This is a genomic window from Komagataeibacter sp. FXV3, from assembly GCF_015155755.1.
Lineage (GTDB): Bacteria > Pseudomonadota > Alphaproteobacteria > Acetobacterales > Acetobacteraceae > Komagataeibacter.
The window spans coordinates 1-57,671 of the sequence record NZ_VWPI01000082.1 but is presented as its reverse complement, the minus strand read 5'-3'; the positions used below and the strand labels follow the sequence as shown (position 1 = coordinate 57,671).

The 57,671-nt window shown below is 60.0% G+C and carries 44 protein-coding genes (1 of these 44 running past the window's edge); 23 read left to right on the top strand and 21 right to left on the bottom strand.

Annotated features, from left to right (window positions below; translation table 11 throughout):
* Window positions 1-809 carry the 3' portion of a tannase/feruloyl esterase family alpha/beta hydrolase gene (locus F1542_RS08335; RefSeq protein WP_227672578.1) on the top strand. 790 nt of this gene lie to the left of the window's left edge, so only the last 809 of its 1,599 coding nucleotides appear in the window; its start codon lies off the left edge, out of view; it ends in the stop codon at window positions 807-809.
* A gap of 189 nt (window positions 810-998) precedes the next feature.
* On the opposite strand, the gene F1542_RS08330 is transcribed toward F1542_RS08335, so the two are convergent.
* The 4 genes from F1542_RS08330 to F1542_RS08315 all read right to left on the bottom strand — a co-directional run bounded on the left by F1542_RS08330 (window position 999) and on the right by F1542_RS08315 (window position 5,293).
* The gene (locus F1542_RS08330) at window positions 999-2,390 is read right to left on the bottom strand and encodes an NAD-dependent succinate-semialdehyde dehydrogenase (RefSeq protein ID WP_193732622.1); all 1,392 of its coding nucleotides are present in this window, start codon (window positions 2,388-2,390) and stop codon (window positions 999-1,001) included.
* An 81-nt stretch (window positions 2,391-2,471) separates the two neighbouring features.
* A complete protein-coding gene (locus F1542_RS08325; protein WP_193732621.1) occupies window positions 2,472-3,629 on the bottom strand; it encodes an iron-containing alcohol dehydrogenase in 1,158 nt (385 codons plus the stop codon).
* A gap of 85 nt (window positions 3,630-3,714) precedes the next feature.
* Window positions 3,715-4,308, bottom strand: coding sequence for a TetR/AcrR family transcriptional regulator (locus F1542_RS08320; RefSeq protein ID WP_193732620.1), 594 nt, complete (start codon window positions 4,306-4,308; stop codon window positions 3,715-3,717).
* Between the two features lie 79 nt (window positions 4,309-4,387).
* Window positions 4,388-5,293, bottom strand: a complete 906-nt coding sequence (locus tag F1542_RS08315) for a LysR family transcriptional regulator (RefSeq protein WP_193732619.1) — start codon at window positions 5,291-5,293, stop codon at window positions 4,388-4,390.
* Window positions 5,294-5,465: 172 nt separating this feature from the next.
* On the opposite strand from F1542_RS08315, the gene F1542_RS08310 reads away from it, so the two are divergent.
* The 9 genes from F1542_RS08310 to add all read left to right on the top strand — a co-directional run bounded on the left by F1542_RS08310 (window position 5,466) and on the right by add (window position 15,470).
* Entirely contained in the window at window positions 5,466-6,467 is a 1,002-nt protein-coding gene (locus F1542_RS08310) for an aromatic ring-hydroxylating dioxygenase subunit alpha (protein ID WP_193732660.1), read from the top strand.
* A 14-nt stretch (window positions 6,468-6,481) separates the two neighbouring features.
* A complete protein-coding gene (locus F1542_RS08305) occupies window positions 6,482-7,426 on the top strand; it encodes a PDR/VanB family oxidoreductase (RefSeq protein ID WP_193732618.1) in 945 nt (314 codons plus the stop codon).
* 216 nt (window positions 7,427-7,642) lie between these two features.
* The gene (locus F1542_RS08300; protein ID WP_193732617.1) at window positions 7,643-9,154 is read left to right on the top strand and encodes an MDR family MFS transporter; all 1,512 of its coding nucleotides are present in this window, start codon (window positions 7,643-7,645) and stop codon (window positions 9,152-9,154) included.
* 80 nt (window positions 9,155-9,234) lie between these two features.
* The gene (locus F1542_RS08295; protein WP_193732616.1) at window positions 9,235-9,789 is read left to right on the top strand and encodes a TetR/AcrR family transcriptional regulator; all 555 of its coding nucleotides are present in this window, start codon (window positions 9,235-9,237) and stop codon (window positions 9,787-9,789) included.
* Between the two features lie 198 nt (window positions 9,790-9,987).
* A complete protein-coding gene (gene shc, locus F1542_RS08290; RefSeq protein WP_227672583.1) occupies window positions 9,988-11,991 on the top strand; it encodes a squalene--hopene cyclase in 2,004 nt (667 codons plus the stop codon).
* Between the two features lie 255 nt (window positions 11,992-12,246).
* The gene (locus F1542_RS08285; RefSeq protein ID WP_193732615.1) at window positions 12,247-12,837 is read left to right on the top strand and encodes a TetR/AcrR family transcriptional regulator; all 591 of its coding nucleotides are present in this window, start codon (window positions 12,247-12,249) and stop codon (window positions 12,835-12,837) included.
* A complete protein-coding gene (locus tag F1542_RS08280; RefSeq protein ID WP_193732614.1) occupies window positions 12,834-13,040 on the top strand; it encodes a hypothetical protein in 207 nt (68 codons plus the stop codon). The genes F1542_RS08285 and F1542_RS08280 overlap by 4 nt, the downstream gene beginning before the upstream one ends.
* Before the next feature lie 11 nt (window positions 13,041-13,051).
* Window positions 13,052-14,407, top strand: coding sequence for a sodium:solute symporter family transporter (locus F1542_RS08275; RefSeq protein WP_346011851.1), 1,356 nt, complete (start codon window positions 13,052-13,054; stop codon window positions 14,405-14,407).
* A 25-nt stretch (window positions 14,408-14,432) separates the two neighbouring features.
* Window positions 14,433-15,470 (top strand): adenosine deaminase, encoded by a 1,038-nt coding sequence (add, locus tag F1542_RS08270; RefSeq protein WP_227672577.1) that lies wholly within the window; start codon window positions 14,433-14,435, stop codon window positions 15,468-15,470.
* A gap of 153 nt (window positions 15,471-15,623) precedes the next feature.
* On the opposite strand, the gene F1542_RS08265 is transcribed toward add, so the two are convergent.
* From F1542_RS08265 to F1542_RS08250, 4 genes are all read right to left on the bottom strand, one after another.
* On the bottom strand, window positions 15,624-17,858 hold the full coding sequence (locus tag F1542_RS08265) for a TonB-dependent receptor domain-containing protein (protein ID WP_346011850.1): 2,235 nt from the start codon (window positions 17,856-17,858) through the stop codon (window positions 15,624-15,626).
* Window positions 17,859-18,005: 147 nt separating this feature from the next.
* On the bottom strand, window positions 18,006-19,364 hold the full coding sequence (locus tag F1542_RS08260; protein ID WP_193732611.1) for an MFS transporter: 1,359 nt from the start codon (window positions 19,362-19,364) through the stop codon (window positions 18,006-18,008).
* A gap of 108 nt (window positions 19,365-19,472) precedes the next feature.
* Window positions 19,473-20,093 (bottom strand): TetR/AcrR family transcriptional regulator, encoded by a 621-nt coding sequence (locus tag F1542_RS08255; RefSeq protein WP_193732610.1) that lies wholly within the window; start codon window positions 20,091-20,093, stop codon window positions 19,473-19,475.
* 260 nt (window positions 20,094-20,353) lie between these two features.
* Entirely contained in the window at window positions 20,354-21,016 is a 663-nt protein-coding gene (locus F1542_RS08250; protein WP_227672576.1) for a TetR/AcrR family transcriptional regulator, read from the bottom strand.
* A gap of 642 nt (window positions 21,017-21,658) precedes the next feature.
* On the opposite strand from F1542_RS08250, the gene bcsA reads away from it, so the two are divergent.
* From bcsA to F1542_RS08225, 5 genes are all read left to right on the top strand, one after another.
* Complete coding sequence (gene bcsA, locus F1542_RS08245) at window positions 21,659-26,212, top strand: UDP-forming cellulose synthase catalytic subunit (RefSeq protein ID WP_193732609.1); 4,554 nt, start codon at window positions 21,659-21,661, stop codon at window positions 26,210-26,212.
* 139 nt (window positions 26,213-26,351) lie between these two features.
* Window positions 26,352-27,023 (top strand): SGNH/GDSL hydrolase family protein, encoded by a 672-nt coding sequence (locus F1542_RS08240; protein WP_193732608.1) that lies wholly within the window; start codon window positions 26,352-26,354, stop codon window positions 27,021-27,023.
* 83 nt (window positions 27,024-27,106) lie between these two features.
* Window positions 27,107-28,267, top strand: a complete 1,161-nt coding sequence (locus F1542_RS08235; RefSeq protein WP_193732607.1) for an acyltransferase — start codon at window positions 27,107-27,109, stop codon at window positions 28,265-28,267.
* A complete protein-coding gene (locus F1542_RS08230) occupies window positions 28,257-32,258 on the top strand; it encodes a cellulose synthase subunit BcsC-related outer membrane protein (RefSeq protein WP_346011848.1) in 4,002 nt (1,333 codons plus the stop codon). Before F1542_RS08235 ends, F1542_RS08230 begins: the two co-directional genes overlap by 11 nt.
* Before the next feature lie 62 nt (window positions 32,259-32,320).
* Window positions 32,321-34,003: an SGNH/GDSL hydrolase family protein gene (locus F1542_RS08225; protein WP_193732606.1), complete on the top strand. Its 1,683-nt coding sequence runs from the start codon at window positions 32,321-32,323 to the stop codon at window positions 34,001-34,003.
* Window positions 34,004-34,309: 306 nt separating this feature from the next.
* Here F1542_RS08225 and F1542_RS08220 read toward each other — a convergent pair whose 3' ends face one another.
* From F1542_RS08220 to hmpA, 10 genes are all read right to left on the bottom strand, one after another.
* On the bottom strand, window positions 34,310-34,885 hold the full coding sequence (locus F1542_RS08220; RefSeq protein WP_227672575.1) for a hypothetical protein: 576 nt from the start codon (window positions 34,883-34,885) through the stop codon (window positions 34,310-34,312).
* Between the two features lie 193 nt (window positions 34,886-35,078).
* Window positions 35,079-35,891, bottom strand: a complete 813-nt coding sequence (locus tag F1542_RS08215) for a copper resistance protein B (RefSeq protein WP_193732605.1) — start codon at window positions 35,889-35,891, stop codon at window positions 35,079-35,081.
* Entirely contained in the window at window positions 35,888-37,756 is a 1,869-nt protein-coding gene (locus tag F1542_RS08210; protein ID WP_193732604.1) for a copper resistance system multicopper oxidase, read from the bottom strand. Before F1542_RS08210 ends, F1542_RS08215 begins: the two co-directional genes overlap by 4 nt.
* 60 nt (window positions 37,757-37,816) lie before the next feature.
* Complete coding sequence (locus F1542_RS08205) at window positions 37,817-38,200, bottom strand: hypothetical protein (RefSeq protein WP_193732603.1); 384 nt, start codon at window positions 38,198-38,200, stop codon at window positions 37,817-37,819.
* Between the two features lie 285 nt (window positions 38,201-38,485).
* Entirely contained in the window at window positions 38,486-38,824 is a 339-nt protein-coding gene (locus F1542_RS08200) for a metal-sensitive transcriptional regulator (protein WP_193732602.1), read from the bottom strand.
* 81 nt (window positions 38,825-38,905) lie between these two features.
* Complete coding sequence (locus F1542_RS08195) at window positions 38,906-41,278, bottom strand: heavy metal translocating P-type ATPase (RefSeq protein WP_193732601.1); 2,373 nt, start codon at window positions 41,276-41,278, stop codon at window positions 38,906-38,908.
* Window positions 41,279-41,348: 70 nt separating this feature from the next.
* The gene (locus tag F1542_RS08190; RefSeq protein ID WP_193732600.1) at window positions 41,349-42,971 is read right to left on the bottom strand and encodes an ABC-F family ATP-binding cassette domain-containing protein; all 1,623 of its coding nucleotides are present in this window, start codon (window positions 42,969-42,971) and stop codon (window positions 41,349-41,351) included.
* A 273-nt stretch (window positions 42,972-43,244) separates the two neighbouring features.
* Window positions 43,245-43,940 carry a glutathione S-transferase family protein gene (locus F1542_RS08185; RefSeq protein WP_193732599.1) on the bottom strand — a complete coding sequence of 232 codons (696 nt, stop codon included), beginning with the start codon at window positions 43,938-43,940 and terminating at the stop codon, window positions 43,245-43,247.
* 250 nt (window positions 43,941-44,190) lie between these two features.
* Window positions 44,191-44,559, bottom strand: coding sequence for a DUF488 domain-containing protein (locus F1542_RS08180; protein WP_193732598.1), 369 nt, complete (start codon window positions 44,557-44,559; stop codon window positions 44,191-44,193).
* 2 nt (window positions 44,560-44,561) lie between these two features.
* Window positions 44,562-45,770, bottom strand: a complete 1,209-nt coding sequence (gene hmpA / locus F1542_RS08175) for an NO-inducible flavohemoprotein (RefSeq protein WP_193732597.1) — start codon at window positions 45,768-45,770, stop codon at window positions 44,562-44,564.
* 246 nt (window positions 45,771-46,016) lie between these two features.
* Here hmpA and F1542_RS08170 point away from each other — a divergent pair, with 246 nt between their 5' ends.
* The gene (locus F1542_RS08170; RefSeq protein WP_408886245.1) at window positions 46,017-46,313 is read left to right on the top strand and encodes a cupredoxin domain-containing protein; all 297 of its coding nucleotides are present in this window, start codon (window positions 46,017-46,019) and stop codon (window positions 46,311-46,313) included.
* A gap of 2 nt (window positions 46,314-46,315) precedes the next feature.
* Window positions 46,316-47,134 (top strand): FTR1 family protein, encoded by an 819-nt coding sequence (locus F1542_RS08165; protein WP_193732595.1) that lies wholly within the window; start codon window positions 46,316-46,318, stop codon window positions 47,132-47,134.
* Window positions 47,135-47,143: 9 nt separating this feature from the next.
* On the opposite strand, the gene F1542_RS08160 is transcribed toward F1542_RS08165, so the two are convergent.
* Window positions 47,144-48,247, bottom strand: a complete 1,104-nt coding sequence (locus F1542_RS08160; RefSeq protein ID WP_193732594.1) for a glycerophosphodiester phosphodiesterase family protein — start codon at window positions 48,245-48,247, stop codon at window positions 47,144-47,146.
* A gap of 617 nt (window positions 48,248-48,864) precedes the next feature.
* Here F1542_RS08160 and F1542_RS08155 point away from each other — a divergent pair.
* The 3 genes from F1542_RS08155 to F1542_RS08145 are packed head-to-tail and all read left to right on the top strand — an operon-like array spanning window position 48,865 to window position 52,518.
* Window positions 48,865-49,488, top strand: a complete 624-nt coding sequence (locus F1542_RS08155; protein WP_227672574.1) for a sorbitol dehydrogenase family protein — start codon at window positions 48,865-48,867, stop codon at window positions 49,486-49,488.
* A 17-nt stretch (window positions 49,489-49,505) separates the two neighbouring features.
* Entirely contained in the window at window positions 49,506-51,143 is a 1,638-nt protein-coding gene (locus F1542_RS08150) for a GMC family oxidoreductase (protein ID WP_193732592.1), read from the top strand.
* Window positions 51,136-52,518, top strand: coding sequence for a cytochrome c (locus tag F1542_RS08145; RefSeq protein WP_193732591.1), 1,383 nt, complete (start codon window positions 51,136-51,138; stop codon window positions 52,516-52,518). The genes F1542_RS08150 and F1542_RS08145 overlap by 8 nt, the downstream gene beginning before the upstream one ends.
* A 527-nt stretch (window positions 52,519-53,045) precedes the next feature.
* Here F1542_RS08145 and F1542_RS08140 read toward each other — a convergent pair.
* Window positions 53,046-54,437, bottom strand: coding sequence for an NAD-dependent succinate-semialdehyde dehydrogenase (locus tag F1542_RS08140; RefSeq protein ID WP_193732590.1), 1,392 nt, complete (start codon window positions 54,435-54,437; stop codon window positions 53,046-53,048).
* Window positions 54,438-54,675: 238 nt separating this feature from the next.
* Window positions 54,676-55,128 carry an Rrf2 family transcriptional regulator gene (locus F1542_RS08135; protein ID WP_193732589.1) on the bottom strand — a complete coding sequence of 151 codons (453 nt, stop codon included), beginning with the start codon at window positions 55,126-55,128 and terminating at the stop codon, window positions 54,676-54,678.
* Window positions 55,129-55,316: 188 nt separating this feature from the next.
* Here F1542_RS08135 and F1542_RS08130 point away from each other — a divergent pair, with 188 nt between their 5' ends.
* The 3 genes from F1542_RS08130 to F1542_RS08120 all read left to right on the top strand — a co-directional run.
* The gene (locus F1542_RS08130; protein WP_408886244.1) at window positions 55,317-56,045 is read left to right on the top strand and encodes an IclR family transcriptional regulator; all 729 of its coding nucleotides are present in this window, start codon (window positions 55,317-55,319) and stop codon (window positions 56,043-56,045) included.
* 91 nt (window positions 56,046-56,136) lie between these two features.
* Window positions 56,137-56,532, top strand: a complete 396-nt coding sequence (locus F1542_RS08125) for a heme-binding protein (RefSeq protein WP_193732588.1) — start codon at window positions 56,137-56,139, stop codon at window positions 56,530-56,532.
* 23 nt (window positions 56,533-56,555) lie between these two features.
* Window positions 56,556-57,671 (top strand): MFS transporter (locus F1542_RS08120; protein ID WP_193732587.1); only part of this gene is annotated, 1,116 nt, incomplete at its 3' end.

Genomic DNA, 57,671 nt, shown 5'->3' with positions numbered 1-57,671 from the left:
GTGTATCGCGGGACAAATTCCACCTGCTGAACACGGCGGTCATGAATGCCTGTGCGTCACCGGTTGGCAGGAAACAGGGTTTTCTGGATGAACCGGACAAATGCACCTTCACCCCCGAACAGTTGCAGTGCAAGGGCAAGAACACGGCAAAATGCCTGACTGCGAACGAGGTGCAGGCCGCCAATAATATCTATCAGGGGCCACTTGACCCGCAAACGCACCAGGTCATTTTCCCCGGCCCGGCAAAGGGGAGCGAGGACGGGTTCTCGGCTGATGGCAAGCCGTTCCCTGTTGCCCTTGATTTGTTCAGATACGCAGCGTTCCAGAACCCGGACTGGAACTGGACAACGCTGAAATGGGACACGGACATTCAGGAAGCCACGCGCAAGGTCGGGCCATTACTGCATGTGGATGACAATCTGACGCCTTTCTTCCGTCATGGTGGCAGGCTGCTCATGTATATCGGCTGGAACGATGGGCATAACCCTGAACAGCTGGCGGGATATTATCAGGCGGTGCAGCGCAATGCCGGGCCTGCGGGTGCGGATGCTGTGCGGCTGATAACCATTCCGGGCATGGGACACTGCTATGGCGGTGCGGCGTGTGACACGTTCAGCAAGCTGGGTGCGATTGATAACTGGGTCAGCCACAAACAGGCGCCGGAGCAGATCATTGCGGCCCGCGTGGACAATGGGCAGGTCGTGCGTACGCGGCCACTCTGCGCATGGCCGAAAGTCGCGCGTTATGATGGCCATGGCAACATGGATGATGCCGCCAGTTTTGCCTGCGTATCGCCCGACGCCCATTAAGGGTTTGCCCAGCGGACCATAAGAAAGTTTTTTCTGAAGTTTTTTCAAAAAGTTTTAAAAATACTTTCCATTGTACTTTTGTTATTAAATAAAAATACAAATCCCCTCAGTAACAGATGTCACCGAGGGGACTTTATTATTGAGGATAATGACAGGAAGCCATCCCGTCATTATCCTCAATGGTCTGGTTCAGAACGCCGCGTCGATATCAACCACGTTAATCAGCTTGTGGTTGATGAACTCCTTGATGCCAAGGCCGATCAGTTCACGGCCATAGCCCGAGTTCTTGATGCCACCAAACGGCAGGTCCGCCTTGGGCGACAGCGGATGGTTGATGAACACCATGCCGGTGCGGATGGCGCGGGCCACACGTGCACCACGTGCCTCGTCGCGGGTGAAAACCGAGCCACCCAGCCCATAAGGGGAGTCATTGGCGATGCGGATGGCGTCCGCCTCGTCCTTCGCACGGTAGATCTGGGTTACGGGGCCAAAGAATTCCCAGTGGCGGGCCGCATTTTTCCCATCAAGGTTGGACATCAGCAGCGGCTGGAAAAACGCGCCCTGTTCAGGCACCGGTGCTCCGATAATCTCGACCTTCGCACCCAGATCCATCGCCCGCGTAACCTGATCGCGCAGGTCGTCTGCCGCGGCCTGTGACGACAGGGGGGCAAGCGTTGTGGCCGGGTCCATCGGGTCACCGGCCTTCAGGGCGGCAACACCTTCCTTGTAAAGGGCAAGGAACTGGTCATAAACCGCATCCGCCACGATCAGGCGCTTGGCCGAGACACAGACCTGACCAGCATTCCAGTGCCGGCCGATCACTGCCCAGCGGGCTGCCTTTTCCACATCGGCGTCATCCAGAACAATGAAGGCATCCGCGCCGCCCAGTTCCATGGTTGCCTTTTTCAGCGCCTTGCCTGCAATGCCGGCAATCACGGTGCCAGCCCCTTCCGAACCCGTCAGGGCGACACCACACACGCGCGGGTCGTTCAGGATCATGGCGGTGTGGGGACGTGCCGCATACAGGTTGCGGAACAGGCCCTTGGGCAGGCCCGCTTCGGCCATCAGCGTATCAAAGGCTGCGGCACACTGCGGCAGGTTGGATGCGTGCTTGAGCAGCACGGCATTACCGGCCGAAAGCTGCGGTGCGATGATGCGCACGACCTGATAGAAGGGGAAGTTCCACGGTTCGATCGCCAGCACGATGCCCAGCGGTTCGTGAACCAGAACGGGTTTACCTTCCGCCGGGTTGGCAACGGGCAGGATTTCCGGCTTCAGCAGTTCTTCGGCGTGGCTGGCATAGTATTCGAAGATCTCGGCGGAAAGGATGACTTCCTTCTTTGATTCCTCGAACAGCTTGCCCATTTCCAGCGTGCCAAGGCGGGCATATTTGTCAATGTCACGACGCAGGATGGCGGCCGCAGCGTTCATGACCTTTGCGCGGTCGGCAAAGGACGTGTCGCGCCAGCTTTCAAAGGCGGCATGTGCTTCGCTCAGGGCTGCCTGCACTTCGGCATCTGTGGCATCGGGGAAGGTGGCGACAACTTCGTTGGTATAGGGATTGGTTGATGCGTAAGCCATTTTGGATATCTGTCCCTTAATATAGCCAGTTATGTCCGGGATACGGCGTGTGGCCGTATCCCGGTGGTCGTTCAGTGGAAATCAGGCAGCCGCTTCAAGTATCTGGCGGCTGACATCCAGCGTGACATCACCGTTTTCACCCAGATGGGTCATGCCGTGATCTTCAAGCTGCTTCACCAGATCATTGATGCCTTCCGCCCCGATGTCGTAGGCAGACAGGCGGGTCGGCACGCCAAGGTTTTCGAAGAACTCTTCGGTCTTGCGAATGACGGCATCAATCCGCTCGTCTTCCGTGCCTTCGGTCAGGTTCCACACCCGTGCGGCATACTGCAGCAGCTTGGCGCGCTTTTCGGCGCGGCGTACCTTCAGCAGGGCAGGGAACACCATGGCCAGCGTGCGGGCATGGTCGATGTGGTATTTCGCCGTGATTTCATGGCCGATCATGTGCGTGGTCCAGTCATGCGGCACGCCCGCGCCGATCAGGCCATTCAGCGCCAGGGTCGCAACCCACATGAGGTTGGAGCGCAGGTCATAATCATCTGGCGTGGCAATGATACGCGGCCCGATTTCCACCAGGCTGGACAGCAGCCCTTCGGAAAAGCGGTCCTGTGCCATGCCATCGACCGGATAGGTCATGTACTGCTCCATCACATGCACGAAGGAGTCCACGACACCGTTGATGACCTGCTTCATGGGCAGGCTCATGGTGCGCATGGGGTCCAGAACGGAAAAGCGCGGATAGACCAGCGGGTTGGAAAACAGCAGCTTGTCGCCCGTGGACTGGCGTGAAATCACGCTCAGGCAGTTCATTTCAGACCCGGTGGCGGGCAGGGTGACAACGGTGCCCAGTGGCAGCGCCTTCTTCGCCGCGTCGCCCTTGCTGACCAGGATATCCCACGGCTCGCCTTCATACGGCACGGCGGCGGCCACGAACTTGGTGCCGTCCATGACCGACCCGCCACCTACGGCCAGAAGGAAGTCGAGCTTCTCTTCCCGCACCATGGCCACGGCCTTCATCAGGGTTTCGTAAGTGGGGTTGGCTTCAATGCCACCAAACTCACGGAAGGTCCGGTTGCCCAGGGCCGCACGCACTTCGTTCAACGTGCCGCTGCGTTCGGCGCTGGAGCCACCATACAGCACGAGCACGCGGGCTTCGGGCGATAGTTGGTCATCAAGGCGCGCAATCATGCCTTTGCCAAACAGGACCCGTGTGGGGTTGTAAAATTCGAAATTCTGCATCTTTGCACCTATTGGACCGGTCGTCTCTATTAGACCGGTCATCTATTAAAATCGCAGGACAGACCGTTGGGGCATGTCCGGCACGCTAGATTTCCAGAAGCCGCCTGCTTGCCTCCCACGCATGATCAAACGGTGGAGAACTGTGGGTGATCTTCACCATGAGCGTCGACCCCAGCCAGAGCTGGTAAAGGGATGCCGCCAACATCAGCGCGGGCTGTGTGCTGCCAATCGATCCCTCTTCCTGTCCTTTGGCAATGACGGCACTGATCCGGTCAATGACCGTGCGGGTGCCGACATCGAGAATGGCGCGCATCCGTTCGGACAGGTCCGAGACTTCCGCCGCCAGTTTTACGATCAGGCATTTGTTGCCGATCTGCCCTTCGATATGGGTGTCGCGCCAGAACTGGCAGTAGCGGGTGATCCGCTGTGCGGCGTTCTCATCGTCGTTTCCCAGGATGTCATCCATCTTGATCAGGTAATCGTCGATATAGGTCTGGAGCAGGGCCTCGCCAAAGGCTTCCTTTGATTCGAAGTAGTGGTAGAACGACCCCTTGGGAATGCCCGCGACATCAAGTATCTGCGCCAGACCGACGGCCGAGAAACCACGCTGGCCGATCAGCGGTCGGGCCGCTTCCAGAATGTGCTGCCGGGCAGCGCGATGTTTCTCTGCGATCTTCATGGAAGTCTATATATGGGTGACCGGTCGGCATGTCCAGACAAAAATTAGACCGGTCGTCTTTTCTTTCGAAAGAGTCCATTCAGGCCACATGCCGGGACATGATGTCCTCGATAATGTTTTCGACCAGATGCGTGGTGCGCGAAAGCTGGCGCGTGCGGTCATGCACCAGCGCCAGCGTAAGGTGCGGCACGTTTGCGCCCACAAGTGGCACAAAGACCAGATCCCCCCGCATCACTTCGGCCATCACGTCCAGAGAACTCAGGAAACCGATCCCGATCCCGCCCGTGACAAGGGAAATGATCATCTGGACATTATTGGCCCGTGCCGCAACGTGGGGAATGATGCGCCGGGTATCCATAAGCCGTGCAAAGACGGATGAAAGTGCAAGCGGCTGTTCCGGTATCACCATGGGGTAATCCGCGCATTGCGTCAGCCTGACAGCGCCATGTTGCGCCAGCGGGTGGTCGGGACGGCAGATGAAGCCAAGCGGAAAGGACATGCGGCGCAGGATTGTAAGGTCGCGCATCTCTTCAGGGTCCAGCACAAGGGCAAGGTCGCCTTCGCCAGACAGCAGGGCATGATGGATCCGCCGGTTATCGCGAATGTTCAGGTTCAGCACCACGCCGGGATGGCTGTGCTTCATGCGCGTGACCAGTTCGGGCAGGAAGGCGCGTGACAGGGCCTCGGGCGCCAGCAGGTCAACCTGGCCACGACGTATGCCCTTCAGGTCATCAATCTGGCGGTTCAGGTCATCAAGTTCCCTGACCCAGCGCCGCGCACAGCCATACAGCAGTTCACCCGCCGCCGTCAGGCGCATGCCCGTGGGCAGGCGTTCGAACAGTGGGGTCTGCAGCTGTTTTTCACCCAGCAGGATGTGCCGGTTGATGGCGGACCCTGCAATATGCAGCTCCTCCGCTGCCTTGCGGATGGAGCGATGGCGGGCAACAGCCAGGAAATAGACCAGAAAGCGGGAAAAGGGCTGCATGCGTTCTTATTTTGAGAATGAAGAAGGATTAATTATGATATATCTGAGGGCACATCGCGTGTGAAATGATCTTTCTGAAAGCCGCCGGGCCACCCCGGCCCGTTCAGGAGAACCGATCGTGACCACCGCCGCCAGCACCCGCCCCAACGATACCCACAGCCTGCCCCGCACCATGACGTTTGACGTGGATGACTGGAACATCCTCGCCCGGTGCTGGTATCCCGTAGCCCTTGTGCGTGAACTGGGCGACCGGCCATTGGGCGTGACCCTGCTGGATGCGCCGCTGGTGATCTATCGGGCGGGTGCGGATATTGTCATTGCCGATGACCTGTGCCCGCATCGTGGCGTGCCGCTCAGCATGGGCAAGGGCGATGGGCAGACCGTGGCCTGCGCCTATCACGGGTTCCGTTTTGGCGGGCAGGGGAAGTGTGTCAGGGTCCCCGCCCATCCCGACAGCGGCATTCCGTCAAAGCTCAACCTGCGTACCTATCCGGCGGTGGAACGCTATGGCCTGATCTGGACCTGCCTGCGGCCGGAGGGGGAAGCGATCGCCATTCCCCCCATGCCGCACTGGAATGACCCGGACTTCCAGCAGATCAACTGTCCATGGATCGATATTGCCGGTTTTGCCGGAAGGCAGGTCGAAGGGTTCATTGACGTGGCGCATTTCGCCTTTGTCCATACCGATACCTTTGCCGATCCTGAAAACCCTGTCGTGCCACCCTATAAAACCCGCATTACGCCGGATGGATTCGAGGCGGAATACCGCAGCAGTGTCGGCAATTACCCCATTGGCAAATCCGATCGCGGGCGTCCGGGCTTTGAATGGCTGCGGCATTTCCGGGTGCATGTGCCTTTTGTCGCGACGCTGGAAATCCATTTTCCTGATAATGGCCGCCTTGTCATCATGAATGCGGCATCCCCCGTATCGGCCCGGCAGACGCGCATGTTCGCGCCGATGTGCCGTAACTTCGACAAGGACCTGCCGCTGCAGGATGTGTACGATTTCAACCTGAAAGTATTTGAGGAAGACCGCGCGCTGGTCGAAGCCCAGAAGCCGGAGAACCTGCCGCTGGACCCGACGCTGGAGGCACATGTGATGGCCGACCGCAGTTCGATCGCCTATCGCCGTGCCCTGCGCACGATGGGGCTGAGCCAGTTCTTTACCGCCTGAAGGAAACGCAGACCATGTCTACCCTGTTTCCTGTAATCGTTGGTGACGCCGTTCCAGAAGGGATGGGGTGCGTGCGCCTGCGTCTGGTTGCGCGCGCCGGGGATGATGCCCTGCCTGATTTTGAACCGGGCGAGCATGTGGATGTCATGACGCCTTCGGGCCTGATCCGGCAGTATTCCCTGTGTGGACCGCCTGATGATCCATCCGCCTATGAACTGTGCATCAAGCGCGAAGCGGATTCCCGTGGTGGATCGGAATCACTGTGCACGCAGGCCCGGCAGGGGATGGAACTGCGGATATCCAGGCCCCGCAATGCGTTTCCCCTGCCGCAGGCACGGCGCTACATCCTTGTCGCGGGCGGGATTGGCGTGACCCCGCTGCTGTCCATGATGGCGCGGTTGCAGCAAAACGGCGCGGACTGGCAGCTTTATTATTATGCGCGCGTGCCTGAACACGCGCCGTTTGGGGACATGCTGCGCAAGCCCCCTTATGCGGCGCATGTCCGTTTCAGTTCCAGCCTGAAAAACGGGTATCCGGATGCGCTGGACAGTCCATGTGCCGATACGGCCATCATGTTGTGCGGGCCGGATGGGTTCATGAATGCCGTCTATGCCCATGCCGTCGCAGTAGGATGGCTGACGGATCAGATCCATACCGAATATTTCCGGCCCACGGAAACGGCGCATGTCCTTTCGGACCGGCCGTTTGAGGTGGTTCTGGCGCAATCGGGGCAGGTCGTGAGCGTGCCGTCGGGGCAGAGCATCGCATCAGCCCTGCTTGCGGCGGGGGTGGATGTTCCCCTGTCATGTGAACAGGGCATGTGCGGGGCCTGTGTCGTGCCGCTGCTGGCAGGTGAGGGGGACCATCGGGATATGGTCCTGACGGAAGAAGAACAGGGAGGCAATATTGCCCTGTGCTGTTCACGCAGTCGCAGTCCTTCCCTGACACTGGGTATGTAAGGAATTGTAAAAAGGAAAGTTTTCGGGTGTCGCCTTTTTTCAAAAAGACAACGTTTCCTGAAGATTTTTGAAAAAAAGCTTCACCAAAAGAAACTTTTTCATGATTTTCTGAAGGCTTTACAGGTCGGTTTTCTATCCGGGTCCGATCAGGCCCCGTCTTGCTAGTCCCGTACTACTGGCTGCATGATCGGGTTTTGACAGTTACAGGATCCCTTCGTGCAGCCTTCCCCCACGGCGCAGACCGTTTCCGCCTATACGCCTGCTACCCGAATCCTTGTTTTCAGCGGCCTGATCCTGACCATGGTCATGGCGGCCCTTGACCAGAGCATCGTCTCGACCGCGCTACCCACCATTGTCACCGACCTTGGGGGGCTGGCGCATATGTCATGGGTGGTTACGGCCTTCATGCTGACCTCCACCATTGCAACACCCATGTATGGCAAGCTGTCCGACATGTTTGGCAGAAGGCCGCTGCTGGCGTTCAGCATCGGGGCCTTTCTTGCCGCGTCCCTGCTGTGCGGTGTAGCGCAGGACATGTGGCAGTTGATCGTATTCCGCGGGCTGCAGGGCATCGGGGCAGGCGGGCTTATGACACTGTCGCAGACGGTGATCGGCGACATGGTCACGCCACAGCAGCGCGGGCGTTATCAGGGCCTGTTTACCGGTGCGTTTGCGGTCAGCAGCGTGACCGGCCCCTTTCTGGGGGGCGTGCTGACCAGTGCGCTGTCATGGCGGTGGGTTTTTCTTGTCAATCTGCCGGTCGGTGGCCTGGCCATGGCACTGGTCATGCTGGGCCTGCCCGCGGCCCGGGCCGAGGCAAGGCCCCGGATTGATTATGCAGGGGCTGCCTTGCTGGCTGTGGCCACGGCGGGTTTCCTGCTGCTGTTCAATTCGGTCGGCACGACGCTTGCGTGGACATCACCGCTGACATTTGCGCTGCTTGGCGCCAGCGTGGCGTTTTTCGTGCTGTTCATCCGTCAGGAACGGCGCGCACCCGAACCACTGGTCAGTCTGGGGCTGCTGCGCATTGCCAGTTTTTCCGTCTGTGTCGCGGCAACCGGGATCATGTCATTCGCGATGATGGGGTCGCTGGTTTTCCTGCCCCTCTATTACCAGCTTGTCCTTGGGCAGACCCCGGAAATATCGGGATTGATGATGCTGCCGCAGGTCGGCACGATGATGGTCAGTTCGGTGGTGGGGGGCTATGTCTCGTCGCGGACACAGCGTTACGCGCCGCTGCTTGCGCTGGGTGTCGGCATTGAATTCTCGGCGCTGACCCTGATCGCGCTGTGTGCCCATCATGGCGCGCCGGCACTGTTCTTCCTGCTCAGCCTTGGCGGGCTTGGCGTGGGTATGGGGATCGGCATGCCCAATGCAACGGTCATCATCCAGAATTCCGTACCACCCGGCATGCTGGGAATCGCCACAGCCATGATGTCCTTCATCCGCTCGCTGGGTGGATCCCTTGGCGTGGCGCTGTCGGGTGGCGTCATGGCGCTGACATTGCAAAACCGGTTGCATGCGCTGCCGGAAAAGATTGATGTGACGGCATTCCTGCAAAAGGGCATGGCGGCCGTCCATGGGCTGTCGCCTGAAATGCGCCTGCAGGCACGCGATGCCTACAAGGCTGCGATCAGCGCCAGCCTGAGTGTCAGCAGCAGCTTCATGTTTCTGGCGTTCCTCATGATTGTCGGGCTGATGGTGCGTAACCGGCGGCAATCCGCCTGACGGGAGGCTGATTCCGGCTTGCGCGATGACAGTGCGTGTTTTATTTCCATACGCTTGGATTGAAACGGCAGAGGCACCGCATGGCGCGTCCCAGAACCATAGACCGTGAAAACGTCCTGGACTGTGTTGAACGGCTTGTCCACCGCGAAGGCGTGGCCGCCCTGACGCTGGAAGCCGTGGCAAGGGAGGCGGGCATTACCAAGGGGGGCCTGCAGTACTGTTTCGGCAGCAAGGATGACCTGATGACCGCGCTGATCGACCGCTGGCTTGCGGCATTCGATGCAAGCGTCGCCCGGCAGATCGGACCCGATGCCGATGTCATTGACCGGGCCCGTGCCTATGTCCTGACCATCAGCCAGATCGATGATACAACCCAGGCCAGAATGGCCGGCATGCTTGTCACCTTGCTTCAGTCGCCAAAATATTTACAGAAGATACGTGCATGGTACGCAGGCTGGTTTAACGGAAGCGACCCTGACAGTCGGGACGCGCGCCAGGCCCGCATCGCGATATTTGCTGCTGAAGGAGCGTTTTTTCTAAGAAGCCTCGGTTTTATGGAAATGGATCAGGAATGGTGGAAAACCACCTTTGCCGATTTTCAGCGGCTGATCCTGTCCGACCCCTGCACGCCGTAATTCAGGCCAGCAGGATCATTCAAATCCTCCATGACATTTCACACAGGTATGGAAAACATGACCAGGGAAAGTCGCCCGCTAACAAAAACAGCCACATCTTCTGACAACACCGTTTCCGGCACAACTTTCCCCCTTGCTGGCACCCGGTCCGTGAACGGGGGCGGCAAGGACGTGGCTGCGGTCTCGGTCCTGCGGACGATGGATAACAGCCTGTCCCATGCCGTGTCTTCCGCCTGTGACTGGCTGATCGGGCAGCAGAAGCCCGATGGCCACTGGGTTGGCTCGGTCGCATCCAATGCTTCCATGGAGGCGGAGTGGTGCCTGGCCCTGTGGTTCCTTGGCCTTGAAGATCACCCGCTGCGCCCGCGTCTGGGCAAGGCCCTGCTGGAAATGCAGCGCGAGGACGGGTCATGGGGCACCTATTACGGTGCCGGGAATGGCGACATCAACGCCACCGTTGAATCCTACGCCGCCCTGCGTTCCCTTGGTTATCCCGCTGATGATCCGGCCATAAGCCGGGCCGCCACATGGATCGCCAGCAAGGGGGGGCTGAAGAACATCCGCGTCTTCACGCGGTACTGGCTGGCGCTGATCGGGGAATGGCCGTGGGAGAAAACGCCCAACCTGCCGCCAGAAGTCATCTGGTTTCCCAACAACTTTGTCTTTTCCATCTACAATTTCGCGCAGTGGGCACGTGCGACACTGGTGCCGCTGGCCATCCTGTCCGCCCGCAGGCCCTCGCGCCCGCTGCGCCCGCAGGACCGTCTGGACGTCCTGTTCCCCGGGGGGCGTGCGAATTTCGATTACGAACTGCCCGCCAGGGGGGAGCGCGACCTGTGGGACAAGTTCTTCCGCAAGACGGACCGTGGCCTGCACTGGCTGCAGTCCAAATTCCTCAAGCGCAATACCCTGCGTGAGGCCGCCATCCGGCACATGCTGGAATGGATCATCCGCCATCAGGATGCCGATGGTGGCTGGGGCGGCATCCAGCCGCCATGGGTGTACGGCCTGATGGCGCTGCATGGCGAGGATTACCAGTTCCATCACCCCGTCATGGCCAAGGCGCTGTCCGCCCTGAATGATCCCGGCTGGCGTCATGACAGGGGTGATGCAAGCTGGATCCAGGCGACCAACAGCCCGGTATGGGATACCATGCTGGCGATCATGGCCCTGCATGATGCCGATGGCGAAACCCGGTTCACGCCGGAAATGGAAAAGGCACTGGGCTGGCTGCTGGACCGTCAGGTGCGTGTAAAGGGTGACTGGTCCATCAAGCTGCCGGACGTGGAACCCGGTGGCTGGGCATTTGAATATGCCAATGACCGCTATCCCGATACGGATGACACCGCCGTTGCCCTGATCGCCCTTTCGTCGTGCCGTAACCGCGATGAATGGAAGAAGCGGGGCGTGGAAGAAGCCATCAGCCGTGGGGTGAACTGGCTGATCGGCATGCAGAGCGAATGCGGCGGATGGGGTGCGTTCGACAAGGACAATAACCGCAGCATCCTGTCAAAAATTCCGTTCTGTGATTTTGGCGAAGCCCTCGATCCCCCATCAGTCGATGTGACGGCACATGTCCTGGAAGCCTTTGGCATTCTGGGCCTGCCGCGCCACATGCCCACCATCCAGCGCGCACTGGCCTATATCCGCGCCGAACAGGAACCCGATGGCCCGTGGTTTGGCCGCTGGGGTGTCAATTACCTGTATGGCACGGGTGCGGTCCTGCCGGCACTTGCCGCAATTGGTGAGGACATGACGCAGCCCTATATCACCAAGGCCTGTGACTGGCTGGTAGCCCACCAGCAGGAAAATGGCGGGTGGGGCGAAAGCTGCGCGTCCTATATGGAACTGTCCATGGTTGGACATGGACCGACCACGCCATCGCAGACCGCATGGGCACTGATGGGCCTGATCGCCGCCAACCGCCCGCAGGATTACGGGGCCATCGCCCGTGGCTGCCGCTACCTGATCGACCTGCAGCAGGCTGACGGTAGCTGGCATGAAAAGGAATTCACCGGCACCGGATTCCCCGGTTACGGGGTTGGCCAGACCATCAAGCTGGATGATCCCGCATTGTCAAAGCGGCTGCAGCAGGGGGCGGAACTCTCGCGTGCGTTCATGCTGCGTTATGACCTGTACCGGCAGTTTTTTCCGATCATGGCGCTCAGCCGGGCATCACGCCTGATGAAACTGGAAAAATAGGTCTTCCGGCTGGCTGGGGCATGTTCCCGGCCAGTAGCCGGGTCAAGGAAAAGCGTTTTCTGGCAGACGGCGTGCGGGGCGCGACCTGCTGAACTGTTTCAGGCTGTCCTTGTGGCAGCCTGACCCCTGTTGCATTCCATAACCGTCATTCCATCAATCAAGATACGACTAATGCAGGCGACATGGCATGTGTGCGTAATTGACTCGTTTGCGTTATTGTGACACACATGTGTCACAACTGCATGTGTGTGCCATATGTTACGTGAAGAATATGCTGCCCTGACCCGACAGCGCATTATCGATGGCTTCATTGCCCTGCTTGAAGAAATGAATGATGTGGCAGTCCCGACTTCCGCCATTGCAAAGAGGGCGGAGGTGTCATTGCGGACTGTCTATCGGTATTTTCCCTCACGCGATGACCTGCTGCGCGCAACAGGCGACTGGCTGAATTCGGAAGTCTTCGGGATTGTATCGGGCATGAATGAAAAGGAACTGGTGCAGGGTTTCCGCACGGCTGCGGAGAAATTCGACAGTCGTCCCAATCTTGCCCGTATCCTTGCCCTGACCCGTGTCGGGCGTTCAATGCGCATCCGGTTCCGTAATGAACTGGCGCTTCGCCGGCGTAAGGCGTTGTGGCGTGACACGCCCGATGTGCCGCTCGCGGCCCGGGTGCGGGCGGAAGCTGTCGTGGCCTGTCTGGATAATGTGCTGTCGTGGCTTACGCTCAAGGAAGAATTCGGCATGAACGGCAAGGACGCAGGCGCGGTCATTAGCTGGGCGATCGAACTTGTCCTGCGTGAAACCCGTGCTGAAGCAGGCTGGCATGATGATACGGAACAGCCATGAACCGGGATCGTCAGTCAGGTCGACCGGATTGGCGGCGTGTCGCGCTGGGGCTGGGTGTTCCGTTCATGGCCATTGTTCCCGTCGCCGCGTTCCTGGGGTTCCGGTCATGGACGATTATGGGAATTCCGGTTGTTTTGATCTGGATGTTTGCCTGGTTTCCGTTGACATCCCTATGCCTGTGGCTGTGTGAGAAACGATCATGATGGCAGGGATTGTGGCGTGCGTTGTTCTTCTGTCGCTTGGCGCGGCCTGCCTTGCCCGATCACGTTCGCAACACCTGTCGGTGGAAACGCTGCTGGTGGCGGACAGGGCGCTGCCCGCGCCCATGCTGTTTATCCTGACAGTGGGGGAAATCTACAGTATCGGGTCGATTGTCGCCTTTCCCGCCGGGCTTTACGCCCATGGGGTCAGTTATGGATACTGGTTTCTGGGTTATCTTCTGCTGGCATTCCCGGTCGGATATTTTGTCGGTCCCGCCATTTGGGAACGGGCCCGGCGATATGATGCCTGTACGGTGCCCGAAGTATTTGGCAGGCATTTCGGAAGCGTGGTCTTCGAACGCCTGACGGCATGGGGCTGTATCGCCGCACTGGTGCCGTGGGGACAGTTCCAGTTTATCGGGCTGCGGGCGACACTGGGCATGATGGGGCTGCCTGGCACACCGGCGGCAGGACTGGCGGGATGTGCCGTCATTGCCTTTGCATATGTGGCATTGGGGGGCATGCGTGCATCAACCTATGTCGCGTTTCTCAAGGACAGCCTGATGCTGTTCGGGATTGCGGCTGTCGGTGTGGCGGCAATCTGCGCGCAATATGGCGGGACAGGGACAGATGTCGCCCATCCCGTCGTGTTCCGGCAGCCTGCCGTGACGGATATGGTCTTTGCCGTCAGCACGATTGTCTATCAGGGTGTTGGGTTCTATTTCCAGCCATCCGTTACACCGTACCTGTTTACAGCGCGTTCAGCGCAGGCGGTGCGCAGGGCCATGGTGTTCATGCCGCTTTACATGCTGATGTATCCCTTTGCGGTGTTTGCAACATATTTTGCCATCCGTTCATTACCCCCGCTGCATGATGGGAATGGGGTGTTTTTCCATGTGGCGGGCATGCTGCTGCCCCCATGGGTGGTGGCACTGGTCATGGCGGGCGCAGTACTGGCGGGGTTGCTGGTTCTGGCCGCGACATCACTTAACATTGCGGCGATGATGACACGTAGCATCATGCCCCGTCTGGCGCACGGGCATCCACGCCGCGCGATCAATCTGGGTGTTATCCTGTTTCTGGTTCTGGCGCTGGTGGCTACGGCGCATGCGCCTGCCATCATGCTGACAGCGCTGAACATCAGCGGTTATGTCGGCATCCAGTTTGCATCACTGTGGTTTGTTGTCCTGCTGGACTGGCCTGTTTCAGCGCGTGTCGCGGGGACCGGGGTCGTGTGCGGGGCCATGACCGCGATTGCCCTGTTCGCCAGCGGCCTGTCCGTTGGGGGCATCAATCCGGGTTTTATAGGGCTTCTTGTCAATTGTGCGGTTGTGTTCTGTCCGCTGTGGCGCAGGAAGCGCGTTACATGACAACGCCCGAAAAGGATGATCGAGTATGAATATGGATGCGATTATACGGCGGATTCCGAAAATTGACCTTCATTGCCATCTCGCAGGCGCGGTGCGGGCCACGACGGTCATGTCCCTGGCAGCAAGGAACGGGGTCTCATTGCCCACCACTGACCCGAATGCATTTTACCGTTTCATGGATTTCTATGATTTCCTGTCCCGGCTTGAAATTATTGGAAAATGCATCGTCACGCGCGATGATTTCGCGCGCATAGCCTATGAAGCGATGGAGGACGGATACCGTCAGGGCAACCTGCGCTATGCCGAGTTTTTTTTCAGCCCCGATTATCATTATCCCCATGGGGTGCAGTACACGACAATAGTGGATGGGCTGATCGATGGCCTGCGGGCGGCACAGACGGAACTGGGTGTGGTCGGGCGACTGATCCCGGCCATCAACCGCGAACTCGGCCCAGATGCCGCGATGGCCATGGTCAGGGAAGTTGTGGCCAATCCCCGCGCGGAAGTCATCGGGATCGGAATGGACTGCGCGGAATGCAAGGGGCCGCCAGAACTGTTCCGTGATGCCTATGCGCTGGCGCGCGCTTCCGGACTGCGTTGCACGGCCCATGCGTGTGAAGATAACCAGACACTGCAACAGGCCCCTCCCCGGAACGTCATGACGTGCCTTGACGTGCTGGGCTGTGACCGGATCGACCATGGCTATAACCTGCTGGCTGATCCCGAACTGGTCTGTCGCTGTCGAGAACGTGGCGTGGCCTTTACGGTCTGCCCGCAGACCTGTGTGCCTGAACGTCTGGAACAGCGCTGGACGTCCCTGAAGGCCATGGCGCAGGCGGGTCTGTCCATGGTTCCCTGCACCGATGATCCTGCCATGTTCGCGACGGATATCGGGACGGCGTACGTTACGATGGCCCGTGTACTGTCACTGGACGTGCATGCGGTGGCGGACCTGTCGCTGCAGACGATTGATGCGACATGGCTGTCGGATATGGAAAAAGACGCCATGCGGAATGATTTCAGGCAGCAGATCAGATCACTGATCGGATCACACGATGACTGAGGGGCTGTTTGAATACAACTGGTTGATAAAAGCGGTGTTCTTCGAAGCGTTTTAAAAAAGCTTTACCAAAAACGTTCTTATAATCGCAGGGTATTTCCTGATCTGACTTTTCAGGCAGCCTCTGGGAAAAAGGGGCACTGCATTGATGGGGACCTAAAAGGCTGCGGTAAAGCGCACCCCATAGGTCGCGGGTGCGGTCAGTATGTCCATTCCGTCGGTCAGTGCGTAATCCACGACGCGGTTGTTGAAGGCATTGTTGGCAAAGACCACAAGCTGGTTCTTCTTCCACGCCATGCCCAGTGTCAGGTCCAGGCGGTCAAGCGAATGCCACGGGACATTGGTAATATCCAGCGTGCCGCCTGCCTCATGATGCCAGTTGGCATTGAACAGCAGGTTATAGGTGGGCGTGATGGGATACGCCATTTCGGATCGTATGTTTGTTGTCCATGTGCGCGTATCGGGCAGGGACTGTCCGGCAACGTAACTGCCATATGACTGGCCGCCAGCCATGCGGGCATGCAGCCAGCCAACATTGCCCGAAAGTGACCACCAGCGGGTCAGCATAAGCTGGGCCGACAGTTCCGCACCATATGTGCGCGCACTGCCGACATTGGCAAGGTAATAGAAACTGAACGCGGTCGGCGCACGCGGATCGGCTTCATCCAGCAGCAGGTGTTTCTGTGTCATGTAAAACAGGCTGGCATTTACGCCCAGACGCCCGCCAAACCATTGCGTACGCCCGCCCAGTTCATAACTGGTCGCCGTTTCTTCCCCATACGGGATCAGGGAAGGTGTTGTCGTGGTCGTGCTGAAACCGCCCGCGCGGAAGCCGTTGCTGTACAGGGCATAAAGGTTGACGTTGTGGAACGGGCGGTAATTCAGTTCGGCGCTGGGGCTCCAGTTGCCATAGGTTGCCGTGTCATGGAGCGACATGTCCGGGTAGACATCCCCGAACAGGGCGGCAATGGCCCGCCCGCTGGCATTCATGGGATTATTGTACTGGTTGTAGGACAGCGTTTTGCGGTCGCGTGTATAGCGTGCCGTCGCGGTCAGGCTGAGGGACGGGGTGATATGGAATGTGGAAGAAACAAACCCGGACCATGACTGTGTCCCGATACCCGATCCAGGCCCCGGGGCATATTCGCTTATCGCCTGCAGGCCGGTATTGGGAAAGCTGCCACCTGGAATGGCGGAACAGGTCGGGTCACCCTGTAATGCATCACAGGCAATGTTGCCCCACGTCCCCTGCAGCAGGCTCAGGTCGATTTTTGTATTGTATATCTGTTGAAACGAGAAATATTCATGGAAATAGGATGCCCCCGCCATAAAGGTCAGGCGGCGGTTCCGTGGCGATGACCACAGCAGTTCGGTATAATAATTACGCGTATTTTCATGGCGGACAAACTGATTCTGTAACGTAAGGGGATAGGATGATGCCGACAGATCCGTCCGGTCCCCATCTTCCACGGAATCAAGATGATAATCCCGATAGGCGGATAGCCACTGGAACGTGCCCCAGCGCGATCTGTATGTCAGATCCTGTGAAAGGTAGAGCTGGTGGTTGTGGGAACGGTCGGGGGTGTCACGGTACACCGTACCTGATGTCTCTGCTGCGCCACCCTGGATCAGGTTGGCGACGCCGCCGGGTGCGTAACCGGCCAGGGACGGTCCGTGAACATCACCATATTCCGCCATCCATGTCAGGGACAGATTGTCATTGGGTGTCCATTTTGCCCCCAGCCGCAGGCCCTGCTGGCGGTAGCGGTCTTCATATTCATGTAATGTGGCGTTGTAGAGCGCGCCCCGTGGCTGGTCGATATACCAGCCTGTCAGGCGCAGCGCAAAATGATGCGATAGCGGCACATTGATTGCGCCCTGTAATTCACCCCGACCATAATTGCCATAGGATCCGGTCAGGTATCCCCCGGTTTTCTGTTCCGGTGTCGCATATATCACGTTGACCGCGCCGCCCACGGCATCACGTCCGTACAGGCCCGTCTGCGGGCCGGGATTGACCTCGACCCGTGCGACATCCACCTGCGGACCGAGATTGGTGCGCAGGCCCCCATCGTAAATGCCATTGCGGTACATGCCGAAATTGGGATCGGCGTTGTTGTCCACCTGCCGGATGCCACGGATGTTGATGTATGTATTGATATTCTGCGGATCAGTCGGCACCACGGCATTCGGCACCATGTTCATGATGCTTTTCATGTCGAGAATATCAAAAGCATGCAGTGTCTGGCCGCTGATGGCGGTTGTGGGGGCTGCTACGTCAGATAATCGCTGCGTGGTGCGCCGGGCGGTGACTTCCATCTGTTCGGCCTGTGGGCTGCCCTGTTCCAGATGGGCGACCGGAAGTTTCCGGTTCTTTTTGTGGGAAGACACGGATGTAGCCCTGGCGGGGCATAATACAGAATGCAACGTAATAAGAAAAAGCATGTATGCAGGCCATGGTATCCTGCGGGCCTGTCGTTTCCTGTAACCAGGAAAGGCATATTCAGGTATCATTTCTTGACAGGCATCCGGATGATGTCAGCGTCCATGCAGGCGATGGCGGATCAGGGTGTGCGCGCGCCGTCCAATGGGGAAACGAAAAATGATAACCGTCGCGATCAGTTGGGGAATGCTGCACACGACTGTGTAGCATGACAGCAGGCCGGTCAGCGGCAGGCCATGGTTAACCTGCCCGGCATGATAATGGACCCAGCCGAGGATGATGAACCCCGCACCACCGCCTATGGCAAGCGTGGCTTTGGTGACCAGTGTATTGAGGGCATAAATGATACCGGACTTGTTGGTCCATGTTTTCCAGATATCATAATCCACGACATCCCCCAATATGGCGGCAGGCGCGAAATTCGTGGGTGCGGACAGGGCCCCGCCCAGGGCCGTCAGCAGCAGGATGATGGGCAGGTTCTGCATGCCTGGTGCCAGCAGTAACGCAAGCGGACGCGTTACTGCGGTCAGAACGATACTGATGGCCCATATGTCATGGCGTTCCAGCCTGCGTTCCGATCGTGCCCATAACGGGATGGCGACAATGGTGGACACGAAAAACACGATCATGACGAACGGAAACGCGCTGCCGACCCGCAGGTAGTCATTCAGGAACAGGTATGTCGTGGACAGCCATATGCCCTGTCCTGTGGCCCATAGACCGATGGCGAGGAAATAAAGGGTGAGGGGGCGGTTCCGTTTCAGGGAATGCACAAGGTCGTGCCATGTTGGCGCAGTGGCGCGTCCGGGTAGGCTGCCGGGAATGGAATGCATGATGCACAGGGCAGCAGGCACCATAAGTGCCATGTATAACCAGACAATGACGGACAGTGTCTTCTGCGTGAAACCCGTCGTGCCATAGACCCGGAACAGCGTGATGGGAACCAGCCAGAAAATCAGGCTTCCCGCAACGGTAAACAGGCCAATGGCCGCGTTGATGCGTGTGCGCATGGACGGACGCGACCCCAGTTCCGCACTCCATGCGTTACGGGGAATTTCAAACAGGGAATACCCCAGATACAGCACGAAGGCCCATATCCCGTAATACAGGACTGTTGCATGCGCGGATGGCTGGAACAGGAAATACAGGGCGATACAGCAGATGATGGCGCTGGCCACGCCCCATATGCCCCGGCCGCCCAACCGGGTATCAAGGCGGTCGGACATGAAACCGATGGCCGGGTCCACCAGTGCATCAATGACCCTGCACAAGGATGTAACCGTACCGATCTGCACAAGGGTGACAGCCGTATGACTGGCATAGAAGGCCGGTATGAAAATGTTCATCGGCAGAATAATGAAAGCCCCCGGAAGTGCCGGAAAGGCGAAAAGCCACATCTGTGATCGTGTCAGTTCCGGGCGCGCAGCCGGGGCGTTGGGAAGAGCTGAAACCATGGCAGCCAAATCCTTCCCCTTCAATCGGTCCAACTTGCATAGGAATGATATTTGTGCGGGACGGGACAAGTATCACCTATCCCCGCAGGAGGAAAGGGACGGACGGCTTCAGGGCTTGCCCTCCAGAACCTTGGGCAGGTCTCCCTTGATAAAAGCATCCAGAATGCCGTTCAGGAACGCGGCGATACTTTCACGCGGGTCGCCGATTTTCGCAAATGGTCCTTCGCTGGCATTGGCAACGAACAGGTTCGACAGGCCGCACAGCATGGCGTACATTCCATAGCCGATCTGTACCTTGCTTCCCAGTACCGACATGTCGTTGGGGCCGAAATCGTCGCTGATGGTAAAGACCTTGTAGCCGTATATGAGTTCCATAAGGTCCTCGAATGCAGCGCCCGCCGTCAGACGGTACCGGGGATAGGTATAGGCATCGGGTATATAGCCAAACATCAGTCGATAGAGCTGTGGATGGCAGCGCGCGAAGTCCACAAAGTAGAAAACGGTCCGCTTCAGCGCTTCCGTCCTGTTTGCGGACGTGCGGCTGATATGGGCAGCCTGATCGCGGAAAACCTCGAAATAATCCGCGGCAATTTCCAGCAGAAGATCGTTCAGGCTGCCATAATGGTTATAGAAGTTTGCTGGCGCCACCCTGACTTCCCGCGTAAGACGACGCACCGACAGATCTTCCAGCCGTTCGGTTTCCAGTATCCTGACGGTGGCGATCCGCAAGTCTTCGGCAACGTTTCCTTTATGGTAGGCTCTCGAAATGGGAAGTCATCCTTATGGGCGTGGGCGGATTTGGCGAATCAATCCATATGAATGGGGCAGGCGGCTGATGGTTGACATGATCGGGACAGAACCAGCGGGCTTATGACCGCAGAAATATGGCAGCAAAAAGGTATATCTCGGATGTAAAATTTCATCTGATTGGATCCCCTGACTGATCCATTCCTTAATTTATTACAGCCATGGCCCGTAATGCCAATTTTTTAGGTCAGCCCTGCTGGCCGGGTCAGGGCTTCATGCAATTCGTTGTGAATGAAGGCATCGACAATATCCTCGATCATTTTCCGGCGTTCCTGACCCGGTTCCTTGCCAAACAGCAGTTGGCCATCCGATAGCATCATCGCCAGTCCATGACCCATTGCACACAGGCCATATCCGATACGTGCGCGTTTCCGGGTGCCTTCAATGTCATGGAGGTGGAGCATTTCCTGGCCATATACAAGCTCCAGCAATGCCGCGAATGCCTGTATCGCGGCGTTATGGTAGGTCTTGTGGGAAATGGCGTTGGGCACGAAGCCGAACATGATCCGGAATGTCTGCGGGTGGCGCTGGGCAAAGCTGGCATATTCCACCAGCGCAGCCTTTAGCGCATCCGCGCGCGTTACGGTATTGCGCTGAAAATAGCGTAGCTGTCGTGTGCATTGTACGAATGAATCAGCGGCGATTTGCAACAGCAGGTCATGAATGCTGCTGAAGTGATTATAGAAATTGGCGGGCGTCACGCCCACTTCGCGCGTCAGGCGCCGTACAGATACGCTTTCCGCCGTTTCCCGATCCAGCAGGTTTCGGGCCGTGCGCAGCAGGTCCTCTGCAACATGTCCCTTGTGGTAACTGCCGTTGCGCATGACAGGCGGCGTGGTTTTCATGACCGTTCTTTTTGCATGCAGGCCCATATGGGAAAATGGGCATGCTGCATCGGGACTGTCCGGTCGGCATTCATGCTGGCATCCGTAAACATTGTATGTTGATGGTAATGAACGGTGTTCACATAAATTCCTATCCATGGGACGTCAAGCAGTCCCAGGTGCGTCATGATGGGCGCGATGGGAACGGGTGCCTGACCTATAACACTGATAACGAAACAAAAATCTAGATAAGCATTCCCTTTAAAGGAAAAATATAAATAGATTTTCCATGTTCAGGGCAATGGTCCGGACATGTCCGGTGCATGGGTATGGTGAAAATGATGTTTTTTGATCTCTGGTTTTTCTCTTGACAGAAGGTTAATGCAAAATTAACACCGTTCGCATTGTTCGGGTATAAGCCCATGCAGCGAACTGGCAGCATTGTAAATGTAGTGTTGCATGATAGGGGAGTCGGGTCGCCAGGATTCTCTTCTGGATCAGAAATACAGAGTATTTTTTTCATAAACGGCTGGTCATGTCCCGGTTAAAATGACGCCAGTACCAGTCCATTGACGCCACCGCATGGCTGCGGGCGGAAAAATACCAGATATTCTTATTTATTAAGGCAGTGACGTAGCAGGCGATGCATACAGGACGGGGTTCATGACTGGTAAAATTGCCAGGCTGCTGGCACGTACCGGACTGGACCGTGTTCCGGTCTGGGTACCGGTCGTGCTGGGCGTGGTCATCATGGCTTTTGTCGGATCGGTGGTGGTTGATCCTGCAATGCAGGGCTTCATTTCCATTGGTACCGTTACCGTCCTGCTGATACTCAACCGTCGGCCGGGGCGGGGTATCACCATTTTCCTCATGATGCTGTCCCTGCTGGTATCGCTGCGTTACATCGTATGGCGGCTGACCACGACGGTGCAGTTCGGCAACTGGCTGCAGACGGGGCTGGCCGTACTGCTGCTGCTGGCGGAAACCTATGCCCTGGTGACGCTGTGCCTGAGCTATTTCCAGATGGCATGGCCATTGCGCCGCAAGGAATACCCGTTACCCGACGATCCGGCACTATGGCCGAGCGTGGATGTGTTTGTTCCATCTTATAACGAGGAGCTTTCCCTTGTCCGCTCGACGGTGCTTGGCGCGCTTGACCTCGACTGGCCCGAGGACAAGCTCAATGTCTACATCCTTGATGATGGACGGCGTAAGGCGTTCCGTGATTTCGCGCTTGCGGCGGGGGCGGGCTATATCATCCGTTCCGAAAACAACCATGCCAAGGCCGGCAATCTCAATCACGCGCTGAAAGTAACGCACAGCCCCTACGCCGTGATTTTCGACTGCGACCACGTGCCGACGCGCGGGTTTCTCAAGCGGACCATCGGCTGGATGATGGCCGACCCCAATCTTGCCCTGCTGCAGACACCGCACCATTTCTATGCCCCGGACCCGTTCCAGCGGAACCTGGTCAGCGGGATGCACGTGCCGCCCGAAGGCAACATGTTCTATGGGCTGGTGCAGGACGGCAACGATTTCTGGGATGCGACATTCTTCTGCGGTTCGTGTGCCATCATCCGGCGTGAAGCGGTCATGGGCATTGGCGGCTTCGCCACGGAAACCGTAACCGAGGACGCGCATACCGCGCTGAAGATGCAGCGCAAGGGATGGGGGACGGCCTATCTGCGCGAACCGCTGGCGGCTGGCCTGTCCACCGAACGGCTGATCCTGCACATCGGCCAGCGCGTACGCTGGGCGCGCGGCATGATCCAGATCATGCGGGTGGACAATCCCCTGCTGGGCGGTGGCCTGCGGTGGGAACAGCGACTTTGCTACCTGTCGGCCATGTCGCATTTCCTGTTTGCCATACCCAGGGTGACGTTCCTGGTGTCGCCACTGGCCTTCCTGTTCCTGGGGCAGAACATCATTGCGGCGTCACCCCTGGCCATCAGTGTCTATGCGCTTCCGCACATCTTCCATTCGGTCATGACCCTGTCGCGGATCGAGTCACGGTGGCGCTATTCCTTCTGGAGCGAGATTTACGAAACCTCGCTCGCGCTGTTCCTCATCCGCATCACCATCGTCACCCTGCTGCAGCCGCACAAGGGCAAGTTTAACGTGACGGACAAGGGCGGGCTGCTTGCACGCAGCTATTTCGACTGGGACGCGGTCTATCCCAACGTCATCCTTGCCGTGGTGCTGTTCGTGGCTTTCGCGCGCGGGATATTTGGCATCTTCTGGCAGTTTCATGACCGGCTGGCGCTGCAGTCCTTCGTGCTGAACACGGTGTGGGTGGTCATAAGCATGATCATCGTCCTGGCGTCGATCGCGGTGGGACGGGAAACGCGGCAGACACGCAGTGCGCCACGCGTCACGGTCAGGTTGCCCGTTGCGGTTACCGATGCACAGGGCCGCAGGTTTGATGCGCATACATATGACATCTCGCTCGGCGGTCTGGCCGTGAATGGGGCATGGGTCACGGCGGAAATGGAAGGGACCGAGGTCACGGTCCATTACGACAATGCGCGCGATGGGATCCATGTCAACGTTCCCGCGCGGGTGGTCGGGGTGGGGCAGGGCATGCTGCGCCTGCAGTGGATCCGGCGCGACCTGCATGATGAGCAGCAGATCGTCAACATGGTCTTTGGTCGCAATGACGCCTGGGCCAACTGGGCGGATTTCGCCCCCGACCGCCCGCTGCACAGCCTTGCGATGGTGTTCCGCAGCATTGGCGGCCTGCTGAAGCGGCGCGGGCCCGAGGCGCCGCGTCCCATGTCGGACGGGGGGGAGGAGGACCTTCCCGCCGCGGAAGAAAAACTGGAGAAACAAAGCCTCGTGCTGAAACCTGTTCCCCGTAGCGTTCGTGATGGCGCTACCGCATCTGCCGCGCTATTTGTCGCTTTTACGGCCCTGGTGCCGGTTGCCATGGCCCAGGAGGCGGCACCCCCGGCCATGACGCCCGTCATGGACCAGACCGGTGTCACGGCGGAAGCCCCGTTCGGGGACAGCAATACCGGTAATGTCCCTGATGAGGCACCGGCGATTGATCCCCTCGCCGCCGAGCGCATCAGCGATACGGAGGTGACGCGCACCATCTCGTTCCGCAGCCTTGGCGCCACGACCGGCCCGCTGACGCTGCGCGGGTATTCCCCGCTGCAGGGCCTGGACGTGGTCGTGCCGGCCAACCGGGTGGTCACGCATGCGCAGTTGACGCTGTCGGGCGCGCTGTCGCCCTCGCTGCTGCCCGAGGCGAGTGCGGTGACGGTCACGATGAACGAACAGTATGTGGGCACCATCAAGGTGGATCCGCAGCATCCACAGTTCGGGCCACTGACCTTCGATATAGACCCGCTGTATTTCACGGGCGACAACAAGCTCAATTTCCGTTTTGCCGGTGAATACCGGCGTGACTGCAACGACCTGTTCAACGAGATCCTGTGGGCGCGTATTTCCGACATGTCACGCATTACGCTGACAACGGTGCGCATTGCGCCAGAACGCAAGCTTTCGCGCCTGCCCGCCCCCTTCTTCGATCCCAACCTGCGTTCAACGCTGCGCGTGCCTGTCGTGCTGCCCGCAATGGGGGACAGGGGGGCGCTCAAGGCGGCAGGGCTGATCGCGTCGTGGTTTGGCAAGGTGGCCGATTTCCGGCAGCTGTCCTTCCCTGTCTCCACCACCATCCCGGCCTCGGGCAATGCGGTGGAAGTGGGCGAAAACCTGGCTGTCGATGCCACGGGCGCACGACCCACCGGGCCGATGGTGGCGGAAATCGTCAATCCCAATGACCGCTGGGGCACGGTGCTGGTTGTGACGGGGCGTAACGCGCAGGAAGTGGAAGCCGCGGCGCGCGCGGTCGTGTTCTCGCCCGATACGCTGGGTGGTGTTGCCTCGAAAGTGGTCAGTGATGTCAATCTCGAGACACGCCATCCCTATGATGCGCCAGCCTTCGTGCCGACGGACCGCCCCGTACGCTTTGGCGAACTGGTGGGGGCGGCGGACCTGCAGGGCGGCGGTTTCACGCCCGCGGGCATGACGCTGCCGTTCCATCTGCCGCCTGATCTGTACACATGGCGCGGGCGGCCGTTCCTTATGAACATGTGGGTCCGCGCGCCTGGTGGCCCCGTGGTTGACCTTGAGACATCGCGCGTCGATGTCAGCGTCAACAATAACTACCTGCAGAGCTATACGCTCTCCCCGCCGGGCCTGTGGCAGAAATGGTCCGAACGCCTGGTCAACCAGCATGCAGGGGCGGTTGGTCATGTCACGGCGCTGCCGCCATGGCTTCTGTTCGGGCAGAACCAGTTGCAGTTCAACTTTGACGCCCGTCCCATCGACCGTGGTGCATGCCGCCGCACGCCGGGCGATATCCGCATGAGCGTGGATTCGGATTCCACGCTGGACTTCCGGCGCGGCCACCATTTTGCCCAACTGCCCAACCTGTCCTACTTTGCCGAGGCGGCCTTCCCGTTCTCGCGCATGGCCGACCTGTCGGAAACCACCGTTGTCCTGCCCACCCATCTCGATATGGGCACGGCCGGCGCGTTCCTCGACCTCATGGGCTTCTTTGGCGCATCGACGTGGTATCCGGCGGCGGGCGTGGAGATCATGAAGGCGGATGAAGTGGAACAGGCTCCGCCAAAAGGGGATATTGTCGTGCTTGGCACGGCGGCGCAGCTGGGTGCGGCGACCGGGCTGCTGGCCCGCTCGCCGTACGTGATCCACGACCAGCATATCACGGTGGGCCAGCGCACGGGGCTGCAGGGGATCTGGTACCTGTTTCAGGACCGTGACCATACGGGACTGAAGGATGGGGTGACGGCCAACCTGAATGCCCCCATCGTGGAAGCGGGCGTGCTGCTGGCCGCGCAGTCGCCCTATGACAGCCAGCGCTCGGTCGTGGCCTTCATGGGTGATACGCCCGAACGCATTCATGACATGGTACTCAGTCTGCGCAACAAGACGGACCTGCCCGCGCTGCAGGGTGACCTTGTGCTCAAGAATGGCGATCAGTTCACCAGCTACCGCACGGCACCGCTTTATACCGTCGGCTCGCTGCCGCTGTGGATGCGCCTTGACTGGTATCTGGGCCGTCACCCCACCGTGCTTTACCTGACCGGTCTGGCTGGCGCGGGCCTTGCGGCCCTCGGGGTGTGGGCATGGCTGCGTGGCTGGTCGCGCAAGCGGATCGAGCATGACGACCTGACGGGGGATTTGTGATAGGTCATATACAATCTTCCCCATCATCTGCGATGTCGACTGCTCTCACCGTGACGGCGGGAAGCCAGCCGCGCATACCGTAAGGGGCGGGTGTGCCCGGTATACAGGCAAAATAATTCTGGTATGGAGAAAGAAATAGATGAATGCTCTTCTTGCAGGCCTGACCCTGCTGATCATTGGCGACAGTCATGTTACCTTCAAGGACTCGCTTCTGTCGGTTCTGCCCGATGAATTCACCAAGCAGGGGGCGAAGGTTGTAACGTACGGCGTGTGCTCATCCACCGCCGCCGACTGGGTCGTGCCCAACCCCAACAATGGCTGTGGCGCCGCCGAACGCGTGGGGGACGCACCGATCGGCGCGCCCAACATGAAGCCTGCCTCCCCGCCGCCGATCAACTCGCTGATCGAGAAATGGCATCCCAACGTGGTCATGGTGATCCTGGGCGATACGATGGCAGCGTACGGCCAGAACGCGGTGTCCAAGGACTGGGTGGACGAACAGGTCAAGACGCTGACCTACGCCATTGGCAAGACGGCGTGCATCTGGGTCGGCCCGACATGGGGCCAGTTCAGCCCGCGTTACGGCAAGACCGACCAGCGTGCGACGGAAATGGCGACATTCCTCAAGGGGGAGGTTGCACCGTGCACGTATGTTGACGGCACGGCACTGCTCAAGCAGGGCAGCGTGAACACGATCGACGGCATTCATGCCACTCCCGAAAGCTACAAGGTCTGGGGCGATGCGATCGTGCAGGCGACGCTACCCGAACTTGAGAAGCTGAAGGACGCGCCGCCGGCGGCCGCGCAGTAAGCCCATCCTGATGTGGTGGGCGGCCCGGGATGCCGGGCGCCCGCCGCTTTGCCCGAGACTGGCGCAAGCCGTGGAAAATATTGATGCTGCAACTTACCCCCCTACAGCCCGCGCCCAGTCGCTGGCGCACCATTCTGGAAAACGATTTCTTTCCCAAGAACCGTCGGCGCGACATTGACGGCCTGCGTGGGCTGGCCATTGCCCTTGTGGTGCTGTTCCATGCCGGGTGGTTGCAAGGCGGGTTTATCGGCGTCGATATTTTCGTAGTGATCTCGGGCTATTTCATGGGACGTTCGGCGCTCATGCAGCACCCGTTCCAGCCAGTGCGCTTTGTATGCCGCCGGCTGTACCGCCTGCTGCCGGCCTTGCTGTGCATGATCGCGGCGGTCTCGGCAGGAATGCTGTGGTGGGTATTGCAGAGCGATCGTGCCGATATCGCGCTCAACGGCGCGTATGCGCTGGTGTACCTGTCCAATATCTGGGCGTCGGGGCATGTCGGGTATTTCCAGGGACAGGCCATCGCTTACCCGTTCCTGCATACATGGTCGCTGTCGCTGGAAATGCAGTTCTACGCCATCATCTTCGTCATGGCGCTGCTGATGCCGCTGACGCACCACCGCAGGCTGGTGCTGTCGGCCATTTTCACCGCTTCGGCGGCATATTGCGCGCTGGCGTGGTACAAGGGCGATAGCCAGGCCTATTACAACATCTTCGACCGGCTGTGGCAGTTTTCGCTTGGCACGATGATCTGGATGTTTCCCCGCCCGCAGCTGTCGCGTGGGGTTGCCAATCTTGTCTATGCTGCAGCCCTTGCGGTCATTGTGGGATCGGGACTGTTCTATCCACTGCGTTTTGCCTGCCCGTCCTACATGACGGTGTTCCCGTGTGTCGCGGTTGCGATCATCATCATGCTGCCTGACACGAAGGTGGGGCAGTGGTGTCTTGTGCCGCTTTCACCGTTGGGGGTGATTTCGTATTCCGTCTATCTGTGGCACTGGCCGGGTATTGTCGTGGCGAACTATCTGCTGTTCTTCCAGGTACATGGGGCCATGATGGCGGGCGTGCTGGCGCTGGTCATGGTGGTCAGCCTGCTAAGCTACGTCTTTGTCGAGCGGACCGGTCTTGATTATGAGGACCGCGCCAGCATCGCCGCGCGCAACCGTGGCGCAGGCCTGCTGGTGGGTGGCTGCCTGCTGCTTGCGGCAATTCTCGCCTATATTTCCTATGTGTCTCGTGTCCATTAATCATGACCTGACACGACCACGTGGGCGTAATCTGCGTGATGGCGTGGCGTGGCGTCGTGCGCCCGCTGCGTGGGTAATGGTGCGCGGTGACATGCTGGGCCATCTATGCTTACGTGAAAGCGGCCTGCGCATGGCCTGCGCCGTGATGGCGGGCCTTATCCTGTCAGGTGGCCATGCCGCAGCGCAGGGTATGGCGGTGGCGGGCGGTAGCACCGCACCGGTAGCCGCCCCGGCGGCAGATCCGGCGGACACGACCGCGATTGCGCCCACACAGCAGCCTGTCACCGCTTCCAGCCCGCAGGCCACATCCGCTGTAGTGGCGAACAGCGCGCATCTTGCGCATGCGGCGGCGGTGCTCGAACTGCTGCTCAACCAGGGGTATTACTGGCTGGGCCAGCACAATCTGTCCAAGGCGCATGAGACGATCCAGCGCTCGCTGTCCATTGAACCGGACAATAATGAAGCCCTGTTCCTGCAGGGACGGCTGCAGATGGCCGAGGGCAGCACCGCCCAGGCCACGCGCACGCTGGAACGCCTGCAGCGCAAGGGCGATGCGCCCGGCCTGGTGGCCGACCTGAAGGCGCAGATCCAGGCCGGACCGGTGGACCCGAAGGCCCTGGCCGAAGCGCGCGCACTGGCGGCATCGGGCAAGATGATGCCCGCGATGTTCAAGTACAAGGCGCTGTTCAAGAATGGCGACCCGCCACCCGACCTTGCGCTGGAATATTACCGCGTGCTGGGGGCGACCATCCTTGGTTATCAGGAAGCCCGCACCAAGCTTACGGCATGGGTGGCGCGTAATCCGCGCGATATTGATGCACGGCTGTGCCTTGACCGTATCCTGACCTACCGTGTCACTTCGCGGGAGGAAGGTCTGAACGGGCTGCGCATGCTTGCGAAATCCAACGTATCGGCCCAGATCCGCAATGACGCGGTCGCGGCATGGCGTGATGCGTTGCTGTGGGAACCGGTGACCGGGCAGAGCATTCCGCTTTATAATGAATGGCTGGGCCTGCATCCCGATGATACGGAGTTCACCGTGCGCCTGAAAAAGGCGCAGGAAACGCAGGACGCCGTTGATGCCGCGAACTTCCACCAGCAGGGTTACGCGTTGCTGGCGCGCCACAACCTTGATGCGGCGGCAGCGGCATTCCATCATGCCGTGGTCCTCAACCCGCATGATCCCGATGCGCTGGGTGGGCTGGGGCTGGTGGCGCAGGCCCGCCAGCAACAGGTGCTGGCGCGGCAGTATTTCATGCAGGCCATCCAGGCCGACCCCGAAACCGCCCCGCACTGGCGCGCGGCGCTGAAGGCGCTGGAATCTGGCGGCACGGGCATGGATCCGCTGGTGGCGCGCATCGTGCATGCCATCAATACCGGGGATTATGACGCGGCGCGCACCGACCTTGCGACCCTGGGCCGCCGGCCGGGCAATACGCTGACGGTGCTGTCGCTGCAGGCGCTGCTTGAGCGCAGGCAGGGGAACATGGCCGAGGCCGAACGGCTGTACCGCGAGGTCGTAAGCCGCGCGCCACGCAATGCCGAGGCGCTGTTCAACCTTGGCATGCTGGAAGTGCAGACGGGTGACGGCACGGAAGTGGATGCGATCATTGCCCGCCTTGACCCGCTGAATCCGGTGCTGGCGCTGCGGCTGGCGGTTGCCGCGCTGTCCGCACAGGCTGACCGGGCAACTGACAGTGACAGCCGCATCGCCCTGCTGCGTCGCGCGCACGCACTCGAACCCGGTGACCCGTGGGTACGGCTCAAGCTGGCGCATGCGCTTGACGACACGGGTGACCATGTGGCGGCACAGGCCCTGATGGATGACATGACCACGCCGCGCAACGCGTCGGCCGAGGCGCTGCAGGCAGGTATCATCTATGCCATGGGCCGCCATGACATGGTGGCCGCCAGCGCGCTGCTGGAACGCCTGCCCAGAACCGGCCGCACGCCGGGCATGGACAGCGTGGCCGAACTGCTGGCGCTGGACCGGCGCATAGCCGAACTCAACCATCCGCCTGCCGCGGACAATGCCGCCCTTGTGGCGCTGGCTGACCGGCCTGACCCGACGGGTGAGCGCGGCATGCGCATTGCCGCCGCCCTGCTGGCGCGGCATGCGCCACAGGATGCGGCCCAGGCGCTGGCGCGTGAGGAAAGCCTGACTCAGCCGCCGCATGCCGCCCAGATGCTGGCCTATGCGGGGATGTACCTGCGCATGCGTTCGTCCTTTGACACGACGCGTTGCCTTGATGCCTTTGACAAAATGGCAAAGGCGCATCCCGCCGATATCACGTTCGAGCAGATGCGTGCGCGCGACCAGATCGCCATTGGCCTTGCGGTCATGACCGCTGATAATTTCGACCGTTATGGTCAGACAGCGCAGGCGGCACAGGTGCTGGCTCCCGTGCTGCGCGGCCACCCGGATTCCGCCGAGGCCCATCTGGCCATGGGGCGTGTGTACCAGACCCGGAACATGGCTGCGCGTGCGCTGGAGGAGGACGAGATTGCATTGCGGCTGAAGCCCAACAATATTTATGCGCTGGCCGCCGCCGCGCGTGACGCCGGTGGCGCCCACCAGCTGGCGCAGGCAAAGGGCTATGCCACACAACTGGCCCATGAAGACCCCGATGGTCCGATGAGTTGGGAAGTGCGTTCCGACATTGAACGGATCGAGGGCAATTCGCGCGCGCAGCTGGTGGATGTGGAACATGCCCGGCATGCCCAGTGCAGCCTTGATGGGGAAGGCGAATGCGGCGGGCATGAAAGCTTCCTGCCCGATTACCGCTGGCCGTATATCGACAGCGAATACCTTGACCTGCATGGCGCGACCCTGCCGGCGAGCTACCATTACATCCCCGAGGATGACAGCCCCGAGGCGATGGACCGGCAGATCGTCTACCTGCGTGATTCCATTTCGCCGCAGTTCGACGCCAATACCTTCGTGCGCAGCCGTACGGGGGTTGCGGGGCTGGGACAGCTGACGGAATTCGCCATTCCCATCACCGCCACCCTGCCGTTTGAATCATGGGAACACCGGCTGTCCTTTTCCGTGACGCCAACACTGCTGTTCACGGGGGATCCGCTGAATAACGCCTATTCCGCCCACCAGTTCGGGACGGTCGCGGTCAATGGCGCGCAGCCGTGGGGCTATCATCATTACTACACGCAGGGCGTGGGGCTGAGCCTGAACTACGTCAACCACTGGTTCTCGGCCGATGTGGGGTCTTCCCCGCTTGGCTTCCCCATCACCAATGTGGTGGGCGGGCTGGAATTCGCCCCGCGGCTGACCCGTAACCTTGGCCTGCGCATAAGTGGCGGACGGCGCATGGTGACGGATAGTGAACTGTCCTATGCGGGGGAACGCGATCCGGGCACGGGCAAGCTGTGGGGCGGGGTGACGCGCCTGTTCGGCCATGGCGCGCTGGAATGGTCCGCGCCGGGGTGGAATGCGTATGCAGGCGGCGGTTTCGCCTATCTCAGCGGGACCAACGTCATTGGCAATACCGAGACCGAGGCCGGTGCGGGCGGCAGCGCCACCGTATGGCAGTGGCATGACCGGCAGTGGCTGCGTGTCGGCCTTGACCTTATGTATTTCGGGTATAAGCGCAATGCCTACTTCTTTACCTGGGGGCAGGGTGGATACTTCTCGCCCCAGCAGTATTACGGTGCCATGGTGCCGGTCGAATGGTCGGGACATGACAGGCGCTGGACGTGGTTCCTGCGTGGGGAAGCGGGATACCAGTATTATCACAGCGATAGTGCGCCCTATTTCCCGACCAGCAATGCGTTGCAGGCAAAGGGCGATGAAAATCCGCCAAGCTATTATGGTGACGGGGGGGCAAGCGGCCTTGCGGGCAACGTGCGCGGGCGGCTTGTCTATCAGGTGGACCACCGGCTGCGCGTGGGGCTGGAAGGCGGTTACAGCCGCGCGGGCAGCTGGTCGGAGACCAGCGGCATGTGGATGGCGCACTACACCCTTGATGGCCAGTAACGCCATTATCCTTCAATGCCGGGCACCTGTACGGTCCCATCACCTTTCGGGAACAGTATGAGATGAAAACGCGCAGACAGGTTGCAGCCCTCCTTGCGGCCATTGCCGCGCCATCGCTTCTGGCACAGGCGCAGGCGGCGGGATGTGGGCTGGCGGGTGGAGATACGGTGTGTATCCCCGCAGCCGACCATGCGGGCACCGGGCTGGATCGCGCGCCCCGACGTGATGATGACAGCCGCCGGGGCTATGCCGCAGGGGACCTGTGGCAGGCATCAGGCCGGGTATGGCGCGCGGTGTCGGTAGCGCCGGGTGATGCCCGGTGGGAAAATGTTGCGGTCCGCCTGCCGGGCGATACATTCGGTTCCCACACCGTCTTTGCCGGTGGGCCGATGCGGCTGGTCAGTGGCTATACCGGGCCTGCCCTTGATATCGAGACGATGTCGGCAGGCCGGATGGTGACCATCACGCTGGCCATTGGTGGCGATGGCCGACTGGATACCGCAGCCCTGCAACGCGCGCTATCCGCCCGCGATCCCGGCACGTTCGCCAATGTGGTGCGGGTTTATGACCAGTCCGGGCATGGCAACCACATTACGGCAACGCCAGACCGCCATGCCGTCCATATCGGCGCGGTCAGGGTCGGGGGGATCGATACCCTGTCATGGGGTGAGGAAAACGGTTCTGGCGGCTTCGTGCTGCCAGACGGGCTGAAGGTTGCGGCCGATGGCTTCTTCTTCGGGACCACGGGGACCTATGCCTCGTCCAATTCGGGTAATGCGGCCGTGCCCGTGCCGGTCCTGCTGGGGCAGGCGGGCAGCGGGAAAGAATTCAAGGCCTTCATGGGCAGCTATACCCTTGACGGGTTTGTCCATGTTGCCGACACGCGCAGCCCCGACCTGCGCACGGACATGGTCATTACCAGTTCGCCCGCGGCGTCTGGCGTGGCCGCAGGTCCTGGTGGCTACACGCTGCAGGCGGGCAATGCGCACGTCACCCTGCCGGGCATGCTGCCCGGCGGTACGCTGTCGGGCGGGTATATCGGCTACAATGCCGATGGCGGATCATGGTTCGTGCAGGGGCGCAATACAGGGCAATGGACCGGGATTGTCATAGCCGACCACGCCCCGGCGGCGGGGGAGACACAGGCCTTTGCCGCGTCTGCTGCAGCAGTAGGGGATTACATGCCGCAGTTGCGTGACGTTTTTGTCGCCATCGGTGACAGCCGCACCGAAGGTTTTCGCGTGCATGATGGCCGTAACTGGCCGTATCTCATGCAGCGCTTCGCGCGTTACCAGAGTTATGATTTCGCGGTATCAGGGGCGACGACGCGGCAGATGCTCGACATGCTGCCCGCTGCCGAGACCGTGGCCCGGGGCGCCGCGCGCAAGGTGGCCGTTGTCTTTGGCGGCTATAATGATCACCTGCCTGCCTACCATATTCCCGCTGCCGACACGGTGCATAACCTGACGCAGATTGTCAGTCGCCTGAAGGCGGCGGGTTATACCGTCGCCATCATTGACGAGGCCCAGACCGGAGGTTCCCCCCGTGCTGCCGTTCATGATGCCATAACGAAGGGTGCCATCGGCGCTGACATCACCATCGACCCTTTTGCCGCCGGGCAGCCCCTTGCCAACGTGCTTGACCATGAAACATGGGATCCCGATACGACGCATCCCAATCAGGCCGGGCATGAAATAATGGCGAAGTATGTATGGGATCGCATCGGCCATCTTTTCAGTAAATAAATGCGCCCATGATACGGGTATGGACGACGGACAGGATGCGTCCATATCCGCTGCGCCCGAAAACCATGCGCTGGATGATCGTATCCCTGCATGGTTTTTGGAAGCCGTTCTGAAAACAATTCGGTGATAAAAAGTAATAAAAGTTCTTGAATGCTGCCTTTCTTCAATAAGGCTGCGTTTCCTGAAGTGTTTGAAAAAAAGCTTCACCCAAAACTTTTATTTTTATCGGTTGGTTGTCCGGGCAAATAAATCCCCCGATCCGCCCATGCCGGTAGGGCACGGGCGGGGGATGGGATACAGGTACCCTCAGAAAGGATGCGCCATGGCCCGCTGTGCGGGGACCGGGGCTGTATCCACGGCCGGGGTCAGGTCCTGTGTCCGTGTGGCTGGGGCCTGTCGGTTGGTGGCCGGGGCCATTTTTGCAGCACAGGCGGCATCGCCACGGGTCGCGACCTGAACGACGGGGGCGGCATGGCCATTGCTGGTGCTGGTCACGGTCTGACTGCATGGGGTGCCGTTGCTGCCCCATGATATGGTCGTGACGCTCTGGTACACGCTGGCCTGTCCGTGATCGTCACGGGTATCAAGGGCAGGGGTGGGCAGGGCGGCTGCCGGGTTGGGCATGGTCTGGTCAATCAGTCGCATCATCCGCTGCTGCCGTGCTTCCATTTCGGCAAATTCGCGGTCCATCATCTGGTCGATCGCATCAAACATGGGTGGGGCCTCCACCTGTCGGGGTACGATCACGCCCACCTTGTGCCCGCTGGCATCAATGACCGTAAGCGTCTGGGCCTGTGCCGGGCGTGTAACAAGGCCGCCACCAATCAGCATGGCCGTCAGCGCGCAGAACGCGCCTGTTCTGGCAGATTTACAGATAGGCATTTTCCCAATCCTCCATCAGGAAAAAATCATGGGTACGGTTTTGCACGACCACGAAGGGTCCATGGCTGCATTCCGATATACGACGGAAGGCATGGGTTTCCGCCATTACGGTATGCATCCGTGAGTCAGGATATAGGGTCCGGCATACGCCGCGACAATTGCCTTTGTCACGTTGGGTGGATCCTGTCATGAATCAGAACCAGCTTCGAATGCCAAAGGTAAAGCGTAACGCCCCTGTCTCCCCGCGCTGGTCATGCACGATCCGGCGGGCCTGTGTCAGATATCCGGCATAGGATACCGCGACATATGGCGCGAATTTACGCCATACCTCATACCGCAGGCGTAGTCCCGCATCGATATCCGACAGGCCCGCGCCAACCTGTCGTGCTGGATCGGATTTGGTATAAAGGTTGAATTCCGCCTGCGGCTGCAGGATCAGCCGGTTGGTCAGCAGGAAGTCATAAGACCCTTCGATACGGGTGGCGAACCGCCCGCGGTCGCTGACATAGGCAGTGGCCTGGAATTCGAATTCATACAGCGCCAGTCCCTGTACCCCCAGCGCCCCCCATGTGCGTGTCGGCCCGTCGTCAATATCCGCGCGCACGCCGCCCTGTACATTGAAATAAGGTGAGATCGCGCGGCTGTACAACAGTTCATGGTCCCCGTCATGCAAGCGTCCATGCTCCAGCGTGCCCTCGGTCTTGAGCCAGACCCGGTTATAATCCGTGCCGTACCATGCCTCACCATCCCAGCGGAAATCCGAACCACCGGGGGCGTAACGCCCCTCGAATTCATCCAGAATGCCATGGAAATAGCTGGCATGATCCATGACCGGCTTCATGTTGCCCAGATACACGACCGGTGTTGACGATGGGGCATCAGCCGCATGGTAGGTCGGTTTTGTCGCCTGCGTTGCCGCGGGTGTAGTGGTGGAAGGAACCTGCGCCAGCGCAGGCACGGTCATGGCGACCACGATAGGGGCCGCCAGCAGAAGCGCGCCCCTCATGCCACGATCACCGTGCGGAACATGCCCAGTTCCATATGCAGCATCAGATGACAGTGATAGGCCCACATGCCCGGCGCATCGACCGTGACAAGGTAGCTCAACCGGGATCCCGGTTGAGAGATGATGGTGTGTTTGTACGGGCGGTAGTCACCCTGACCGTTTTCCAGTTCGCTCCACATGCCATGCAGGTGAACGGGATGTTCCATCATCGTGTCGTTTATGAGCGTAAAGCGCACCCGTTCGCCCAGCTTCAGGCGGATCGGACCGGATTCAGAGAACTTCCGGCCATTGAACCCCCATATGTAGCGTTCCATGTTGCCGGTCAGGTGCAGGATGATCTCACGCGATGGCGGGCGGGGGTCGATGCCGGGACGGGTGGCGCGTAGCTGCCGGTAATTCAGCACGCGGCGGCCATTATGTTCCAGCCCGTCACCGGGGCTGCCCAGACGGTCCACCGGCATTTTCGCGACATTCTGGTTTTCGACATTGATGGGGGGCGGACCCGGATCATCCACTTCCATGACCGGCGCGGCGGGCATGGCATGGTCCATGTGGTCCATGTGGTCCATGTGGTCCATGTGGTCCATGTGGTCCATGTGGTCCATGTGGTCCATGTCCATATGTCCCATGTCCCCATGGTCCATGTCGGGCATGTCCATGCCGTCCATTGGGGCGTTTTTTTTCGTCATGCCGGACATGTTCATGCCCTTCATGTCTTCGCCCGTTTTCATGTCGCCCATTCCCATGTCGATCATGGTGCGTACCGGACGCGGGTCCATGGGGGGAATGGGACCGGCCATGCCGGGCTGCGGGGCTAGCGTGCCACGGGCATAACCGGTGCGGTCCTCGCTCTGGGCAAAGATCGTATAGGCCCGGCTGTCGCGCGGGCGGACGATCACGTCATAGGTTTCGGCCACGCCGATCCGGAATTCATCTACCGGCACGGGTTCGACATCATTGCCATCCGCCTGCACCACCAGCATTTCCAGACCGGGTATGCGGATGTCGAAAAACGTCATGGAGGCAGCGTTGACAAAGCGCAGCCGCACCCGCTCTCCTGGGCGGAACAGGCCGCTCCAGTTCATGTCGGGTGCGTGGCCATTCAACAGGTAGGTGTAGATAATGCCCGTGACATCGGAAATATCCGTTGCGGCCATGCGCATGCGCGACCATTGCAGCCGGTCCTTCAGCGCCGCACCGACCCCACCCCCCGCACGGGCCTCACGCGGCAGGGACGCCAGCGTGCGCTGGCGGAAGACGTAGTAATCATCCTGCATCTTGAGGTTGCTGATCATGTCCATGGGTGACACGTCGGTCCATTCGGACAGCACGATGACATAATCCCGCGCGCATGCATTCGGATCGGGACGGCGCGGGTCGATGACGATGGCGCCGTACAGCCCCTGTGCTTCCTGCATGCCTGAATGGCTGTGGTACCAGTAGGTTCCGCTCTGCCGGACGGGAAAGCGGTAGGTAAAGGTCTCACCGGGCGGGATGCCGGTAAAGCTCAGTCCCGGCACGCCATCCATGCTGGCAGGCAGGCGGATGCCATGCCAGTGGATGGAGGTATCCTCATCCCGCAGCGTATTGGTGACGTTCAGGGTTACATTGTCTCCCTCCCGCCAGCGCAGGATGGGGCCGGGTACATCCCCCCCGATACAGGGGGCGTGCAGGACCTTGCGGTCGATTTCGATACGCCTGCGGCCGACGCGCAGGTTCCATGTCGCACTGGATGCGGCAGGGACCATGCCCGGTGTGACGGGGGTGGCGGAAGCGGGCAGGGCGGCAAGCAGCCCACCCGCCCCCATACCCGTGACGAAACGGCGACGTGTCAGGCCGTCCCGCGTGCGAGAGGCATTGAACATGGGAAAAATTCCGGAAACAGGGCAGTCACATCCCACCATCCCGATGGGATGGCGGGTACATCATACGCCTGATGGCGCGTGCATGTTCCGGGATTTGGGGGGGCGCATGGGGCGCAGCCAGTCACCGCCCGCCAGGCGGGCCTGCGGCGGTGGCGAATAGGACTGTGTGCCGGCCCCCGGCTGCGGGGGCAGCAGGGCGGACAGGGGGGCAGGCATGTCGGTTGAACTGACATGGACGTGGCAACACTGACCTTCCTTATGGTGCATGTGCGCCATCCGGGTCAGTTGTGCCGGTGTCATGCAATGGGGGGCGGTGGCGTTGGTGCAGGGCACCATCGCGTCGTGCGCCTGTGCGGTAGCGGGAAAGGATGCGACCAGCAGCCCGGTCTGCATCAGCAGCCAGGCCAGCAGGCCAATCCATATCCGGCCATGTGTCCTGATCATTCAGGGCTCCCAAGCACAGGCAAGTCGCATAACAGAACGTGTCTGCATAATACCCATGGGGGGCATAAAGGAAAGTGTTTTTCCACGTATTGGCGCAGGTGTTACGGGACAGATGCCTGTTTTGCGCATGCAGGCGCAGGGCGTATCCCACAAAGCCGCCCTTGCGACATGGTGCGAAATACAAAGAAGCTTTTGGTGAAGCTTTTTGAAAAAAGCTTCAAAGAACGCCGCCTTGTTGAAAAAGGCGGTGTCCAAAAACTTTGATTTTCATTTGTCGGTTTTTTATCAGCGGATCAGCTTGCGCACGATGCCCAGCATTTCCTCGATTGCCTCGTCCCCGCCATCATCCATCACCGACTGGCGCACGCAGCCCTTGGCATGGGTGGACAGGATCTGGATGGCGACACCATCCAGTGCCGATTTCACCGCTGAAATCTGGGTCAGGATATCGACACAGTACCGGTCATCCTCGATCATGTTCAGCACGCCACCCACCTGTCCCTCAATCCGGCGGACACGGTTGACCAGGGCCTTCTTGTGCGGCTGTTCCACTTTTTTGTCAGTGGATGGGGCGCAATGCGCGCAGCCTGCCGGTTGTGTCATCCGTTCGTCGTGCCTTGCCATACGTGCCTTCGCTGTGTTTTGTCCTGTCGCGTTTATATGGCTATCACAAGCCATTCCATGTGCCTACGCTGTGGGAGTGCGTCATATCCGCCCACCCGGCTTCCAGCGATTGAGCAGCAGGGAATTGCTGACGACCGATACCGAACTCATGGCCATGGCGGCCCCCGCCACGATCGGGTTGAGCAGCCCGAACGCCGCCAGCGGCAGGCCAAGAATATTGTAGATGAAGGCGAAAAACAGGTTCTGACGGATCTTGGACAGCGTGGCGCGCGACAGGGAAATGGCGTCCAGCACGCTGGTCAGCTCACTTTTCATCAACACGATATCGGCCGTGTCCAGCGCAATGGCCGCCCCCGCGCCAATGGCGAAACCGACATCGGCGGCGGCCAGCGCCGGGGCATCATTGATCCCGTCCCCCACCATGCCGACCACGCCGCCCTGATCGTGGCAGGCCGTGACCGCCTGTGCCTTGTCACCCGGCAGGACACCGGCCATGAAATCATCCACGCCCGCCTGTTTCGCGACCATGGCCGCACTGCGCGGGTTGTCGCCCGTCAGCATCATGACCCGGATGCCAGCGGCCTTCAGCGCACTTACGGTGCGTATGGCGTCGGGGCGCAGACGATCCATCAGGGCAATATGGCCAATCGACTGTCCATTGGCCGCGACGGCGATGACGGTTTTGCCTTCCTGTTCCAGCCGGGCGGTCATGGTGTCATCAGATGCGACGCCATGATCCGCCACGAAACGGGGGGAACCAAGGCATGCCGGTGCACCGTCAACCATGGCCGTTACCCCCATGCCGGGCACGGCGCGGAAATCGCCTGCCGGCAGTGGTGACAGGCCCGCCGCCGTGGCGTGATCGACAATGGCGCGGGCCAGCGGATGTTCGGAATCCTGTTCCAGTGCGCAGGCGACCGCAAGCAGCCTGCTGGCATCCACCCCCGGCGCGGGCACCACGTCACTGACGGTGGGCCGGCCTTCGGTCAGGGTGCCGGTCTTGTCCATGATGATGGTGGTCAGCTTCTGCGCGCGTTCCAGCGCATCCGCATTGCGGAACAGGATGCCACAGCGCGCACCCAGTCCCGTCCCCACCATGATGGCCGTAGGCGTTGCAAGCCCCAGCGAGCACGGGCAGGCGATGACCAGCACCGACACGGCGGAAACCAGGCTCCATGTCGCATTGCCCGTCACCAGCCAGCCGATCACGAACGTAACCAGTGCAATGGCAATGACCGTGGGCACGAAGATATTCGATATCCGGTCCACCAGTCGCTGCACGTGCGCTTTTGACCCCTGCGCCTGTTCCACCATTTTCACGATATGCGCCAGCGCGGTGTCATGCCCCACGCCGGTGGCAGTCGCCCGCAGCACGCCATTGGTATTGATGGTGCCACCAAAGACCCGTGCGCCCGCCTGCTTCAGCACCGGCAGGCTTTCACCCGTCAGCATGGCTTCGTTGACTTCGGATGTGCCTTCACGCACCTGCCCGTCAACCGGAATGCTTTCACCGGGGCGCACCACGAATATGTCGTCCACACGCATATCCGCCACGGGGCGGTCCACCATCGCGCCATTGACCAGAACATGCGCAAGCCGCGGCTGCAGCTTCAGCAGGCTTTCCAGCCCGGCACTGGTCCGGTCACGTGCGCGCGCTTCCATAAGCCTGCCGAGTGAGATCAGGGTGATGATCGCGACACTGGCCTCGAAATACAAAGGCTGGTGCAGGTGGGCGATTACGGCAGTGGCGCTGAAAAAATACGCAATGCTGGTCCCCATCACCACCAGCACGTCCATATTCGCGCCACCCCCCCGCACGGCATTCCATGCGCGCTGGTACAGATGGCGTGCGCCATAGAATTGCACCACCCCCGCCAGTACAAGCTGCAGCCAGCCGGGCATCATGTACATGGCGCCAAATGGCATCAGCACCATCTGCACAAAAAATGGCAGCGACAGGATCAGCAGCAGCACGAAATGGGCGCGTTCCGCACGCCATGCGGCAAGGCGGCGGGCATGCGTGTCATCCGGCGCGCTGTCATTGACCAATGCTGCGCCAAAACCGGCTTTTTCAATGCGGGCGATGAAGGCGTCGGCATCCGCAAGACCGGGCACGAATACGATATGCGCCCGTTCGGTGGCCAGGTTCACGCTGGCCTGTGTCAGGGGCAGGCGGTTGAGGATCTTTTCAATCCGCGCGGCACACGCCGCGCAGGACATGCCGGTGATCAATAGGTCGATGCTGCTTTCATCCACCGTAAAACCGGCCTTGCGTATGGCCGCGACAACCGCACTGATCGTGGCGGCAGGCGTGTCCAGCACCACCTGCACGCGCCCGGTGGCAAAATTGACGCTGGCGTGCACGCCGTCCTGACGGTTCAGGATCTTTTCAATACGCGCGGCGCATGCGGCGCATGACATGCCGCCCACGGGGAAACTCAGGGTCTGGGACATGGCGGCACTCCTTCGCGTATTAACCCTGATTTATACCCCCCTATGGTATTTTCAAGTGACGTGCCCGCGATCAGGCATGCAGTCCCGGCGCTTCCTGTCCGGTGCGGGCGACATATTCGCTGTAACCGCCATCATACTGGTGGATACCGTCCGGTGTCAGTTCCAGTACCCGGTTGGACAGCGCGGACAGGAAATGCCGGTCATGCGATACGAACAGCATCGTACCCTCGTACTGGGCCAGCGCGTTGATGAGCATTTCCTTGGTTGCGATGTCCAGATGGTTGGTCGGTTCATCCAGCACCAGGAAATTGGGTGGGTCAAACAGCATCAGCGCCATGACCAGCCGGGCCTTTTCCCCGCCCGACAGCACGCGGCAGCTTTTGTCCACCTCATCGCCAGAAAAGCCGAAGCTGCCCGCAAGGGCGCGCAGTGATCCCTGACTGGCCAGTGGAAAGGCGTCATCCAGTGTCTCGAACACCGTGCGGCTTTCATCCAGCAGGTCCATGGCGTGCTGGGCGAAATAGCCCATTTTCACGCTGCCCCCCAGTGTGACCGTGCCCGCATCGGGCTGTGTCGTGCCCGTCACCAGCTTGAGCAGCGTGGACTTGCCCGCGCCGTTGACGCCAAGGATGCAGCACCGCTCCTTGCGCCGCACCAGCAGGTCAAGGTCGTGGTAGATGACGCGTTCGCCATACTGCTTGTCCACGCCACGCAGCTTGACCACGTCCTCGCCCGACCGGGGTGCGGGCGGAAAATCGAAACTTAGCGCCTGCCGCCGCTTGGGTGGTTCGACGCGGTCAATCTTTTCCAGTTTCTTTACACGGCTCTGAACCTGTGCCGCGTGGGAGGCGCGGGCCTTGAAGCGTTCGATGAAACTGATTTCCTTGGCCAGCGCCGCCTGCTGGCGGTCGAACTGGGCCTGCTGCTGCTTTTCGTTCTGGGCGCGCTGCTGTTCATAAAATTCGTAATCACCGGAAAAGCTGGTCAGGCTGCCGCCATCAATCTCGATCACCTTGTTGATGACGCGGTTCATGAAAGCCCGGTCATGCGATGTCATGAGCAGTGCGCCATCATAGCCCGCCAGAAACTGTTCCAGCCAGATCAGGCTTTCAAGGTCGAGATGGTTGCTCGGTTCATCCAGCAGCATGACATCGGGGCGCATGAGCAGGATGCGCGCAAGGGCCACGCGCATTTTCCACCCGCCCGAAAGCCGCCCCACGTCACCATCCATCATCTCCTGACTGAAACCAAGGCCGTGCAGCACCTCGCGCGCCTTGCTGTCCAGCGCGTAACCGCCCAGTTCTTCAAAACGGGCCTGCACCTCGCCAAAGCGTTCAAGGATGCTGTCAAGCTGGTCCATCTGTTCGGGATCGGCCATGGCGGCTTCCAGCGCCGACAGTTCGGCCGCGATTTCGGACACCGCGCCCGCGCCATCCATGACTTCGGCCACCGCGCTGCGTCCGGCCATTTCGCCCACGTCCTGACTGAAAAAACCGATGGTGGCCCCGCGATCGATCAGGATATTGCCCTCATCAGGCTCGTCCTGTCCCGTAATCATGCGGAACAGGGTGGTCTTGCCCGCCCCGTTGGGGCCGACCAGACCGATCTTCTCCCCCTTCTGCAGGGCGGCCGAGGCTTCGATGAAGACCAGACGCTGGCCATTATGCTTGGTGATGTTGTCTAGGCGAATCATGGAACCTCAGGCGGATGGAATGCCCGCGCACTTAATACGAACGCGCACGGAGCGTAAACCATGGCCCAACCGGCACTGAAAGACCGTTTTGAAACAAATCATTGATAAAATAATAAAAGTTTCCGGGCACCGCCTTTTTTCAAAAAGGCGGCGTTCCCTGAAGCTTTTTTCCAAAAAGTTTCACCAAAAGCCGCTTTTGATCTCAGCTGCTGCCATGATCTGTCTGTTTCAGACAGTCCCTGCACCAATTCGTATCATGCCGCCTTGGGCATGTCAGGACGCGGGACTGCTCCCGGCATTGGCATAGGCATATTTCCCGCCCCGCAGCACGGCGCGCTGGTAGGCGGGACGGTCATGGATGCGGCGCAGGAATGACCCCACATGGGGCCGGTTATCGGTGGCCCCGGCGCGTGCGGCGGCGGTCTCAAGCGGGAAGCTCATCTGGATGTCGGCTGCGGTAAGGTCATTGCCCACAAACCATTCATTTTCAGACAAGCTGCGTTCCCAGTAATCCATGTGCAGCTTGACCTGCGGATTGATGAACCGTGACTGCGCCCCGCAGGCGATCAGGAAAGCGAAGGGACGCAGCGGCATGGGCGCGCGCCTGGGCAGCAGCGCGAATATCAGCTTGAGCAGCAGCGGCGGCATGGCGGAGCCTTCCGCATAATGCAGCCAGTATATGAAGCGGGTGTATTCCGGCGTGTCCCGCGCGGGCGCCAGTCGGCCATTACCGTATTTATCAATGATGTATTCGATGATCGCCCCGCTTTCCGCCAGGGTTACGTTGCCATCCGTATCCGTTATGACCGGGGCCTTGCCCAGCGGGTGGATGGTGCGCAGGGATTTGGGGGCCATCATGGTCTTGGGGTCGCGTTTGTAAAACCGGATCTCGTAGGGGATTTCCAGTTCCTCCAGCAGCCACAGGATCCGTTGTGAACGTGAATTGTCCAGATGATGCACGGTAATCATGATACGCGGTCCTTCCATTTGGCAGGCGGCCCCGCCCGACAGGACCGTCGTGATGGACGACCAGTGGAACAGGAATGATGTGCCGGTCAGGGCATGCCAATGTTCTGCTAAGGGGCGTCCACGGCTTTGGTTCCCCTGCCATCACGTGACGGCAGGGCATATGCACACGAAAAAAAAGGCATATCCCCGCGACCGGTCGGGTCGGGAGACAGGCCTTCTGTCATGGGGAAACGGGACATGGCGGGATCGTTCAGGCTGCGTGGTCAAGCAGGCGATGCAGGCAGGCGGCCAGCACAACCGCCTCGTTATGCTGCGTGTCATGCGCACCATACAGCAGGGTCAGGGGGCCAGCGCGCGCCATGTCCAGCAACTGCTGCACCGGTTGGGGATTGGCCCGCAGTTCCGCGATATAGCGTTCCTGGAACCCGTCCCACCGGGACGGGTCATGGCCGAACCATTGTCGCAGGGCAGTACTGGGGGCAATGTCCTTCAGCCACAGCGTCAGGTCGGCGCGCTGTCTGCTGACCCCGCGGGGCCACAGCCGGTCCACCAGCACGCGGTGGCCGTCATCGGGTCGTGGCGGGTCGTAAACCCGCCTGACATGGATGGTGTGCGCCATGCTTACCCCACCAATGCCGCATCCGCCGCCGAACCGAAGAATTCGAAACGGATCTGACTTTCGGGCACGCCACCTGCCTTCAGCGTGGCGATGGTATCACGCATGAAGCCGTCGGGACCGCAGATATAATAGGTTGCGGCCCGGTCGATTTCCTGCGCAAGCCATGGTTGTGTCATGCGGCCTGCACGGGTGGTGACGCCCGTGACGTCCTGCGCCGGCAGCGGTGTTGCGCGGCTGTAGAACAGGTCGGCGCGCAGCATGCCCTTTGCAGCAAGGTCGCGGATATAGGGGCCAAAGGCTTCCGTTGCGGGCGTACGGGTGGTGTGGATGTAACGCACGCCCGTGGCCGCAGCCGCATCCAGCGCGCCCAGCATGGAAATGAATGGCGTCAGGCCAGAACCCGCGCTGAGGAATACGATGGGTGCGGAGGTCGGGTTGCCCAGCGTGAAATCACCCGCCGGTGCGGAAACCTGCAGCACCGTGCCCTCTTGCACGCTGTCATGCAGCCAGTCGGATACCACGCCATTGTCGATACGGCGGACGCTGATGCGGTAGGCATGTGAACCGGGGGCGGAGGAAATGCTGTAATTGCGTCGTTCCGAGCCATATCCCGGCACGTCGAGGTGGAAGCTGAGATACTGTCCCGGCACATGGCGCATGACGGGCTTGCCATCGACGGGCGCCAGTTCGAAGGAGGTAACGGTCTCACTTTCCACCGTGCGGCGGCTGACACGGAAGGGACGCCAGCCAACCCAGCCACCGGGGGCCGCGGCATGGGCCACGTAAATCTGTTCTTCCCGCCCGATCAGGATTTCAGCCAGGAACCAGTAGGCCTTGTCCCACGCATCCATGATATCGGGTGTTGCCGCATCCCCCAGCACGTGGGCGATGGCGCCCAGCAGGGCATCGGCAACATAGGGGTAGTGTTCAGGCAGGATGTTCAGCCCGACATGCTTTTCCGCAATGCGTTCGACCGCACCGGCCATGGCGCCAAGGTTGTCGATGTTGCGGGCATAGGCCAGCACCGCAAGTGCCAGCGCCCTTGGCTGTTCCCCATCCTTCTGGTGCGAAATGTTGAACAGGTCACGAATGTCCGGATTGGCCAGCAGGCGGCGGTACATTTCCGTCGTGATCGCCAGGCCGTGTGCTTCCAGCGCGGGCACGCAGGCCTTGATGATGCTGCGGGTCCTGTCATCCAGAGGTGATGCCATGTTCGGGATCCTTTAAAGATGTTTAATATCCACATCTTTAAAGCCCATCAAAAAGATGTCAACGATACGCATCTTTAAGGACGCACATATTTCTTATGCATGATCTGTATTTCCGGAACCTGCATGGTGGCGTTCGGGTAGCGGTGTAATTGACAGTGATAATAAATCGCATAACATGCGCGCGTTATGGGAGTGTGCCGTATGCGTTATCTAAGCGTTCTGTCATGTGCCGGGCTTGCGGTACTCATGCTTGCACCGACGGCAAGGGCGATGGATCCCGTACACCTGGAGGTAAAGGACCACCATTTCACCCCTGATCACATTACGGTCCCGGCGGGGCAGCGTTTCCTGATCATGCTGGACAACCATGATGACACGACGGATGAATTCGAAAGCTACGACCTGAAATTCGAGAAGATCGTGGTCTCCGGCGGCACGATCACCGTCCATGCGGGGCCATTACACCCCGGCACCTACAAATTCTTTGATGACTATCACCCCGATCAGGCGACGGGCACCGTCACCGTGACACAGGAGCCCTGAGAATGCTGGGAAGTCTGCTGATCGTCTTTCGTGAAGTCATGGAAGCGGGACTGATCGTGGGTATCGTGCTGGCGGCGACACAGGGCATTCCCGGGCGCGGGCGCTGGGTTGCCGGTGGCATTGCCGCGGGTGTGGCGGGGGCTGCGATCGTGGCCGTATTCGCGGGCAGCCTGTCCGCGGCCCTGTCGGGCAATGGGCAGGACGTGTTTTCCGCCACCATCCTGTGTATCGCGGTGCTGATGCTGGGCTGGCATACGGTGTGGATGACCCGCCACGGACGCGAAATGGCGGGGGAGATGAAGACGCTGGGGGCGGAGGTCGTGTCCGGTGAACGCTCGCTGGCCGCCATGTCCGTCGTTGTCGCCGTGGCCGTGCTGCGCGAAGGGGTGGAGGTCGTGCTGTTCCTTTACGGCATCGCGGTCTCGACCCATTCCGGACCGGTGGCCATGCTGACCGGGGGCGCGCTGGGCATTGCGGCGGGGGCGGCGCTGTCGTGGCTGTTGTACCGGGGGCTGATCGTCATTCCACTCAGCCGGCTGTTCAGTGTGACGGGACTGCTGATTGCCTTTCTGGCGGCGGGCATGGCCAGCCAGGCGGCGGGCCTGCTGGCGGGGGATGACCTGATCCCCGCGCTTGGCTACGAGGTATGGGATACATCATGGCTGCTGTCCGATGGCAGCATGGTCGGGCGTGCGGCCAAGGCGCTACTGGGTTATTCCGACCGGCCCATGGGGGTGCAGGTCATCACATGGGCAGTGACGCTGGCGGCCATGATCATCGCGACCCGCCTTGTGCGCGGGCGGCCTGCCGCCCGTGCCTGACGGGTGGCCCTAGCCGCGCAGGGCAAGGCGGCCAATGGCGGGATCATCGGTAAAGAAGCCATCCAGCCCCATATCCAGATAATGCCGGATTTCCGCGATGGATCCCTGCGGGTTACGTGCAGTGTCGCCTGCGTCATTGCGCAGGTGGGTGGGCAGGAAGTGGTTTTCGGGCCGGAAGGTATAGGAATGCACCAGCAGGCCCGCACGGTGCGCATCATCTATCAGCGATGTTGGTGCCCGCCATGCGCCGGTTGCGTCACGCGGTATGATGTCCGCATTGGACGGACCGATCACATCCGCATAATCCCGCACGCGGCGTAAACCCTCAGCGGTCATGAGATCGCCAAAGGTGACGGGACTGGCGGTACCCACCGTGTCGGGAACATGTTCGGTGCGTTCGCCCATCAGCAGCATCAGGCGCGCCTGCGTGTTGATTGCCTGCACCCGCCCGTGCAGCAGGCGCAGGGGGCTGATTTCAAAGGACTGGACCTCCAGCGGGCAGTAGCGGGTATATTCGTGCGCCCCGATGGTGTGCAGGAACGTCTCCTCCGGTACAAAGCCAAGCTGGTGGAAATGCGTGGCGTTCTTGATTTCGGGGATCAGCCCGATCATGCGTCCGCGGGTTGCGGCTTCGGCTGCAACGAAATCGATGATTTCCTCGAAGGTCGGAATATCAAAATGCCCGTCATAGCGCGTGTTGGCCGCGCGTATGTCGGGCAGACGTTCACGCGCGCGCAGGGTCTTGAGTTCGGCCAGTGTGAAATCCGTGGTGAACCATCCGGTTTCGCTCACGCCGTCAATGGTCTGTGTGCGTCGGCGCATGGCGAATTCCGGGTGGCTGGCCACATCCGTGGTGCCGGTAATATGGCTTTCATGGCGGGCGACCAGCACGCCGTCCTTTGTGGGTACAAGGTCGGGTTCGATATAATCCGCGCCATCCGCGATTGCCCTGGCATAGGCGGCCAGCGTGTGTTCGGGCCGCAGGGCGGACGCGCCACGATGCGCCATGACGCAGGGCAGGGGTGCCAGTGACGGGGCGGCGAAAGCCCGGCGTGCTGTCATGGCCGCCATGCCCGACAGGGCGCCTGTCATGATCAGTCTGCGTGTCAGCATGAATCCCGTTCCGGCCTGTTGTGTGACAACAGTCGGAGAAGATCATGTGCAGTGCAATGGGATTTGCAATGTCATTGACCCTGGGGGCGTGTGGGTATCCGGTAGGGAATATCCGTGTCACGGACCTGTATTATCGGGACAGGGCAGGGTCTTGTTCCGGAAGATGAACGCCCGTTGCCTGAAAAGCTTCATATATTGCCGGTTCCTGAATGAATAAATGATACAGGTATGGCAATACATGGCAGTTCATATCGTCTGGATGTGGTTATCTTGTCGCGGACAAGTAATGATGCAGGGCATATGCATGTTTTTCATGTTCTGTCGGGTATTGTTTCCGCCCCGGTGGCGTCCTGCATGGGATGGCATAAATGATATGTGACCGACTTTGCAATGCGTGGCATATTAATGGGGCAGATGTCTTTACAAAACATGTCTGTATAACGGTTTTGCCGCTTTTACTCGCTGAACGTGAATCTGCTATACGTTAATATGGGAGTATAAAAGGTTGCAGACCCGGCGTAAGTGGCGGTATCGGTGATGGCATTATTGCATCCCGCACGGTCATGCCTGTTTTCCGGCATTCCTGCTGGACCAACATGCATGAGAGGCGACGCCAGATGGCTGCAGACCAGCCCAGTTTTCCCACCAGTATCCACCTGTCCACCCCCAATGCCATGCGGATGAACCGCGCATTGCGCATGTCGCGTCGTGACATGCTGCTGGGTGCGATGGGGGCCGCTGCCGTAGTGTTTGGCGCGGGCCGGGGCATTGCCGCCACCCCTGATGCGGAGGCGCAGGATGCGGTCGCACCGCTGTTCCTTGCGCTTTCGCGCCGCCTGACCGACCGCGAGGTGCTGGATGACCGTATCAGCAGCGCGCTGTATGCCCGTATCATCAAGGCAACGCCCGAACGCCGTGACCAGATACAGAAGCTGCATGACCTGATGGCAGGCGGCAAATTCGACAGCGCCCGCGAACTGGCTAAAGCTGCCGAACATAGCGACGCCGCGTTCAAGGACGTCATTCATGACATCATGACGGCATGGTACCGTGGTGTTGCCGATGAAAAGGTGGTTGTGTACCGATCCGCGCTGATGTTCGACATCACCAAGGATGCCATCTATCCCAAGACCTACGCTGCGGGCGGGCCGTTCTACTGGACCCAGACCCCACCGGAAGTGGCCGTTCCAACTGGCGAACCTGCCCTTTCGCCTTCGAAATTCGTTGTAGAACCCACCTGATATCCGGAGCATCCTCCATGCCTTCCGAACAAGACCTTTCCGCAGACGTCGTGATCGTCGGATCCGGCGTCGCCGGCAGTTCCATTGCCAATGAACTGGCGCGCGCGGGTATTTCCGTCATCGTGCTGGAAGCCGGCCCCCGTGTCGACCGCCAGCATTTTGTCGATAATTTCCGTAACCTGGAAAACAAGCCCTCCTATCAGGGGCCGTTTCCCTGCGTGCCCTGGGCCGAACATCCACCCAACCAGATAACGCCGAACAAGTACCTGCACACGACCGGACCGGATGCCGAAGCCTACCAGCAGGTCTACCTGCGCATGATGGGTGGCACGACATGGCACTGGGCCGGGTGCGCGTGGCGTTACCTGCCGTCGGACTTTGAACTGAAGACCCGTTATGGACAGGGCCGTGACTGGGCGCTGAAATATGACGACCTCGAGCCGTTCTATTACCAGGCCGAGGTCATGATGGGCGTCTGTGGCCCGGATCCGGCGGTGGAAGATCTTGGTTCGCCGCGCAGGCAGCCCTATCCGATGGATGCGCTGCCCATTTCCTATGCCGCGGAGCAGTTTCGCGCCCTGATCCGTGAGAAGACCCCGTATCGCGTCGTGCATGAACCACAGGCCCGCAACACGCGGCCCTATGACAACCGCCCGACCTGCGAGGGGCATAACAACTGCATGCCGATCTGCCCCATCGGGGCGATGTATAACGGCAGTTATTCCGTCTACCATGCCGAAGCGGCGGGTGCGAAGTTCGTTCCCAACGCGGTGGTGTACCGGATCGAACGTGACAGCGCGAACAAGCGTGTCACCGCCGTGCATTATTACGACCCTGAAAAGGGATCGCACCGTGTGACCGGCAAGTATTTCGTCATTGCGGCGCACTGCATCGAAACCGCGAAGCTCATGCTGTACTCGGCCGATGAACAGAGCCCCGACGGCATCGCCAACAGTTCCGGCCATGTCGGCCGCAACATGATGGACCATACCGGCGTACAGGTCACGTTCATCAGTGGTGACAAGGCGCTGTGGCCCGGCCGTGGCCCGCTTGAAACCAACGTGATCGATAACTTCCGTGATGGTGACTGGCGTAACGAACGTGGCGCGTACCTGGTGCACATGGTTGATGACAACCAGGTGGACCTTGCAACCGCGCTTGCCATTTCCAAGGGGTATGTCGGCAAGGAACTGGAGGAGCAGATCCGCTATCTTGCTTCCCATACCGTGCGGCTGTTCAGCCATAACGAAGGGCTGGCCGATCCCGACAACCGGCTGACCCTGAGTGCCACATACAAGGACGCGCTGGGCATTCCCCACCCGGAAGTCTATTACAAGCTGCCTGAATATACGGTGAAAAGCTGCGAACACACCCGTGGGCTGTTCAAGGACCTGATCGGTCTCATGCATGGCACGGATGAACAGTGGACACCGGGTTACTTCCCGCAGGACCATCCCGCCGGCAGTACCATCATGGGCACCGACCCCAAGGATTCCGTGGTTGACGGCTTCTGTCGCACACATGACCACGAAAACCTGTTCATCGCGAGTTCGTCCGTTTTCTCATCGGTCGGAACCGGCAACATCACCCTGACGGTCGCAGCACTTGCCTTGCGTGTTGCCGATACACTTAAAAAAGAACTGACCCATGCCTGACGTTAAACGCAAGATCCTGTGGTCGGTTCTGGTCACGGGCACGGCCCTTGCTTCGCTGTCTGCAACGCCTGCGCGGGCGGATGATCCTGCTGCGCCCCCGCCGGCTGCAACATCGGCGGCACCCCCGGCGACCCCGGCAGCCGCCCCTGCAGCGGATCTTATGGCGCGTGGCGAATATATCGCGACGGCCGGTGACTGTGTTGCCTGTCATACCGCGCCGGGGGGCAAGCCCTTTGCCGGGGGGCTGCGCATCACCACGCCCATGGGTGACGTCGTTTCGACCAACATCACGCCGGACCCTGATCATGGCATCGGGAAATATACGGAAGAGGATTTCGAAAAGGCCGTGCGCCATGGCCTGCGCCGTGATGGCAGCCGCCTTTATCCCGCAATGCCGTATGTATCCTATTCCGGCATGACGGATGATGACGTGAAGGCCATGTATGCCTGGTTCATGCATGGGGTGAAGCCGGTGGCCGTAACGCCGCCGGTAACGGAACTGAACTTCCCCGCCAACTTGCGTATCACCATGGCGGTGTGGAACCTTGTCGCGGGCAGTGTCGCGCCTGAAACCGGGGATTCCGCCACGTATGACAAGATGCGCCGTGGCAAGTATCTGGCCAACGCCCTTGAACATTGCGGAACCTGCCATACGCCACGCAACATGATGTTGAGCGAGAAGGAAGACAGCTACCTTGCCGGTGCGCCCCTTCTGGGCTGGTATGCACCCAACATTACCTCAAGCAAGACAAGCGGCATCGGCAACTGGAGTGAAGATGACCTGGTCGCCTATCTCAAGACCGGTCATGTCGCCGGTCTGAGCCAGGCCGCGGGACCGATGGGCGAGGCGGTTGAACACAGCACCAGCCACCTGACCGATGATGACATGCATGCCCTTGCTGCCTACATCCTTCAGGTCCCGGCCAAGGAAGATGAGGCCGAGCATGGCCCACGTGAAGCATTCGGGCAGGCGCTTGACGTGCCGGATATCCGTTCGGGCGAACTGACCCGGATCGACAAGCTTGATGAAATGACCGGCCCGCATATTTATGATGCGAACTGTGCGGCCTGTCATGGGGGTAACGGCGCGGGCACCAGTGACCATTACGCGCCGTCGCTGTTCCATAATTCGGTTGTGGGGTCCGCACATCCAGATGACCTGATCATGACGGTCCTGAACGGTGTGGACCGGACGGCGGGCGGCCTGCATGCCTACATGCCCGGCTTTGACCATGGTTCCGATGTGCAGCGGCTGAGCAATACCGAGGTCGCGGCCCTGGTCAATTACGTGACCGCCACGTTCGGCAGCGGCGACCATGGGGTGACACCGGACCAGGTCGAAAAGATGCGCAAGCAGCTTCCCAAGACGCCGTAACAGGATACGAAATCCCGGCAGGCCTGATAACGCTGCATGATATGGCGTAAGGGCTGCCGGGGTTTTCTGTATATCTGTTTGGAAACAAATTATTGCTAATAAAAAATAAAAGTTTTGGGTGCCCCCTTTTTTTAAAGGCGACATTCTTCAAAGCTTTTAAAAAAAAGCTTCACCAAAAACTTTCTTATGATTTCAGACTATTTTCAGGTCTGACTGATTCAGACAGCCCCATACAGATCGTGTGACCCAACAGGATTGGTCCTGACGGCCTGATCTCCTGTTGTGCCGTATACATGGATGCATGGCGCCAACCTGTAGTGCGCATGAACCATGTATTTCATAGGGCTGGCAGCGTCTGTTTTTATGTAACTGGATCAGTTTACATAAAATTGGAACGGATAATTATTTCTTATTGTAAAAGGGTGTCTGGCGAAAGGAAGCCGGACAGGCCACTGGCTGCCCTGCGGGTCAGCCAGTGGCGCGGCCTGTGTTCATGACAGGCCGCGTGTCTGGAGATAGTGACCCGATCAGAACGGGGTGTCGATATCCACGACATCAATCAGCTTGTGATTGACGAATTCCTTGATGCCAAGACCGATCAGTTCGCGGCCGTAGCCCGAACGGGCGACACCGCCGAAGGGCAGGTCGGCCTTCACCATGGTCGGGTGGTTGACGTACACCATGCCGGTATAGATCTGTTCAGCCACCTTCACGCCGCGCTGGGTGTCGCGCGTAAAGACAGCACCGCCCAGACCGTAGGGGGAGTCATTGGCGATACGGATGGCGTCCGCATCATCCTTCGCACGGTACAGCTGGGTGACCGGGCCAAAGAATTCCCAGTGACGGGCTTCATTGTCCTTGTGCAGGTTGGTCATCAGCAGCGGACGGAAGAACGCACCCTTTTCGGGTACCGGCGCGCCGATTGTTTCAACAACCGCACCATGCTTCTTGGCTTCTTCAACCTGCGCCATCAGGTCGTCAGCCGCTTTCTGCGATGACAGCGGTGCCAGCGTGGTGGCCGGGTCCATCGGGTCGCCAGCCTTCAGTTCGGCAACGCCCTTCTTGTACAGTTCGACAAACCTGTCATAGATGGCATCGGCCACGATCAGGCGCTTGGCGGACACACAGACCTGGCCAGCGTTCCAGTGACGACCGAACACGGCCCATTTGACGGTCTTTTCCAGATCGGCGTCATCCAGCACCACGAAGGCGTCGGAACCACCCAGTTCCATGGTGGACTTCTTCAGCGCCTTGGCCGCGACACCTGCGATGATGGTGCCCGCACCTTCGGAACCGGTCAGGGCAACACCACAGACGCGCGGGTCGCTCAGGATCATTTCCGTGTGGTGGCGCGCGGCGTACAGGTTGCGGAACCCACCCTTGGGCAGGCCGGCTTCCGCCATCAGGCTGTCGAAAGCAGCCGCGCACTGCGGCACGTTGGAAGCGTGCTTGAGCAGCACCGTGTTCCCGGCCGAAAGCTGCGGCGCGATGATGCGGGCGATCTGGTAGTACGGGAAGTTCCACGGCTCGATCGCAAAGACAATGCCCTGCGGCTGGTGGATCAGGATGGCGTCGCCTTCCTTCGGATCCGCGACCGGCAGTTTTTCCGGCGCCAGCAGGCGTTCGGCATGCGTTGCGTAGTATTCAAAGATTTCGGCCGACAGGATGGTCTCGGCCTTCGCCTCGGCAAAGGTCTTGCCCATTTCCAGCGTCGCCAGGCGGGCGTATTTGTCGATATCGCGGCGCAGGATCTGGCCTGCCGCCGTCATGACCTTCGCGCGTTCGGCAAAGGATGTATGCCGCCAGGTCTTGAAAACATCATATGCTTCGGTCAGTGCGGTCTGGACTTCCTGATCCGTGGCATTGGGAAACGTCTCGAGCGTCTCGCCAGTATAAGGGTTGGTCGTAGCGTAAGCCATTGGCAGTAGGTTCCTCAGAGTTTCGTCAAGAAGTATATATTTCACCAGCAGGCGTGCAAGAATCGTTTCAGGTATCACCAACCCTTGAAACGTGCAAAAAATCATTGTCCCGCATGGTTGCGGAATACGCCGGACAGTGGAAATCTGCCGGTTTTCCGCGGTTAGATCAGTGATCGGTCCCGGCAGGCGTGGAATTGTAAAATGGAGTTCATTCCACAACCCCAACGGGCATATGGGATCAGACGGGCAGGGGACGACCCAGGCGCTGGCGTTCCTGGTCCGTTATGACATCAGCAAGCGTATAGTGGTCCATGACGGCGATAAAGGAACCCAGCGCTTCCCCCAGTACGCCCCGCAGGCGACAGACATCCGCCAGGATGCAGCTGGTGGCCTTGCTGTCTGCCTCCGCAGGGTGCATGCATGTGACCAGCGCCATGTCTTCTTCCGTATGGCGCACCACGTCCCCCAGCACGATGGCGCTTGCCGGCCGTCCCAGCTTCAGGCCGCCATTACGGCCCCGGATGGTTTCGACAAAGCCGGCCTGACCCAGCTTGTGTATGATCTTGACCAGATGGTTTTCCGAAATGCCATAGGCCTGCGCCACTTCACGGATGGACGTCAGGCGATCCGTATGGATCCCCAGATAGATCAGTGTCCGCAGGGCGTAATCTGTATGCAGGGTCAGGCGCATGGAAGAAGATATATACGATCTGCATATTTTTTTCCAGACCCGGGAGCAAGATAACCCGACAGGTTTCTGTTCCGTTCCGGGTTATTCGGGGGTGATGAAATCCTGTAGGGATCATTCTGGCCCGAAACCTGCGGCACAATGCAAAGGCAGGGCAGGATATCCCTGATATAGCCGGAAACATATCGCCCGTGGAAAAAATACCCCGACTGATCCAGTCCATCGAACGTTCAGCCGCCATCCTGGAAATCATTGCACAGAAGGGTGGTTGCGCAAGGCTGCAGGACATTGCCGCGATATCGGGACTGGGCAAGACGACGGCGCACAACATCCTCCAGACCCTTGACCATCTGGGATATGTGCAGCGCAGGCATGGGGACGTGCGCTACCATCTGGGGGGGCGTATCCTGAACCTTGCGCGCATCGCGGGCGACGACAATGTCCTGCGTGCGCGGTTGCGCCCCGTCATGCAGGCGATTGCACGGGACAGTGGCATGACCGTCTATCTGGCCGTGCCCAGTGGGGACGAAGCGGCCTATCTGGAGGTGTTCGAAAGCCATGACGGGACAGCCGATGGCAGGCCGCCGCTGCATGAACAGCTTGAAGGTTCCGCGGTGGGGCTGGTGTTCCTTGCGTTTGTGCCTGGCCTGCGCAAGCGGGTCATGGCGACCCGCGTTGGCGCGCTGGATGCCCGGACCCTGACCCGGATCGAGGCGGTCAGGGTAAAAGGCTACGCGATTGATATCGGGGCCTGCCGCCCCGGCTGGAACTGTGTCGCCATTCCATGGCGTGAACGGGGGGAAGTCCGCGCCAGCATCGGCCTGACCGGCCCGGCATCCCGTCTGTCCCGCACCCGTCTTGCGCAACTGGGGTGGATGATGATGCGGTATGTGGAACAGGTGTCAGTTCAACAATGTTGAAGAAATGGCGCGGTCACGTCTTTGCATGTTTCATTCCGCAGGCGTGTGTCTAACCTGTCCTTATTCTTCGCAAGACAGAGGGTTTTTTACCGTGCAGCTTTCCCATGCCATGTCCCTGCTTGACGCCGCCCGGTCCGAGGCGGAACATCTGGGTGTCAGCGTCAGTATTTCCATCGTGGATGCGGCAGCGTGGCCCATGGCCTTCATCCGTATGGATGGCTGTCCGCTTGGCGCGATCGAGGTCAGCCAGAAGAAGGCCCGCACGGCCGTCCTGTTCCAGATGGACAGCGCCGTATTCGGCACGATCGCGCATCCCGATGGTGCGGCCTACAGCCTGGAAAACACCAATGGTGGCCTGACCAGCTTCGGTGGCGGTGTCGTGCTGAAGGGGGCGGATGGCGTCGTGCTGGGCGCGATCGGCGTGTCGGGCGCCAGTACGGAAGATGACATTGCCATTGCCCGTGCCGCCACGCAGCCTGCCGCCTGATTGCCCTTTTTGGATGGTACGTCATGTCAGATAACACGCAGCCCGGGGGCGCGATCACGCAGGTCGCACCCCCGCATGGGAAAACCGCCGCTTTCTTCATCCTCACATTTGGCACATTTGTCGTGGGGACGGGGGAATTCGCCATCATGGGCATGCTGCCGGAATTCGCCGGGTCCCTCAGATTGTCCGTGGCCGATGCCGGTTATGTCATTACCGCCTATGCGCTGGGTGTGGTGATCGGTGCGCCGCTCATCACCATTCTGGGCGCGCGGCTTTCGCGGCGTGAACTGCTGCTGGTGCTGCTGCTGCTGTTCTGTTTCGGGAATATCCTGAGCATTGTCATGCCGACGCCCGGACTGGTGGAGGTCGCGCGTTTCATTACCGGCTTGCCGCATGGGGCACTATTCGGGATTTCCGCACTGGTTGGCGCATCCATGGTGGAACGCGCGCGACGGGGCTGGGCCGTGGGGCGGGTGCTGTCGGGTATCGCCATTGCGACCCTGATCGGTGCGCCGTTTTCAACATTCGCCGCCAATCACCTGGGCTGGCGTATGGCGTATCTTACGATCGCCATTCTTGGTTTCGTCACGTTCCTGGGGGTGTGGCGCTACATTCCCGCCGATCAGCCAAACCGGCAGAATTCTCCCTTCCGGGAAGTCAGCGCCATGGGCAATGCGCAGGTGCTGCTGACATTGCTGACCGCGGCCATCGGCTTTGGCGGCATGTTTACGATCTATACCTACCTGACCAGTGTGCTGCAGAATGTGACCCACGTGCCCGAATGGGAATCCATGGTGTATATGGTGGTATGGGGCGCGGGCATGCTGGCGGGTGCCAATGCGGGCGCATGGCTGGTGGACCGCAACCTTGACCTTGCCGCACTGATCGCGCTGGCGGGCAGTGCCATGGCCATGCTGGTATTTCCCTATATCCTGCACAGCCAGATCGCGCTGATGGCTGACGTGTTCCTGGTGCCAACCTTTGTCAATGCGCTTGGGCCTGCGTTGCAGACGCGCCTGATGGATTTTGCCGGGGATGCGCAGACGCTTGCGGCCTCCCTCAATCATTCCGCGTTCAATATCGCCAATGCCGTGGGGGCGGCCGGGGGCAGTTTTCTGCTGGCACGACAGTTCGGTTAT

What these genes read in the sequence shown, in the direction of transcription:
- F1542_RS08285 (WP_193732615.1), top strand. Translation starts at nt 12,247, where the DNA reads ATGTTACGTGAAGAATATGCTGCCCTGACCCGACAGCGCATTATCGAT.
- F1542_RS08260 (WP_193732611.1), bottom strand. Translation starts at nt 19,364, where the DNA reads ATGGTTTCAGCTCTTCCCAACGCCCCGGCTGCGCGCCCGGAACTGACA.
- F1542_RS08205 (WP_193732603.1), bottom strand. Translation starts at nt 38,200, where the DNA reads ATGATCAGGACACATGGCCGGATATGGATTGGCCTGCTGGCCTGGCTG.
- F1542_RS08135 (WP_193732589.1), bottom strand. Translation starts at nt 55,128, where the DNA reads ATGCGCCTGACCCTGCATACAGATTACGCCCTGCGGACACTGATCTAT.
- F1542_RS08155 (WP_227672574.1), top strand. Translation starts at nt 48,865, where the DNA reads ATGGCTGCAGACCAGCCCAGTTTTCCCACCAGTATCCACCTGTCCACC.
- F1542_RS08295 (WP_193732616.1), top strand. Translation starts at nt 9,235, where the DNA reads ATGGCGCGTCCCAGAACCATAGACCGTGAAAACGTCCTGGACTGTGTT.
- add (WP_227672577.1), top strand. Translation starts at nt 14,433, where the DNA reads ATGAATATGGATGCGATTATACGGCGGATTCCGAAAATTGACCTTCAT.
- F1542_RS08190 (WP_193732600.1), bottom strand. Translation starts at nt 42,971, where the DNA reads ATGATTCGCCTAGACAACATCACCAAGCATAATGGCCAGCGTCTGGTC.
- hmpA (WP_193732597.1), bottom strand. Translation starts at nt 45,770, where the DNA reads ATGGCATCACCTCTGGATGACAGGACCCGCAGCATCATCAAGGCCTGC.
- F1542_RS08330 (WP_193732622.1), bottom strand. Translation starts at nt 2,390, where the DNA reads ATGGCTTACGCATCAACCAATCCCTATACCAACGAAGTTGTCGCCACC.
- F1542_RS08280 (WP_193732614.1), top strand. Translation starts at nt 12,834, where the DNA reads ATGAACCGGGATCGTCAGTCAGGTCGACCGGATTGGCGGCGTGTCGCG.
- bcsA (WP_193732609.1), top strand. Translation starts at nt 21,659, where the DNA reads ATGACTGGTAAAATTGCCAGGCTGCTGGCACGTACCGGACTGGACCGT.
- F1542_RS08195 (WP_193732601.1), bottom strand. Translation starts at nt 41,278, where the DNA reads ATGTCCCAGACCCTGAGTTTCCCCGTGGGCGGCATGTCATGCGCCGCA.
- F1542_RS08165 (WP_193732595.1), top strand. Translation starts at nt 46,316, where the DNA reads ATGCTGGGAAGTCTGCTGATCGTCTTTCGTGAAGTCATGGAAGCGGGA.
- F1542_RS08140 (WP_193732590.1), bottom strand. Translation starts at nt 54,437, where the DNA reads ATGGCTTACGCTACGACCAACCCTTATACTGGCGAGACGCTCGAGACG.
- F1542_RS08310 (WP_193732660.1), top strand. Translation starts at nt 5,466, where the DNA reads ATGACGTTTGACGTGGATGACTGGAACATCCTCGCCCGGTGCTGGTAT.
- F1542_RS08225 (WP_193732606.1), top strand. Translation starts at nt 32,321, where the DNA reads ATGAAAACGCGCAGACAGGTTGCAGCCCTCCTTGCGGCCATTGCCGCG.
- F1542_RS08250 (WP_227672576.1), bottom strand. Translation starts at nt 21,016, where the DNA reads ATGAAAACCACGCCGCCTGTCATGCGCAACGGCAGTTACCACAAGGGA.
- F1542_RS08235 (WP_193732607.1), top strand. Translation starts at nt 27,107, where the DNA reads ATGCTGCAACTTACCCCCCTACAGCCCGCGCCCAGTCGCTGGCGCACC.
- F1542_RS08305 (WP_193732618.1), top strand. Translation starts at nt 6,482, where the DNA reads ATGTCTACCCTGTTTCCTGTAATCGTTGGTGACGCCGTTCCAGAAGGG.
- F1542_RS08145 (WP_193732591.1), top strand. Translation starts at nt 51,136, where the DNA reads ATGCCTGACGTTAAACGCAAGATCCTGTGGTCGGTTCTGGTCACGGGC.
- F1542_RS08320 (WP_193732620.1), bottom strand. Translation starts at nt 4,308, where the DNA reads ATGAAGATCGCAGAGAAACATCGCGCTGCCCGGCAGCACATTCTGGAA.
- F1542_RS08160 (WP_193732594.1), bottom strand. Translation starts at nt 48,247, where the DNA reads ATGCTGACACGCAGACTGATCATGACAGGCGCCCTGTCGGGCATGGCG.
- F1542_RS08240 (WP_193732608.1), top strand. Translation starts at nt 26,352, where the DNA reads ATGAATGCTCTTCTTGCAGGCCTGACCCTGCTGATCATTGGCGACAGT.
- F1542_RS08210 (WP_193732604.1), bottom strand. Translation starts at nt 37,756, where the DNA reads ATGTTCAATGCCTCTCGCACGCGGGACGGCCTGACACGTCGCCGTTTC.
- F1542_RS08180 (WP_193732598.1), bottom strand. Translation starts at nt 44,559, where the DNA reads ATGGCGCACACCATCCATGTCAGGCGGGTTTACGACCCGCCACGACCC.
- F1542_RS08220 (WP_227672575.1), bottom strand. Translation starts at nt 34,885, where the DNA reads ATGCCTATCTGTAAATCTGCCAGAACAGGCGCGTTCTGCGCGCTGACG.
- F1542_RS08150 (WP_193732592.1), top strand. Translation starts at nt 49,506, where the DNA reads ATGCCTTCCGAACAAGACCTTTCCGCAGACGTCGTGATCGTCGGATCC.
- F1542_RS08325 (WP_193732621.1), bottom strand. Translation starts at nt 3,629, where the DNA reads ATGCAGAATTTCGAATTTTACAACCCCACACGGGTCCTGTTTGGCAAA.
- F1542_RS08215 (WP_193732605.1), bottom strand. Translation starts at nt 35,891, where the DNA reads ATGAGGGGCGCGCTTCTGCTGGCGGCCCCTATCGTGGTCGCCATGACC.
- F1542_RS08200 (WP_193732602.1), bottom strand. Translation starts at nt 38,824, where the DNA reads ATGGCAAGGCACGACGAACGGATGACACAACCGGCAGGCTGCGCGCAT.
- shc (WP_227672583.1), top strand. Translation starts at nt 9,988, where the DNA reads ATGGATAACAGCCTGTCCCATGCCGTGTCTTCCGCCTGTGACTGGCTG.
- F1542_RS08170 (WP_408886245.1), top strand. Translation starts at nt 46,017, where the DNA reads ATGCTTGCACCGACGGCAAGGGCGATGGATCCCGTACACCTGGAGGTA.
- F1542_RS08185 (WP_193732599.1), bottom strand. Translation starts at nt 43,940, where the DNA reads ATGATTACCGTGCATCATCTGGACAATTCACGTTCACAACGGATCCTG.
- F1542_RS08315 (WP_193732619.1), bottom strand. Translation starts at nt 5,293, where the DNA reads ATGCAGCCCTTTTCCCGCTTTCTGGTCTATTTCCTGGCTGTTGCCCGC.